At 68.9% G+C, this 57,091-nt stretch carries 49 protein-coding genes (2 of these 49 running past the window's edge); 27 read left to right on the top strand and 22 right to left on the bottom strand.

Going from position 1 to position 57,091, the window contains the following annotated elements; translation table 11 throughout:
• The 4 genes from J2Y49_RS19165 to J2Y49_RS19180 all read right to left on the bottom strand — a co-directional run.
• Positions 1-251, bottom strand: the start of a protein-coding gene (locus tag J2Y49_RS19165) for an ABC transporter permease (protein ID WP_310116466.1). The gene continues 526 nt to the left of window position 1, outside the view; 251 of the gene's 777 nt are visible here — the first part of the coding sequence; it begins with the start codon at positions 249-251; its stop codon lies off the left edge, out of view.
• A 269-nt stretch (positions 252-520) separates the two neighbouring features.
• Positions 521-1,651 carry an alanine racemase gene (alr, locus tag J2Y49_RS19170; protein ID WP_310116468.1) on the bottom strand — a complete coding sequence of 377 codons (1,131 nt, stop codon included), beginning with the start codon at positions 1,649-1,651 and terminating at the stop codon, positions 521-523.
• Between the two features lie 5 nt (positions 1,652-1,656).
• On the bottom strand, positions 1,657-3,162 hold the full coding sequence (locus J2Y49_RS19175; RefSeq protein ID WP_149222595.1) for a replicative DNA helicase: 1,506 nt from the start codon (positions 3,160-3,162) through the stop codon (positions 1,657-1,659).
• A 131-nt stretch (positions 3,163-3,293) separates the two neighbouring features.
• Positions 3,294-3,878 (bottom strand): TIGR00730 family Rossman fold protein, encoded by a 585-nt coding sequence (locus tag J2Y49_RS19180; RefSeq protein WP_310116469.1) that lies wholly within the window; start codon positions 3,876-3,878, stop codon positions 3,294-3,296.
• A 143-nt stretch (positions 3,879-4,021) separates the two neighbouring features.
• Here J2Y49_RS19180 and J2Y49_RS19185 point away from each other — a divergent pair, with 143 nt between their 5' ends.
• The 3 genes from J2Y49_RS19185 to J2Y49_RS19195 all read left to right on the top strand — a co-directional run bounded on the left by J2Y49_RS19185 (position 4,022) and on the right by J2Y49_RS19195 (position 6,634).
• Positions 4,022-4,507 carry a cytochrome c gene (locus tag J2Y49_RS19185; RefSeq protein WP_310116470.1) on the top strand — a complete coding sequence of 162 codons (486 nt, stop codon included), beginning with the start codon at positions 4,022-4,024 and terminating at the stop codon, positions 4,505-4,507.
• A 3-nt stretch (positions 4,508-4,510) separates the two neighbouring features.
• On the top strand, positions 4,511-5,404 hold the full coding sequence (locus J2Y49_RS19190) for a cytochrome c (protein WP_310116472.1): 894 nt from the start codon (positions 4,511-4,513) through the stop codon (positions 5,402-5,404).
• Between the two features lie 240 nt (positions 5,405-5,644).
• The gene (locus J2Y49_RS19195) at positions 5,645-6,634 is read left to right on the top strand and encodes a LysM peptidoglycan-binding domain-containing protein (RefSeq protein ID WP_310116473.1); all 990 of its coding nucleotides are present in this window, start codon (positions 5,645-5,647) and stop codon (positions 6,632-6,634) included.
• Between the two features lie 15 nt (positions 6,635-6,649).
• Here J2Y49_RS19195 and J2Y49_RS19200 read toward each other — a convergent pair whose 3' ends face one another.
• Positions 6,650-7,066 (bottom strand): hypothetical protein, encoded by a 417-nt coding sequence (locus tag J2Y49_RS19200; protein WP_310116474.1) that lies wholly within the window; start codon positions 7,064-7,066, stop codon positions 6,650-6,652.
• Positions 7,067-7,122: 56 nt separating this feature from the next.
• Positions 7,123-8,124 (bottom strand): magnesium/cobalt transporter CorA, encoded by a 1,002-nt coding sequence (gene corA / locus J2Y49_RS19205; RefSeq protein ID WP_310116475.1) that lies wholly within the window; start codon positions 8,122-8,124, stop codon positions 7,123-7,125.
• Between the two features lie 153 nt (positions 8,125-8,277).
• Between corA and J2Y49_RS19210 the strand changes: the two genes are divergently transcribed.
• The 5 genes from J2Y49_RS19210 (at position 8,278) to J2Y49_RS19230 (ending at position 15,224) form a co-directional block, all read left to right on the top strand.
• Positions 8,278-8,793 (top strand): hypothetical protein, encoded by a 516-nt coding sequence (locus J2Y49_RS19210; RefSeq protein WP_310116477.1) that lies wholly within the window; start codon positions 8,278-8,280, stop codon positions 8,791-8,793.
• A gap of 111 nt (positions 8,794-8,904) precedes the next feature.
• Complete coding sequence (prs, locus tag J2Y49_RS19215; protein WP_310116479.1) at positions 8,905-9,816, top strand: ribose-phosphate diphosphokinase; 912 nt, start codon at positions 8,905-8,907, stop codon at positions 9,814-9,816.
• A gap of 219 nt (positions 9,817-10,035) precedes the next feature.
• Entirely contained in the window at positions 10,036-11,781 is a 1,746-nt protein-coding gene (locus J2Y49_RS19220) for a methyl-accepting chemotaxis protein (protein ID WP_310116481.1), read from the top strand.
• 132 nt (positions 11,782-11,913) lie between these two features.
• Positions 11,914-12,420, top strand: a complete 507-nt coding sequence (locus tag J2Y49_RS19225) for a hypothetical protein (RefSeq protein ID WP_149222605.1) — start codon at positions 11,914-11,916, stop codon at positions 12,418-12,420.
• Positions 12,420-15,224 (top strand): EAL domain-containing protein, encoded by a 2,805-nt coding sequence (locus J2Y49_RS19230; RefSeq protein WP_310116483.1) that lies wholly within the window; start codon positions 12,420-12,422, stop codon positions 15,222-15,224. Before J2Y49_RS19225 ends, J2Y49_RS19230 begins: the two co-directional genes overlap by 1 nt.
• 66 nt (positions 15,225-15,290) lie before the next feature.
• Here J2Y49_RS19230 and J2Y49_RS19235 read toward each other — a convergent pair whose 3' ends face one another.
• Complete coding sequence (locus tag J2Y49_RS19235; protein ID WP_310116484.1) at positions 15,291-15,674, bottom strand: response regulator; 384 nt, start codon at positions 15,672-15,674, stop codon at positions 15,291-15,293.
• Between the two features lie 632 nt (positions 15,675-16,306).
• The gene (locus J2Y49_RS19240; RefSeq protein WP_310116486.1) at positions 16,307-17,611 is read right to left on the bottom strand and encodes an acetylornithine deacetylase/succinyl-diaminopimelate desuccinylase family protein; all 1,305 of its coding nucleotides are present in this window, start codon (positions 17,609-17,611) and stop codon (positions 16,307-16,309) included.
• Between the two features lie 175 nt (positions 17,612-17,786).
• Here J2Y49_RS19240 and J2Y49_RS19245 point away from each other — a divergent pair, with 175 nt between their 5' ends.
• The 3 genes from J2Y49_RS19245 (at position 17,787) to J2Y49_RS19255 (ending at position 20,282) form a co-directional block, all read left to right on the top strand.
• Positions 17,787-18,626, top strand: a complete 840-nt coding sequence (locus tag J2Y49_RS19245) for a 2-keto-4-pentenoate hydratase (protein ID WP_310116487.1) — start codon at positions 17,787-17,789, stop codon at positions 18,624-18,626.
• A 145-nt stretch (positions 18,627-18,771) separates the two neighbouring features.
• The gene (locus J2Y49_RS19250) at positions 18,772-19,734 is read left to right on the top strand and encodes a DMT family transporter (protein WP_310116488.1); all 963 of its coding nucleotides are present in this window, start codon (positions 18,772-18,774) and stop codon (positions 19,732-19,734) included.
• A gap of 86 nt (positions 19,735-19,820) precedes the next feature.
• Positions 19,821-20,282, top strand: a complete 462-nt coding sequence (locus tag J2Y49_RS19255; protein WP_310116489.1) for a DoxX family protein — start codon at positions 19,821-19,823, stop codon at positions 20,280-20,282.
• 15 nt (positions 20,283-20,297) lie between these two features.
• Here the strand turns inward: J2Y49_RS19255 and J2Y49_RS19260 are convergent, their stop codons facing one another.
• Positions 20,298-20,813 (bottom strand): adenine phosphoribosyltransferase, encoded by a 516-nt coding sequence (locus tag J2Y49_RS19260; protein ID WP_310116490.1) that lies wholly within the window; start codon positions 20,811-20,813, stop codon positions 20,298-20,300.
• A gap of 256 nt (positions 20,814-21,069) precedes the next feature.
• Between J2Y49_RS19260 and J2Y49_RS19265 the strand changes: the two genes are divergently transcribed.
• From J2Y49_RS19265 to J2Y49_RS19310, 10 genes are all read left to right on the top strand, one after another.
• Positions 21,070-22,236, top strand: a complete 1,167-nt coding sequence (locus J2Y49_RS19265) for an MlaE family lipid ABC transporter permease subunit (RefSeq protein WP_310116491.1) — start codon at positions 21,070-21,072, stop codon at positions 22,234-22,236.
• Entirely contained in the window at positions 22,236-23,033 is a 798-nt protein-coding gene (locus tag J2Y49_RS19270; RefSeq protein WP_310116492.1) for an ABC transporter ATP-binding protein, read from the top strand. The genes J2Y49_RS19265 and J2Y49_RS19270 overlap by 1 nt, the downstream gene beginning before the upstream one ends.
• A 9-nt stretch (positions 23,034-23,042) precedes the next feature.
• On the top strand, positions 23,043-24,002 hold the full coding sequence (locus tag J2Y49_RS19275) for an MlaD family protein (protein ID WP_310116493.1): 960 nt from the start codon (positions 23,043-23,045) through the stop codon (positions 24,000-24,002).
• 14 nt (positions 24,003-24,016) lie between these two features.
• Positions 24,017-24,667 carry an ABC-type transport auxiliary lipoprotein family protein gene (locus tag J2Y49_RS19280; protein WP_310116494.1) on the top strand — a complete coding sequence of 217 codons (651 nt, stop codon included), beginning with the start codon at positions 24,017-24,019 and terminating at the stop codon, positions 24,665-24,667.
• A gap of 112 nt (positions 24,668-24,779) precedes the next feature.
• Entirely contained in the window at positions 24,780-25,544 is a 765-nt protein-coding gene (locus J2Y49_RS19285) for a DUF6969 family protein (protein ID WP_310116495.1), read from the top strand.
• 373 nt (positions 25,545-25,917) lie between these two features.
• Positions 25,918-27,054, top strand: a complete 1,137-nt coding sequence (locus J2Y49_RS19290; RefSeq protein WP_310116496.1) for a DUF2336 domain-containing protein — start codon at positions 25,918-25,920, stop codon at positions 27,052-27,054.
• Between the two features lie 17 nt (positions 27,055-27,071).
• Entirely contained in the window at positions 27,072-28,379 is a 1,308-nt protein-coding gene (locus J2Y49_RS19295; RefSeq protein ID WP_310116497.1) for an ATP-binding protein, read from the top strand.
• Between the two features lie 22 nt (positions 28,380-28,401).
• A complete protein-coding gene (locus tag J2Y49_RS19300) occupies positions 28,402-29,643 on the top strand; it encodes a GNAT family N-acetyltransferase (protein ID WP_310116498.1) in 1,242 nt (413 codons plus the stop codon).
• Positions 29,644-29,666: 23 nt separating this feature from the next.
• The gene (gene ade / locus J2Y49_RS19305) at positions 29,667-31,376 is read left to right on the top strand and encodes an adenine deaminase (protein ID WP_310116499.1); all 1,710 of its coding nucleotides are present in this window, start codon (positions 29,667-29,669) and stop codon (positions 31,374-31,376) included.
• Positions 31,377-31,611: 235 nt separating this feature from the next.
• Positions 31,612-33,255 (top strand): CocE/NonD family hydrolase, encoded by a 1,644-nt coding sequence (locus tag J2Y49_RS19310; RefSeq protein WP_310116500.1) that lies wholly within the window; start codon positions 31,612-31,614, stop codon positions 33,253-33,255.
• 6 nt (positions 33,256-33,261) lie between these two features.
• On the opposite strand, the gene J2Y49_RS19315 is transcribed toward J2Y49_RS19310, so the two are convergent.
• Entirely contained in the window at positions 33,262-34,020 is a 759-nt protein-coding gene (locus J2Y49_RS19315; protein ID WP_310116501.1) for a Fic family protein, read from the bottom strand.
• 228 nt (positions 34,021-34,248) lie between these two features.
• On the opposite strand from J2Y49_RS19315, the gene J2Y49_RS19320 reads away from it, so the two are divergent.
• Complete coding sequence (locus J2Y49_RS19320; RefSeq protein ID WP_310116502.1) at positions 34,249-34,659, top strand: bacteriohemerythrin; 411 nt, start codon at positions 34,249-34,251, stop codon at positions 34,657-34,659.
• Between the two features lie 19 nt (positions 34,660-34,678).
• On the opposite strand, the gene J2Y49_RS19325 is transcribed toward J2Y49_RS19320, so the two are convergent.
• The 5 genes from J2Y49_RS19325 to J2Y49_RS19345 all read right to left on the bottom strand — a co-directional run bounded on the left by J2Y49_RS19325 (position 34,679) and on the right by J2Y49_RS19345 (position 41,643).
• On the bottom strand, positions 34,679-36,394 hold the full coding sequence (locus J2Y49_RS19325; RefSeq protein WP_310116503.1) for a tetratricopeptide repeat protein: 1,716 nt from the start codon (positions 36,392-36,394) through the stop codon (positions 34,679-34,681).
• Positions 36,395-36,553: 159 nt separating this feature from the next.
• The gene (locus J2Y49_RS19330; protein ID WP_310116504.1) at positions 36,554-37,660 is read right to left on the bottom strand and encodes a phosphotransferase; all 1,107 of its coding nucleotides are present in this window, start codon (positions 37,658-37,660) and stop codon (positions 36,554-36,556) included.
• Between the two features lie 11 nt (positions 37,661-37,671).
• Entirely contained in the window at positions 37,672-38,208 is a 537-nt protein-coding gene (moaB, locus tag J2Y49_RS19335) for a molybdenum cofactor biosynthesis protein B (RefSeq protein ID WP_310116505.1), read from the bottom strand.
• 54 nt (positions 38,209-38,262) lie between these two features.
• Positions 38,263-40,341 (bottom strand): lytic transglycosylase domain-containing protein, encoded by a 2,079-nt coding sequence (locus J2Y49_RS19340; RefSeq protein ID WP_310116506.1) that lies wholly within the window; start codon positions 40,339-40,341, stop codon positions 38,263-38,265.
• 420 nt (positions 40,342-40,761) lie between these two features.
• Positions 40,762-41,643, bottom strand: coding sequence for a uracil-DNA glycosylase (locus J2Y49_RS19345; protein ID WP_310116508.1), 882 nt, complete (start codon positions 41,641-41,643; stop codon positions 40,762-40,764).
• 151 nt (positions 41,644-41,794) lie between these two features.
• Between J2Y49_RS19345 and J2Y49_RS19350 the strand changes: the two genes are divergently transcribed.
• Both J2Y49_RS19350 and J2Y49_RS19355 read left to right on the top strand, forming a co-directional pair.
• A complete protein-coding gene (locus J2Y49_RS19350; protein WP_310116509.1) occupies positions 41,795-43,444 on the top strand; it encodes an electron transfer flavoprotein-ubiquinone oxidoreductase in 1,650 nt (549 codons plus the stop codon).
• A 168-nt stretch (positions 43,445-43,612) separates the two neighbouring features.
• Positions 43,613-44,407, top strand: a complete 795-nt coding sequence (locus J2Y49_RS19355) for an MJ0042-type zinc finger domain-containing protein (protein WP_310116511.1) — start codon at positions 43,613-43,615, stop codon at positions 44,405-44,407.
• Positions 44,408-44,428: 21 nt separating this feature from the next.
• Here the strand turns inward: J2Y49_RS19355 and J2Y49_RS19360 are convergent, their stop codons facing one another.
• A complete protein-coding gene (locus J2Y49_RS19360) occupies positions 44,429-45,958 on the bottom strand; it encodes a sigma 54-interacting transcriptional regulator (protein ID WP_310116512.1) in 1,530 nt (509 codons plus the stop codon).
• A 257-nt stretch (positions 45,959-46,215) separates the two neighbouring features.
• On the opposite strand from J2Y49_RS19360, the gene J2Y49_RS19365 reads away from it, so the two are divergent.
• Positions 46,216-47,517: a D-amino acid dehydrogenase gene (locus J2Y49_RS19365; RefSeq protein WP_310116513.1), complete on the top strand. Its 1,302-nt coding sequence runs from the start codon at positions 46,216-46,218 to the stop codon at positions 47,515-47,517.
• On the opposite strand, the gene J2Y49_RS19370 is transcribed toward J2Y49_RS19365, so the two are convergent.
• The 6 genes from J2Y49_RS19370 to J2Y49_RS19395 all read right to left on the bottom strand — a co-directional run bounded on the left by J2Y49_RS19370 (position 47,514) and on the right by J2Y49_RS19395 (position 55,488).
• Complete coding sequence (locus J2Y49_RS19370) at positions 47,514-47,732, bottom strand: hypothetical protein (RefSeq protein WP_310116514.1); 219 nt, start codon at positions 47,730-47,732, stop codon at positions 47,514-47,516. The genes J2Y49_RS19365 and J2Y49_RS19370 overlap by 4 nt on opposite strands.
• Complete coding sequence (locus tag J2Y49_RS19375; protein WP_310116515.1) at positions 47,729-48,559, bottom strand: lactate utilization protein; 831 nt, start codon at positions 48,557-48,559, stop codon at positions 47,729-47,731. The genes J2Y49_RS19370 and J2Y49_RS19375 overlap by 4 nt, the downstream gene beginning before the upstream one ends.
• Positions 48,552-49,976, bottom strand: coding sequence for a LutB/LldF family L-lactate oxidation iron-sulfur protein (locus J2Y49_RS19380; RefSeq protein WP_310116516.1), 1,425 nt, complete (start codon positions 49,974-49,976; stop codon positions 48,552-48,554). The genes J2Y49_RS19375 and J2Y49_RS19380 overlap by 8 nt, the downstream gene beginning before the upstream one ends.
• On the bottom strand, positions 49,966-50,715 hold the full coding sequence (locus J2Y49_RS19385) for a (Fe-S)-binding protein (RefSeq protein ID WP_310116517.1): 750 nt from the start codon (positions 50,713-50,715) through the stop codon (positions 49,966-49,968). The genes J2Y49_RS19380 and J2Y49_RS19385 overlap by 11 nt, the downstream gene beginning before the upstream one ends.
• A gap of 205 nt (positions 50,716-50,920) precedes the next feature.
• Entirely contained in the window at positions 50,921-53,776 is a 2,856-nt protein-coding gene (locus J2Y49_RS19390; protein ID WP_310116518.1) for an FAD-binding and (Fe-S)-binding domain-containing protein, read from the bottom strand.
• Positions 53,777-53,811: 35 nt separating this feature from the next.
• Positions 53,812-55,488 carry an L-lactate permease gene (locus J2Y49_RS19395; RefSeq protein ID WP_310116519.1) on the bottom strand — a complete coding sequence of 559 codons (1,677 nt, stop codon included), beginning with the start codon at positions 55,486-55,488 and terminating at the stop codon, positions 53,812-53,814.
• Positions 55,489-55,967: 479 nt separating this feature from the next.
• Between J2Y49_RS19395 and J2Y49_RS19400 the strand changes: the two genes are divergently transcribed.
• Both J2Y49_RS19400 and J2Y49_RS19405 read left to right on the top strand, forming a co-directional pair.
• A complete protein-coding gene (locus tag J2Y49_RS19400; protein ID WP_310116520.1) occupies positions 55,968-56,738 on the top strand; it encodes an FCD domain-containing protein in 771 nt (256 codons plus the stop codon).
• Positions 56,739-56,892: 154 nt separating this feature from the next.
• On the top strand, positions 56,893-57,091 hold the 5' end (the start) of the coding sequence (locus J2Y49_RS19405) for a sigma-54 dependent transcriptional regulator (protein ID WP_310116521.1). 1,256 nt of this gene lie beyond the right edge of the window; 199 of the gene's 1,455 nt are visible here — the first part of the coding sequence; the start codon lies at positions 56,893-56,895; its stop codon lies beyond the right edge, outside the window.

A 57,091-nucleotide genomic window follows, 5' to 3' on the forward strand; every position in this document is an offset into this window, starting at 1 on the left:
GCGCCCTCGGCCTGGAAGCGGGAGAAGCCGCTGTAGCTCTGCAGGGCCAGCACCATGCCGGTGAACAGTGCCGTCAGCCCGACCACCGGCAGCGAATAATAGCCGATGTCGATCATCTGGCGCAGAATCTGCCGCGGATAGAGCGGCGGGCGCACGCAGTGCGACAGGGCGGATCCGGTGAACAGGGCAAGGCGTCCGGTCGCTTCCAGGAAGATCAGGAAGGCCCGGCCGGTGGCGGCGAGGAAACCCATCAGTCGGCCCGCATCCTTGGTTTGAGACTCATTTGGGCGATGCGGTCATAGCACCGTTGGGCGTCGCGGTCATCCTTGGACTTTGCAATGGTGGGAGGACGCCCCTTCGCCCTCTCCCGTCTCGGGAGAGGGAGGGGACCCACGAAGTGGGGAGGGTGAGGGGGTATCCAAGACTCCCGAACCGCATGGCTTCGTGCCCAACCCCTCACCCTTCCCATGCTTTCGCATGGGCCCCTTCCCTCTCCCGGGACGGGAGAGGGACTTCTAGGTCACCCGCCCACATAAACCCGGTGATAGCGCCTGCCGAGCGAGGTCAGGATCTCGTAGCCGATGGTCCCGCCCTCCGCCGCCACCGTGTCGACCGGGCGGTTCGGTCCGATCAGCTCGACCATGCGGCCGGCATGGGCCACCGACTCCGGCAGGCCGGTGACGTCGATGGTGATGAGGTCCATGGAGATGCGGCCGACGATGGGCGCGGCGATCCCATCGACGAAGATGTGGCCCTTGCCGCTGAGAGAGCGCAGATAGCCGTCGGCATAGCCGACGCCGATGGTGGCGATCCGCGCCGGGCCGGTGACCTTGTGGGCGGCGCCATAGCCGATCGTCATCGGCACCGCGCAGTTGCGGACCTGCAGCAGACGGGCGTCCAGACGCACCGTACCCTGCATCGGGTTGGGCAGATGCGGCGTCGGGTTGACGCCGTAGAGCGCGCAGCCCGGCCGGGCGAGGTCGAAATGATGGGCCTTGCCGTGGAAGATGCCCGACGAATTGGCGAAGCTCGCCTTCGCCTTCGGCAGCCGGGCCAGTGCCGCGCGGAAGCGGTCGAGCTGCTCCCCGGTCATCGGGCTGTCGAACTCGTCGGCGCAGGCGAGGTGGGTCATCCAATAGCGGACGTCGATCCCTTGCAGCCGTTCCGGATGGGCGGCGAGCTCGTCCAGCTCGTCGGGGCCGAGGCCAAGGCGGTTCATGCCGGTGTCGATGTGGATCACCGCCGGCAGAACCTCCCCCCGCGACGAGGCAAAGGCCCGCCACGCCGCGATCTCGCCGAGGTGGTTCAGCACCGGCAGGATGCGGTTGGCGAGGAATTCCTCCTCGCACCCCGCGGGCAAGCCGCCCAACGAGAAGATTTGCACCTCCGCTTGAGCCTCCGGGGCGACCGGTTCCAGCGCGCGGCGGACGGCCAGCGCCTCCTCGAACTGGGCGACGACGAAGGTGCGGCAGCCGGCGGCGGCCAGCGCCGGGACGACGCGCGCCACCCCCAGCCCATAGGCGTCGGCCTTGACCACGGCGGAGCATTCCGCCGGGGCGACGCGGTCGCGCAGCTGCGTCCAATTGGCGACGACGGCGCCGAGATCCACGGTCAGGATGGCGCCGGCACGCGGGTTCAGGTCGCTCGTCACTCTGGTCACTCGTCGGTCTGGTGGTGCTGGTCGAGATCGCCGAACTTGGTGAACTGGCCGTCGAAGTAGAGGCGGACGGTGCCGATCGGACCGTGACGTTGCTTGGCGATGATCACCTCGGCGGTGTTGTGCACCTCGCCCAGGCGCTGCTGCCAGCGCTGATAGCGGTCGTTGAACTTGTCGTCGCTCTCGTCGGGCCGGCGCGATGGCTCGGCGCGCTCAAGGTAATACTGTTCGCGGAAGACGAACATGACGACGTCGGCGTCCTGCTCGATCGAGCCCGATTCGCGAAGGTCGGCCAGCTGCGGGCGCTTGTCCTCGCGAAGCTCCACCGCGCGGCTCAGCTGCGACAGCGCCACCACCGGCACGTCCAGCTCCTTGGCGATGGCCTTCAGGCCGCGGGTGATCTCCGAGATTTCCTGCACCCGGTTCTCCGACCCGCGCGACGACGAGCCGCGCAGAAGCTGGAGATAGTCGACCACCACCATGCTGAGGCCGGAGGTGCGCTTCAGCCGGCGGCAGCGGGTGCGCACCGCGGCGACCGACAGGGCAGGCGTGTCGTCGACATAGAAGGGGCAGCGCGCCAGATCCTGGCTGGCCTGGACGAATTTCGGGAAGTCGGTGTCGCGGATCTCGCCGCGGCGGATCTTGTCGCCCGGCACCTGCACCTCGTCGGCGAGGATACGGGTGGCCAGCTGTTCCGCCGACATTTCGAGGGAGAAGAAGCCGACCACGCCGCCTTCCTGCCCGCTGGAGCGCATGTGCGCCTTGGCGGCGTTGAAGGCGATGTTGGTGGCCAGCGCCGTCTTGCCCATCGACGGGCGGCCGGCGAGGATGATCAGGTCCGACGGATGCAGGCCGCCCAGCTTGCGGTCGATGTCGATCAGGCCGGTGGTGACGCCGGTGACGTGGCTGGAGCGGCGGAAGGCCGCCTCCGCCGTCGTGATGGCGTGCTTGACCGACTCGCCGAACGCCACGAAGCCGCCCTGCACGTCGCCGGTCGAGGCGAGATCGAACAGCTGCTTTTCCGCCTCGCCGATCTGGTCGAGCGCCGTGATGTCGAGGTCGTGGCGGTACGCCTCGTTCACCATGTCGGTGCCGACCTCGATCAGCTGCCGGCGGATGAACAGGTCGTGGATGGTCTTGCCGTAATCGCCGGCGTTGACCACGGTGACGACGTTGGCCGCCAGTTCCGCCAGATAGGCGCTGCCGCCTTCCACCGCCAGTTCGGGATCGTTGTCGAACAGGGACTTCAGGGTGACCGGATTCGCGATCTGGCCGCGGTCGATCATCTTGGTGATGGCGGCGAAGATGCGCTGGTGGGCCGGATCATAGAAATGCTCCGGCCGCAGGAACTCGCCGACCTTCTCGTAGGCCTTGTTGTTGACCAGGATCGCGCCCAGCAGCGCCTGCTCCGCCTCCTCGTTGTTTGGGGGCGTGCGGTACTCGGCCGTCGGCTTGACCGCGGCGGAGGGGCGGGGATCGAACAGCGATGAGGTCTGGTTGCTCATGAAGGACACAATAGCAGAAACAGAACGGGAACGCTCTGCGAAGGGTGGGGAACCCTCCACAAAAGCTGTGCACAGAAGTTATCCACAGGCTGGGAAGTTTGGGGATAACCGGAGGAAGGGCCGACCCGGCCTCAGAACTTCTTAGGCTGGGCCGGATGGGCCGCATCCGGCATCACCTCCAGCGCCTCGAACACGCCGTCGATGTGGTCGGCGACGCTGTAGAGGGCGGAGCGGTCGATGCGGGCGAAGCCCTGGGCGACCATGTGGTCGATCAGGCCGAGCAGCGGGCGCCAGTAGCCGTCGACATCGGCGATGACGATCGGCTTGTCGTGCAGCTGAAGCTGCTTCCAGGTCAGGATCTCGAAGGCCTCGTCCAGGGTGCCGAGTCCGCCCGGCAGGACGATGAAGGCGTCGGAGTGCTCCACCATCATGCGCTTGCGGGTGTGCATGCTGTCGACGACATGCAGCTCGGTCAGGCCGGTGTGCTCGATCTCCGCCGACTGGATGTGTTCGGGGATGATGCCGACCACCTCGCCGCCGGCGGCGATCGCGGCGTCGGCGGCGATGCCCATCAGCCCGACCCGGCCGCCGCCATAGACCATGCGGATGCCGCGGCGGGCCAGCCCGTCGCCCAGCGCATGGGCGGCTTCCTTGTAGACATCGGCGACGCGGCTGGATGCACCGCAATAGACGCAGACGGACGACAGGCTCTTCATCGCGGGTCAACCTTTCTCGCCACCACCGCCCACCCGGGGCGGGGCGTAAACAATCCGGTGGAAGCCATGGAATATCGGGAGAGGGCAGCGCGTCAACAGCGGCACAAGCACCGTTAAGCCAGGGCATCATCGGGAGGGACCACATGAGCAACCGCGTCGTCAATGTCCTTGCGGCGGCATCCGTCGCCGGTCTGATGTTCGCGCTGTTCGGCATGTCGGCGGGCAAGGCCGGCGCCGCCGATCCGGCCGAGCAGGTGAAGGACCGGCAACAGACGATGAAGAAGCTCGGCGGCGGGATGGGCGCCGTCGGCAAATATGTGAAGAACGAGGGCGCCACCCTGGAGGATGCGGCCAAGGGGGCGGAGGCCGTGCTGGCGGTCTCCAAGATGGATCCGAAGGCGATCTTCCCCGAAGGCACCGCGGTGGGGGTGACCGACAGCGCCGCCAAGCCGGAGCTGTGGAAGAACTGGGCCGAGGCGCAGCGCTACTGGAGCGGCCTGCAACCGGTGGCCGAGAAGCTGGACGCCGCCATCAAGGGCGGCGACCGCGCGCAGATCGCCCAGGCGCTGGGCGCAACCTCCAAGGCCTGCGGAAGCTGCCACGAGGACTTCCGCGTCAAGAAGAACTGACCGATGCGGCGCGACCTGACCGCCGCCGCGATTCTGTTGCCGTTCGCCGTCGCGGGCGGCGGTGCGCTGGCCGCGGACGGGGCGTCGGCGGGCGACGCGGCCGCCGGCGATGCGGTGACCCGCGGTGCCTACATATTCCATGCTGCGGGCTGCCTCGGCTGCCACAGCAACGAGAAGGCGGGCGGGGCGCCACTGGCCGGCGGGCGGGCGCTGGAAACCCCCTTCGGCACCTTCCACACCCCCAACATCACGCCGGACCCGGAGACCGGCATCGGCCGCTGGAGCGACGCCGACTTCATCCGCGCCTTCCGCGAAGGCGTGCGGCCCGACGGCGCCGCACTGTTTCCCGCCTTTCCCTATGCCAGCTACACGCGGATGACCGACCGCGACCTGCTGGACCTGAAGGCGTATCTGTTCAACCGGCCGGCGGTCGCGGCCCCGAACAAGCCGCACGACCTGACGCCGCCCTTCTCCTGGCGCTTCCTGCTGCCGGTCTGGCAGTGGATGTATCTGACCCCCGGCCCGGTGCCCGACGACCCGGCCCAGCCGCCGGCCTGGAATCGCGGGCGCTATCTGGTCGATGCGCTCGGCCATTGCGGCGAATGCCACAGCCCGCGCACCCTGATGGGCGGCATGGACGCCGACCGCTATCTGGCCGGCAACCCGGACGGCCCGGACGGCGACAAGGTGCCGGGGATCACCAGCGCCGAGAGCAAGGGGATCGGCGACTGGTCCGACGGCGACCTGACCCTGCTGCTGGAGACCGGATTGACCCCGGAAGGCGACGTCGTCGGCGGTGCGATGGGCGAGGTGGTGCGCAACAGCACCTCCAAACTGACGGCCGAAGACCGCGCCGCCATCGCCGCCTATTTGAAGACCGTGCCGGCGAAGGAGTGACTCCACCCGATTCTCGCCCGAATTCTGATCTTAGGAGGCAATCGATGCCGATTGGCCGATGGGAATGCTCCAACGGCGCCATTCTTTTGGCACCTGTCCTTCTGCTATAGTTGCCCATCCTGCCGTGGTGGCGGGCCGCCGGATGGGTGCTCAGTGAAACGAAACGCGTTGTTCGCAGCTTTGGGCGTGGCTCTGACGGGTGGGGCGGCGGCGGTTGCCCTGTGGCCGGCCGGAGGTCCTGTGCAGGCGCCGGTTCCGGCGGTGTCGGCTCCCGCCGTTCGTGCCACCGCCTCGCCGGCGACGACCCAGCCGGCGGCTCCCGCGGCTCCCGCGGTGCCCAGCTTCGACGTGGTTCGGGTCGCACCGGACGGGGCGACGGTGATGGCCGGCCGCGCGGCGCCGGGATCGCAGGTGACGGTCACCGACGGCGGCACCCCGGTCGCCACAACCAAGGCCGACCAGCGCGGCGAATGGGTGATGCTGCCCGACAAGCCACTGGCCCCCGGCACGCGCGAACTGAACCTGAGCGAGGCCCGCCCCGGCTCCGACACGCCGGTGCCGGCCGACAAGGTGGTCGTGGTTATGGTGCCCGACCCGGCAGCCAAGCCCACGGCCGAACAGACCACTGCGACCCAGGGCACCGCGACCGACTTGGCGTCACAGGGCACCGCCGTCGCCGTAGCGGTTCCGCGCGACGGGTTGGGCGGCGCGCCGGCATCCATGGGCGGCAGCTCGGTTCTGCAGGCTCCGCCGGTGCCGGCCAACGGCGCGCCGCCGCCGCCGGGCGGCGTGTCGGTGGAGACGATGGACTATGATCCTGCCGGCCGCGTGGCGCTGGGCGGGCGGGCCGCGCCCAACAGCGCGGTGCAGCTCTATCTCGACAACATCCTGGTCGGCAGCGCCCACACCGATCCCAAGGGCGGCTGGCGCCTGATCCCGGAAAAGCTGATCGATCCCGGCGTCTACACCCTGCGCGCCGATCAGGTCACCCAGTCCGGCAAGGTGGTGGCGCGGGCCGAACTGCCGGTCCAGGTCTCCGCCTTGCCCGCCGGGGCCACCGACGGGCGCAGCATCGTCGTCCAGCCCGGCAACAGCCTATGGCGGCTGGCCCGCCGCACCTATGGCGACGGCATGCTCTACACCACCATCTACACCGCCAACCGCGAGCAGATCCGCGACCCGGACCTGATCTATCCCGGCCAGATCTTCTCGCTGCCCCAGGTGAATTGACCGGGGACCGCCGGCTCAGTCGGGCGGCAGGCGGCCGATGGCGGCCCAGCCCAGCGGAGTCAGGCGCAGCATTTCCGGCCCCTTGCCGGCCGGATTGGTTTCCAGCGCCACCAGCTCCCGGTTCTCGAACCAGGCCCAGCGCGCCACCTCGGCTGTGGTGCCGGGCCAGCCGTCGGCAAGGCGCTTCAGCACCTCCAGGTCGGCCGACGCGATGGGGAAGCGCGGCTTGGGCGTCAGCGGTTTCGCCACCGCGGCTGGCGTCGAGGCGGGAGCGGCCGCCGGCAGGGGCGGGGCGTCGGCCCCGGCATGGGCGCGGATCCAGTCGGTCTGATAGCTGCGGAGCGCCTGTTCCAGCTCGCTCCGCGCCGCGTCCACCGGGCAGCGCAGATAGGCGTCCAGCAGGGCGTGCAGCGTGTTCTTTGCGTCGCTCATGGTCTGAATATTCCTAAAGGGCACCTTGGCCGGGAAGTCACCCCGCCGCGGCAGCGTCAAAGCCAACCCGTCCGCCGGAAGCGGATATACAGGCCGACGCAGACGGCGGCGATCACGGCAAGCACCGCCGGGTAGCCGTACCGCCAGTGAAGCTCCGGCATATGCTCGAAGTTCATGCCGTAGAGGCCGGCGATGGCCGTCGGCACCGCGAGGATGGCGGCCCAGGCGGCCAGCTTGCGCGTCACGTCGTTCTGCCGTGCGGCGGCCAGGATCATACTGGTTTCGAAGGCGAAGGACAGCACCTCGCGCAGCGATGCGATCTGATCGTTGACGCGGATCACATGGTCCTGCACGTCGCGGTAATAGGGGCGGATCGCCGGGTCGATCATCGGCAGGTCGAAGCGATCCAGCCGCGAACAGACCTCCAGCAGGGGCGAGGCGTTGCGGCGCAGCCGCTCCAGATCGCGGCGCAGCTGGTGGATGCGCTCGATCTCCGCAGTTCTGGGCGGGCGGGCGATCAGCTGGGCGTCCAACTCCTCCACCATCGCCGCCATCTGGTCGAGGACGGGAACATAGCAGTCCACCACATAGTCCATCACGGTGTAGACGACGAAGTCCTCGCCATGCTTCAGCAGATGCGGCGCGCTCTCCGCCCGCGCACGCACCGGCGAATAGCTGGTCGATGCGCCGTGGCGCACGGTGACGACATAGCCGCGCCCGGCGAAGACATGGGTTTCGCCCAGCACCAGTTCCCCCTGTTCCAGCCGGGCGGTGCGCAGGACCATGAACAGGCTGTCGCCATAGACTTCCACCTTCGGGCGCTGGTGGGCGTGCAGCGCGTCCTCCACCGCCAGTTCGTGCAGGCCGAACTGGCGTTTCACCTCCATCAGCAGCGCCTCGTCCGGTTCCCACAGGCCGATCCAGACGAAATGGCCGTCCTTCGCGGCCCAGGATCCCGCCTCCGCGACCGGCACGTCGGCGATGCGCCGGCCGTCGCAATAGGCGGCGCTGGCCATGACGGGGGTGTGGGTGGGAGCGGGGGAGGGCGGCAAGGTCATGGTTCGGAAAACCGGACTGCGGGCGGCGGAGTGGCGGCACTCTAAAGAGGTTCTCCGGCAGCGTCGACGAATCCATGGAGCCGGCCGGGCGGACCGGGCGTCCCGCGCGTTGTCACTGCCAAGGACCAGTTTCGGATCGGGAAGGAAAAGGTAATGTTCCAAACGGCGGCGCGCGGCATGTATCTGCTGGCGGCGGTGACGCTCAGCCTGTTCGCCCTGCTGTTCATCGGCCTGTCGGCCCTGACCGTCGTGGAGGGGATGGTGGCGCTGGACAGCCACGCGCTGACCTCGGCCATGCTGGAAGGGGTCGGGATGATCGTGCTGGCCATCGCCGTCTTCGAGATCGCCAAATACCTCTACGAGGAGGAGATCGTCCGCGAACGCGAACTGCGCCGCGCCGACGAGGCCCGCCGCACCCTGACCAAGTTCCTGACCACCATCATCATCGCCGCCAGCCTGGAGGGCCTCGTCCTGGTGTTCGAGGCGCGCACCAGCGAGATCTCCGCCATCGTCTATCCGGTGATGCTGCTGGGGGTGGTCACGCTGCTGGTGGTCGGGCTGGGCGCCTTCCAATGGCTGGCGCGCAAGGCCGAGAGCATCCATGTCGATCCCGCCGCCTCCGACGCGGACGAGGCGGAGACCGACAAGGGCGGGGAAGAGAAGGCATAGTCCGACAAGACGGGGCAGGCGGCCGCAGCGTCCGCCTTTTGCCATCATTGACCCGGCCACGCCGCCTGCGCCAAGCTTGCCGGCATCCAAGGTGGTAGAGGGAGAAAGGGCATGCCCCGCAATACGGGCAACTACACGGCCGTCTACGGGTTCCCGGAGTCGGCGGACGCGGCGCGCCGGCTGGCCCAGGCGCTGGACATCCCCTGCCACATCGCCGAGCTGCACCGCTTTCCCGACGGCGAGAGCCTCGTCCGCCTGCCCGAGCCGGTCGAGCGCGCCATCGTCTACCGCTCGCTCGACCGCCCGAACGACAAGCTGGTGGAACTGACGCTCGCCTCCTCTGTGCTGCGGCGCCAGGGGGCGACCGACCTCTGCCTGGTGGCGCCCTACATGGCCTACATGCGCCAAGACGCCATCTTCAGGCCGGGCGAGCCGGTCAGCCAGACGGTGGTCGGGGAGTGGCTCGGCCGCTGCTTCGACCGGTTCGTCTGCGTCGAGCCGCACCTGCACCGCACCCACACGCTGGACGAGGTGTTCGTCGGCCGCCCCTCCATCGCGCTGAGCGGGGCCGCGCCGATCGCCGACCATCTGCGCGCCGCCGGCGTGGCGCCCGGCACGGTGATCGTCGGCCCCGACGAGGAGTCCGCCCCGCTGGTGGAGGCGGTGGCCGGCGCGCTCGGCCTGACCGGCGTGGTCGGGCGCAAGGAACGGCGCGGCGACCGCGACGTGACGGTGGCGCTGCCGCCCGATGCGCCGATCCATGGCCGCCCGGTGGTGATCGTCGACGACGTGATCAGCTCCGGCGAGACGATCTTCTCCTGCGCGCGGGCCGCGCGGGTGCTAGGGGCCGACACGGTGCAGGTGTACGGCGTCCATGCCCTGTTCAACGACACCGTCGCCGGGCGCTTCGCGGCGGAAGGGCTCGGCCGCCCGCTGTCCTGCGATGGCGTGCCGCACCCGTCCAACGCTTTGCCCCTCAGCGGCCTGATCGCAGAAGCCATTCAATCATTCGCAGACAAATGATTACTCCCGGAATGTGGCCTCTGTAGACGGTCCGGCGTCGCAGAGATGCCTGATGAGGAGGCAGGTGCGACCATTATGCATGGTCCTTTGCCGATCCTTTGATCCATTACGGCCGGCCAAAGGTTGCCATTTACGATAATTGTCATATAACTGTCGCCGGATGCATCGCGGCTTCGCGCTGATTGTGCGTATGCCGCATCAATGGTGTGGATGGGCGACATGGCGGCTGATGGGCGGGCACTTCGGGCGGACGCGGGTTTCTTCGGGCTTGAGGCGGAGGAACGCGGACTGCTGGCGAGCATGGGGCGGCTGATCGACCGCAGCCTGCCCGACCTGTCCGAGCGCTTCTACGCCCACCTCTCGCGATGGCCGGAGACCCGCAAGCTGCTGGACGCCCACGGCGACCTGCCCCGGCTGAAGCGGCTGCAGGCCGATCACTGGCGCCTGATGTTCCAGGAGGCCGGTTCGCCGGCGCATGAGGCCCGCTGCCGGGCGGCCGGGGAGGCGCACCTGCGCATCGGGCTGGAGCCGTCCTGGTACATCGGCGCCTATGGCGTTGTGCTGAGCGACCTGCTGGCCCTGGTGCAGGGCGCGCTGCGCTGGCGCCCGGCCACCGCGCGGCGGGCGGTGGCGGCGGTTGCCCGCGCGGTGTCGTTCGACATGGACCGGACCCTGGCGGGCTACGGCCTGTCGGCTGCCGGAACCGCCGGTGGCGCCGAAAGCGGGCGGCCGCTGGGCGACTTCGCCGCGGCGCTGATGGACCGCACCATCGATGTGGCGATGGGCATCAACGACGCGGCGGTCGCCAACGCCCAGATGGTCGGGCAACTGCGCGCGGTCGATCACGAATCCCAGGGCATCGCCGCCGCGACCGAGGAGACGGTGACCGGTATCCAGGAGATCTGGGCGCGCAGCCGCGACGTCGCGGCGCTTGCCGGGGAGGCGCGGTCGGTGACCGCCGACGGCGGCCACACCGTTCAGCAGGCGGTCGCCCGCATGGAACAGATCGCCACCGCGGTGGATGGGGCGGCGACGCGGGTCGGCGAGTTGTCGGTCGCCTCCGAACGCATTGCGGAGATCGTCTCCACCATCGAGGCGATCGCCAAGCAGACCAACCTTCTGGCCCTGAACGCGACCATCGAGGCGGCGCGGGCGGGGGAGGCCGGCAAGGGCTTCGCCGTGGTGGCGAGCGAGGTGAAGAACCTGTCCAACCAGACCGCCCGCGCCACGGAAGACATCCGCCTGCGCATCGACGCGCTGAAGGCGGAAATGGGCGCCATCGTCGCATCCATGGAGGACGGCACCCGCGCCGTCTCTGCCGGCCAGCAGGCGATCCGCGAGGTCAGCGAACGCATGGCCGACATCGGCGACCATATCGGCCGCACCGAACAGCGCATGTCCGACATCGCCAGCATCCTGACCCAGCAGTCCGCCGCCGCCAATCAGGTGGCCTCCGGAACCGCGCGCATCGCCGAAAGCAGCGCGTCCAACAGCGCCGCCATCCTGCGCAGCGTCCAGGCGACGCGCGGCGTGGAGACCCTGCTGGGCAACCAGCTGACCCAACTGATGGAGCAGGACATCCCCGGCAAGATCGTGAAGATCGCCAAGGTCGACCACGTCATCTGGAAGAAGCGGCTGGCCGACATGCTGGTCGGGCTGGAGACCCTGCGCCCCGACGAACTGGCGAGCCACGAGGCCTGCCGGCTTGGCAAATGGTATTACGGTCCGTCCTCGATGGGCTACCGCGCGCATTCCGCCTTCGTCCGGCTGGAGGCTCCGCACCGGCTGGTCCACGACCACGGCAAGGCCGCCGCCCGCGCCTTCCTGGCCGGCGACATCGACCGTGCGCTTGCCGAGGTGGCGGAGGTCGAGCGTGCGTCCAAGGACGTCATCGACCTGCTCGACACGCTCGACAAGGCCGGGCTGGAGAACGGCCCGACGCCGGCCGCCGCGGTCGGGTTCTGAAGGCGACTTCCGACCGGCCGGTAACACTAACGATCGGGGCAGGTTCTGGTGTAGGCTGGCCGACATAGGCGGGCGAGCTAAGGGCGGCCCGGCAAGGATGCGCGAGGGCAGGCCGTTGAGCGGAGAGGTGTGATGTCGAAGGTGACGGACGTCGTGCTTCGGATGTCCCGGAAGCTGACGGAAGACATCGCCGCCCTGGGCCGGCTGCGCGCCGCGGGAAAGCCGAAGACCTTTCCGCGCTTCCGCGAGATCCGCGCGGCCTATCTGGACATCCAGGGGCTGATCTTCTCGATCCAGGAAAGGCTGGAGGCTGCCGGGAAGGAGCTGCCGCCGAATTTCCCGCAATGGGTTCTCCGGCAGAAGCTGAGCGCCATCGCCATCTTCACCGACATCAGCCATTCCTTCGTCAGCGACCCGCCGCTGGCCCTGACGTCCTCGCTGGGCGCCTTCGACGTGCTGGTGGCGGAGCAGAAGGCCTTCAACGAAACCCTGCACACCTTCGACACGATGCTGATGGAAGCGGGCATCGACGACAAGACCGCCGACGAACTCGATGCGACCCGCAGCAAGATCGAGCAGATCCTGGGCATGATCGAAACGCTGCTGCTGACCAGTCCCAAAATCCTAGAGGAGTTCTGATGGCGGAACCGGCAGCCGATCCCGCAGTCGATCAACCTGCGGACCGCCCGCCGGCCTCCCGCCCGGAACCCTCCTTCCGTCGCTTCCTGCGCAATCTGCCATTGCCGGCCATCATACCCATTCTGGCTTTGATTGCCGGTTGCGGCCTGTCCGTGCTGGCGATGCTCCAATCCGACCGCCTGCTGACCCGCGAGGAGGAGCATCGCTTCGCCACGCGGGCCGAGGAGATTCACGGCCAGCTGGCCGACCGGCTGCAGGTCTATCAGCAGGTCGCCCGCAGCGCCGCGTCGCTGGTGATGACCTTCCCCGACCTGCATTGGACGCAGTGGAACCGCTTCGTCGAGGCGCTGGACATGCCGCGGCGCTATCCCGGCATCATTTCCGTCGCCTATGCCCGCGCCGTGCCGGCCACCCGTTCCGGCGAACTGGTGGCGGCGATGCGCGCGGCCGGCCTGACGAATTTCCGCATCTGGCCCGAGAGTGCGGGGGCGGAGCGGGTGGTCAACATCTTCACCGCCCCGGTCGACGAGGCGAATGTGCGGGCGATCGGCTTCGACATGATGTCGGAAGCGACGCGGCGCTCCACCATCGAGCGGGCGCGCGACAGCGGCGAGCCGGCCGCCACCCGCGCGATCACTCTGAAGATCGACGAGGCGGCGGGGGCGAAGCCTGCCTTCATCCTTTATCAGGCGACCTATCGCGGCGATCCGCTGCCGCCGTCGCTGGAAGCGCGGCAGGCCTCCTTCACCGGCGTGGTGCTGGTCCCGGTGCGGATCGGTCCGCTGGTGGACGGGCTGGTCGACGAAAAGCAGCCGGACACCGGCATCGAGATCTACGACGTGCCGCCGGCCGATGCGGAATTCCCGCTCTACCGCAGCCGGCGTCCGCTGGAAACTACGGCCGCCATCAGCCTGATGCGGGAGCTGCCGGTGGGCGGCCGGGTCTGGACCGTACGCTACGACAGCCTGCCCGACGGGGTGCTGACCGCCCATGAATGGGTGCCGGGGGCGCTGCTTGCCAGCGGGATCGCGCTGAGCATCGCGCTGTCGCTGATCCTGCGCATGATGCTGGCGACCCATTCCCGTGCGGTCGAACTGGCGGGGGAGATGACGGCCTCGCTCCGCCTGCAGGAGGCGGAACGGCAGCAGTTGTTCACCCAGGCGCCGCTGGGGATCGCGCTGGTCGGCACGAACGGCCTCCTGACCGACTGCAACCCGGCCTTCGCCGCGGCCGCGGGGCTGGTGCGGGAGGAGCTGCTGGGCACCGACTTGCGGCTGCGCTTCGGCGACCAGGCGTCCGTCTTCGCGCTGGAAGCGGCGCTGCAGGGGGAAAGCGGCAAGCTGGAATCCGACCAGCCGCTGGTGCTGGGCGGGCGGCGCAGTCATTTCAGCCTGCATTTCCAGCCCGTCATCCTGACCGAAGAACTGAAATTCATCCTGGCCTTCGCCGAGGACATCGGCGAGAAGCGCCGGGCGGAGCAGCATATCCAGTATCTGGCGCATTTCGATGCGCTGACCGGCCTGCCCAACCGCGTCCTGCTGTTCGACCGCATCGCCCAGGCCCTGCGCGAGGCGCGGCGCGAGGGCAGCAAGGTGGCGGTGCTGTTCATCGACCTCGACCGCTTCAAGGTGATCAACGACAGCCTGGGCCACAGCTTCGGCGACGAGGTGCTGCGGTCGGTGGCCCGGCGGCTGCAGTCGGGATTGCGCGAATCCGACACGGTCGGCCGGCTGGGCGGCGACGAGTTCCTGATCGTGCTGCGCCGCGTGACCGAACCGGAGGATGCGGCGCGCGTGGCGGAGAAGGTGGTGGCGCATCTGGCCAGCCCCTTCACCGTCGGCGGCCAGAATTTCGTGGTGACGCCCAGCATCGGCATCAGCCTGTATCCCGACGACGCCGATGACCCGGAAGGGCTGATCCGCTGCGCCGACATCGCCATGTACCACGCCAAGGAAAATGGCCGGAACGGCTTCCGTTTCGTCACCAAGGAGATGGGCGCCAGATCGCGCGAGCGCATGGATTTGGAAGGAAGCCTGCGCGACGCCATCCGCGAGGGGCAGCTGTTCCTGGTCTATCAGCCGCAGGTCGATACCCTGACCGGCCGCATCGTCGGGCTGGAGGCGCTGATCCGCTGGCGCCACCCGGAGGAGGGGTTGATCCTGCCCGGCCGCTTCCTGCCGGTGGCGGAGGAGACCGGGCTTGTGCTGGCGATGGGCGACTGGGTGCTGTTCGAGGCCTGCGCCCAGATCCGGCGCTGGCGTTCGCGCCTCGACCTGTCGATCCCGGTGGCGGTCAACGTTTCCGGCGCCCAGTTCCGCGACGGCCAGCTGCCAGCCAAGGTGGCCCGTGCGCTGGACGCCAACGGCCTGAGCGGGCCGGAACTGGAGGTCGAGGTGACGGAAAGCACCCTGATCGACGATGTCGAATCGGCGGCGGCGACGCTGGGGGCGTTGAAGCAGCGCGGCGTTCTGATTGCGCTGGACGATTTCGGCACCGGCTATTCCAGCCTCAGCTACCTGCACCGGCTGCCGATCGACAAGCTGAAGATCGACCGCTCCTTCATCCACGACCTGTCGACCGGCGCCAGCGACGCCTCCGTCCCGCGCGCCATCGTCGGGCTGGGCCGCAGCCTGGGCCTTTCGGTGATCGCCGAGGGGGTGGAGACGCAGGAACAGCTGCAGTTGCTGCGCGACTTGGCCTGCGAAAGCTACCAGGGCTTCCTGTTCAGCCGCCCCGTCCCGGCCGACGAGATTGAGCGGCTGCTGGGCAGGCAGGGCGCTGCCCATGCGGTGGCGGTGGAGTGAGGGCAGCGATCGGATGTGCCATCGAGGGGTGCCGTTTCGACCGGAGCGACCGGGAGCAGACCCCCGTCATCCAGGGAAGTCCGCTGAAGCCGGGTCGCTGTGCGGTCTGCACTGTAACAGTGTGTCGATCACGGCCGTGTCGCTGTAGGGCTTCGCGATCACCGGACGGTGGCGGTGCGACTTGGGCAGCCCATCCTCACCATGGCCAGTGGTGAAAATGAAAGGAATGCCCGCGGCAGCCAGACGGTCCGCAACGGGATCGATCTTCTGGCCTCGCAGGTTGATGTCGAGCAGCGCAATGTCGAAGCGGTTTGCTGCGATGATTTCCAGAGCGCTGTCGATCGAGCCAACGGGGCCAAGGCAGATGGCGCCCTGGTCGCTTAGCACATCTTCCAAGCTCATCGCGATCAAAGGCTCGTCTTCGACGATCAGAATGGTCAGGTCGGTCAAAGCAGTGCGAACCAAGGTTTCCTCGCCTGATTTTCGGTGTTGATATTAGCGCACAAAAAGGAAAATCGAGTGATTCGCTAAAAGCTTATTTCGATTTTCTGATGAGATCTTTTTCGAATCATATCCATCATTTTAGGGAATGAGGGTTCGCATCCTCTTGACAGCATCCGCATGATCCAATCACCGCGTTATAGGCCAAATGTCCTAATCCAAATGGAAAGTGCCGCTCACGCGGTTCTTCCATGCCAGACGACATGAATACGTTCGTAGAGCGACGCTGGATCTGTGAGTCAGGCGATTAAATGAACCGCATCGAATTGGAGGGGAATGGAGGAGAGGGTAGCCGCAGTGCGTTTCGGAAGCGCCCGTTCAGGAACGCTATCTTTCCCGGTCACAAGCTTTAAGGCTGAATCGGAATTGGATTTCTATCCAGTCGATGTGTCCAATTGGGGAAAATTCCGGGTTATTCATAAGATGCAAGGCGAACACGACATAAATTTTGCAATACGACCCGTATCGCGAAAATGATTAATAACCTAGCAAGGCATTAAATCCCATCTTCGATGTTTGGAACATCGGCCACGGGATGTTCCATTCCGTTCCATTCACCGCTCGGAAGGCGGGTCATGAGGTCAGAACCGCACCCCGTCATCACCCCCCATCAGCCCCAGCGTCGCCAGCGCCATCACCTGTGCCGAGTGCACCATGTCGTCGATGCCGACCCATTCGTCGGGCTGGTGGGCGAGGTCGAGGATGCCGGGGCCGTAGGCGATGCAGTCCTTCAACTGGCCGACGCGCACGACGTGCTTCTGGTCGTAGGTGCCGGGCGAGACGACATGCTGCGCCGGGCGGCCGAGAACGGTTTCGATGGCGGCGGCCACCGCCCGCACCACGGGGGCATCGGCGTCGGTCATCGTCGGCAGGAAGGCCAGCACCTCGCGCAGCTCGTACTCGAAACCGGGGCGGCTGCGGCGCAGATCCTCCAGGATGGCGACGATCTCGCCGCGGACCGCCTCGGGGTTCTCCTCGATCAGGTAACGGCGGTCGATCACCATGCGGCAGCGGTCGGGCACCATCGGGCTCGGCAGTCCGTCATGGTCCTCGCGCTGGCCGCCGTGGATGGCGTTGATGTTGATGGTGGACTGGCGCGCGCCCTCCGGCACCACCGGCATGTCGGTGCGCTTGGCGGCGAGCCGGGGGATCAGCTCCGTCTCGATCCGGTGCAGCACGGCACCCATATGGCGCACCGCGCAGTTGCCCAGGAAGGGCATGGAGCCATGGGCGACGCGGCCCTTGGTCTCGATCTCCGCCCACCAGACGCCGCGATGGCCGATGCAGACGCGGTCGACGTTCAGCGGCTCCGGAATGATGACGTGGTCGACGCGGGGCCGGGAGAAATAGCCGAGCTTCGCCAGATGGCCGACGCCGCCGTAACCGCCCGATTCCTCGTCCACCGTGCCGGAGATCTCCAGGGCGCCGGCGGTCAGCAGCCCTTCCTCCAGCAGTGACTCCACGGCGACGATCGAGGCGGCGATGCCGCCCTTCATGTCGCAGGCGCCGCGGCCATAGACCCGGCCGTCCTTCACCACCCCGCCGAAGGGATCGACGGTCCAGCCCTGGCCGGCCGGCACCACGTCGATGTGGCCGTTGAAATGGACGCAAGGCCCCGGCCGCGGTCCTTCGATGCGGGCGACGACGTTGGTGCGGGGATAGCGGTCGCTGTCGCAGGCCGCGCCCTCCGCCCGCACATACTCCACCGTGAAGCCGCGCGCCGTCAGCCGGCGGCCGATCAGCTCGGCACAGTCGGTATAGACGTCGCCGGGCGGGTTGACGGTGGGGATGCGGATCAACGCCTGGGTCAGCGCGACCAAATCGTCGCGCCGCGCTTCGATCCGGCGGAACAGCTGGCTGGTTGCGGCGTCGGTGTCTGAGCGCATGGCCTCTCCCGCGGCAAGGACGCCACCAGTGTCGCCCCAAGCGGATGGTCCGTCCACCCCGCCTTTCGGGAAGCGACCCGGGTGGCGTTCCCAGGTGGTGTTCTTGTGCAGCGCACTTTCCCCGATTGGCCGGGGCGGTTACAGTCGCGGCGCCCCTCAGCGGAGAGTCCTTGTCATGACCGTCATGCACCCCATCGGGCTGAGCGCCCCGACCCTGGCCGACCCGGTGATCGCCGAGGCCGCCGCCCGCTTCGTCGCCGCCCGCCGCAGTGCGACCGGGCTTGACGCGTTTCCCGGCCCGTTGCCGGCGGATCTCGCTACCGCCTACGCCATCCAGGCGACGGCGACCGCTGCCTGGCCCGATGAGGTCGCCGGCTGGAAGGTGGCGCGGGTGCCGCCGGCCCTGGAGGAGGCGCTGGGCGCCATGCGCTACATCGGCCCGATCTTCGCCGGCATGGTGGCGGCCGCCGATGGCGGGTCGCTGAGCTTCCCGGTGATTCCCGGCGGTTTCGGCGCCGTGGAGGCGGAGTTCGCAGTGCGCATCGCCGCCGACGCTCCCGCCGACAAGCTGGACTACAGCCCGGCGGAGGCCGCGGCCTTCATCGCCGCCGTCCATGCCGCCGTCGAGGTGGCGGGCGGTCCGCTGGCTCCGGTCAACGAACTGGGGCCGACCGCCTCGACCGCCGTCTTCGGCAACAACAACGGCCTGATCGTGGGCGAGGAGATCGTCGGTGGCATCGAAGGCGCCGATTCCCTGCGGGCCGAGGTGCTGATCGACGGGCAGAGCGTCGGCGTCGGCAGCGCCGCCAAGCTGCCGGGCGGCATCGCCGCCGCGGTCGCGGTGGCGCTGGGCATGGCGGTCCGGCTCGGCCGGCCGCTGAAAGCGGGCCAATGGGTGTCCACCGGCGCCTTGACCGGCGTGCATTCCATCGCCATCGGGCAGCAGGCACGGATCGCCTTCACCGGCCTTGCCCCGATGAGCGGCACCGCCGTCGCCGCGACGCCCGCCGCCTGAAAGTCCAGACGCCTCACTATCAGCGTCGCGGATCGTGCAATCCAGGGTGGGGTGGAGGGCATGGCCGTCTGAGGCCTTGGCGCGAGCCAAACGGGCGCGGGGATGCTTGAATGGCATTCCCTCTCTCATCGCCGGATCCAACACCTTGTCCCAAACCAGCGCATCCCAGGCCAGCCTGCCGTCCGATGGCGCCGCCGCGGCTTCCGTCCTGCCGCCGGTCCAGCTGCTGGCCGGGCTCGGGCTTGCCGTGGCCGGGGTTGTCGCCTTTTCCCTACGGCCGGTCATCATCAAGCTGGCCTACCGCTACAATGTCGATCCGGTGACGCTGATCATGCTGCGCATGGTCTTCGCGCTGCCGTTCTTCCTCGGCATGGCCCTGTGGTCGGGCGCAAGGAAGGGCGAGCGGGCGCCAATCGCCGGCCGCGACCTCGCCCTGACCATCGGGCTCGGAATCACCGGCTATTACGCCGCCAGCTTCTGCGATTTCCTGGGGCTGCGCTACGTCTCCGCCGGGATGGGGCGGCTGCTGCTGTTCCTCTACCCGACCATCGTGGTGATTCTGTCCGCCATGTTCCTGGGCAAGCGGATCGGCCTGCGCGAGGTGGTGGCGCTGGTCGTCTCCTATGCCGGCGTCGCGCTGGTGGTGTGGTCGGAGGTCGGGACCGGTCATCCCAATTTCATGGCCGGGGCCGGGCTGGTCTTCATGGGGGCCTTCCTCTATTCGGTCTATCTGGTCGGCAGCAGCCGGGTGGTGCAGCGCATCGGCTCCATGCGCTTCACCGCCTATGCGATGACGGCAGCCTGCCTGTGTTGCATCCTGCAATTCGCCGTGCTGCGGCCCTTGTCGGCGCTCGACCTGCCGCTGCCGGTCTTCGGGCTGTCGGCGGTGATGGCGGTGGTCTGCACCGTGCTGCCCGTGCTGATGACGGCGGAGGCGCTGCGGCGGGTCGGTCCCAATCTGGTGGCGCTGAGCGGCGCCATCGGCCCGGTGGCCGCCGCCGTCTTCGGCTATCTGGTGCTGGCCGAGCCGATGGGCATGCTGCAATTGGCCGGCGCGGCCCTGACGGTGGCCGGCGTCATGATCATCACGCTGTGGAAAACCGCCTGAGGCCGTTCTTGCGACCCTTGGCGGAATAACGGGCTTTCCGCCATCGTCACCTGTTCCAAGTGAAACCGGGATAAGGGACCAGTGCGATGACCAACCATGCGACGACGCCGGGCGGCTTCGCCACCGGTGCGGGAACCGCCACCGCCGGACAGGACGCGCTGCTTCTGGCGGCACGCGTCCTGCTGGGCGCCATTTTCGTGCAGAGCGGATTCGGCAAGCTGATGGCGCTCGGCGGCTTCATCGCCGGGATGGAGAGCCAGGGCGTGCCGATGGCCATGATTCTCGCTCCCATCGGTGCGCTGGTGGAGGCGTTCGGCGGGCTGGCCATCGTGCTGGGCGCCTGGACCCGGCTGGCGGCGCTGCTGGTCGCAGCCTTCACCGTCGTCGCAACCCTGATCGCCCACCGCTATTGGGACGTTCCGCCGGAGGCGATGAAGATGCAGCAGACGCAGTTCATGAAGAACCTCGCCATCATCGGCGGCTATTTGGCGCTGGCCGCGGCGGGGGCCGGGCGTTTCAGCGTCGACGGCTGGCGCGCCCGCCGCTGACCTCAGGTGCGGGTCTCACTCGTCGTACGCCATCAGCGAGACGCTGGGCACGTCGATGCGGTCGCGGCCGTTGAGGAAGGTCAGTTCCACCAGGAAGGCGGCGGCGCGGACATCGGCGCCGACCTGACGGAGCAGGTTGATGGCGGCGACCATGGTGCCGCCGGTCGCCAGCAGGTCGTCCAGCACAACCACGCGCTGGCCGGGCTTCACCGCGTCCGCCTGCACCTCGATGGTATCGGTGCCGTATTCCAGATTGTAGGAATGGGCGATCTTGTCGCCCGGCAGCTTGCCGTGCTTGCGCACCATGATGAACCCGATGCCCAGCGCCAGAGCCAGCGGGGCGGCGACCAGGAAGCCGCGCGACTCGATTCCGACCAGAAGGTCCGGCTTGTGCGGGCGCACGGCCTCGGCCAACTCGTCGATGGCGGCCCTCCAGGCGGCGCCGTTCGCCAGCAGCGGCGAGACGTCGTAGAACAGGATGCCGGGCTTCGGGAAATCGGCGATGCCGCGGATGTGGTCTTTCAGGTTCATCGGAGATCGTGTCCGTAAAGGGTCTGGTGCCGGCATGGAAGGCCGGGGCCGCCGCCCGGCACTCTAGCGACTGCCTGCCTGCGCGAAAAGACGCGATTGGCCGCGGCCCCAGACGCCGTGTCCGGCGCCGGGCATGGCCGCCGTGCCTTGAGGCTACGCCGCATGGGGTTGACCATTCGGCGGTGCTCCGCCACGTTCCAGGAGCACCGGTCGGCCAGACGCACCGGGCGGAGTGCGGTTGCGTGCGGCGGAGCCTGTGGCTGGAACTTTGGCGAAGGACGGAGCGGCGGCGGAGTTGGCCCGGATCGATGCCGGGCCGGAGGACGGCGGCTGGCGGATCGGCGCCGCCGGGCGCTGGACGCTGCACGCGGCCGGGTCCGCCTCGGACGCGCTGGACCGGGCGCAGAAGCCAGAAGGCGGTGTCGCCGTGCGGCTCGATCTGTCGCGGGTGGAGGCGCTCGACACCGTCGGCGCCTATCTGCTGAACCGGCTGGCCGACCGGCTGGGGGCGGAAGGGCATGCGGTGGAGGTGGTCGGGCTGCGGCCGGAGCATGCCGCCCTGTTCGGCGCGGTGCGAGATGCCGGCAAGGCGCCGCCCCATGCGATCGAGCGCGACCATCACCCCATCCTGGACATGGTCGTCCGCACCGGGCAGACAACGGTGAACGCCGGCAAGGAATTGCTGGACCTCGTTGGCTTCCTCGGCTTGGTCACCGTCACCTTCGGCCGGCTTATCCTGCGCCCGTCGCGCCTGCGCCTGACCTCCGTCCTGTTCCACATCGAGCAGACCGGGCTGAACGCCTTGCCGATCCTGGGGCTGCTGTCCTTCCTGATTGGCGTGGTGCTGGCCTTCCAGGGAGCCGATCAGCTGAAGCGCTTCGGGGCGGAGCTTTATGTCGTCAACCTGCTGGGCATCTCCGTCCTGCGCGAGATCGGCATCCTGATGACGGCGATCATCGTCGCCGGCCGCTCCGGCTCCGCCTTCACCGCGCAGATCGGCACCATGAAGGTGAACCAGGAGGTCGACGCCATCGGCACCATGGGGCTCGATCCGATCGAACTGCTGGTGGTGCCGCGGGCGTTGGCCCTGATGATCTCGCTGCCGCTGCTGGCCTTCTACGCCGACGTGATGGGGCTGTTCGGCGGGGCGGTGATGGCCTACGCCACGCTGGACATCACCTTCGGGCAGTTCATCCGCCAGCTTCACAGCGCCGTCGGCATCAACACGGTGATCGCCGGGCTGATCAAGGCGCCGGTCTTCGCCCTGGTGATCGCCATGGTCGGCTGTTACGAGGGGCTGAAGGTCTCCGGCAGCGCCGAAAGCGTCGGCATCATGACCACCAAGGCGGTGGTGGAGGGCATCTTCCTGGTGATCGTCATCGACGCGGTGTTTTCCGTCGTCTTCTCCATGCTGGGGGTGTGATGGACGCGCGCCCCGTCATCCGGGTGCGGGGGCTGGTCACCCGCTTCGGCCCGCAGACCGTCCATGACGGGCTCGACCTCGACGTGGAGCGGGGGGAGGTGCTGGGCGTCGTCGGCGGGTCCGGCACCGGCAAGTCGGTGCTGCTGAAGGAAATCCTGGGCCTGATCGCACCGTCCGCCGGCCGGATCGAGTTGCTGGGCCACGACACCGCCGAACTCGACCGGACGGAGCGCACGGCACTGCAGGCCCGCACCGGCGTGCTGTTCCAAAATGGCGCCCTGTTCAGCTCCATGACGGTGGCGGAGAATGTGATGCTGCCGCTGAAGGAGCACACCGATCTGCCGCCGGCGCTGATCGCCGAGGTGGCGCGGGTGAAGATCGCCATGGCCGGCCTGCCGCCCGATGCCGGGACCAAGCATCCGGCCCAGCTGTCGGGCGGCATGATCAAGCGCGCCGGTCTGGCCCGCGCGCTGGCGCTCGACCCCGACATCCTGTTCCTCGACGAGCCGACCGCCGGCCTCGACCCCATCGGCGCCGCCGCCTTCGACACGCTGATCCAGGGGCTGCAGCGCAGCCTGGGGCTGACCGTCTTCATGGTCACCCACGATCTGGACAGCCTGACCTCCATCTGCGACCGCATCGCGGTGCTGGTGGACCGCAAGATCCGGGTGGGGACATTGGCCCAGCATCTGGCCGATCCGCATCCCTGGATCCGCGATTACTTCCACGGACCGCGCGGCCGCGCGGCGCTCGATGCGAAAGAGCGCAACGACGCCCGGCAGCTTGCGAAAGGGTAGGGGCACACCATGGAAACCCGCGCCAGCTATATTCTGGTCGGCAGCTTCGTGCTGGCGCTGGTCGCCGGCCTGCTGGTCTTCACCGCCTGGATCGCCAAGGTCCAGCTGGACGAATCGCGCGAAACCTACCGCATCTACTTCACCGGTTCCGTCACCGGCCTGCAGCAGGGAAGTCCGGTGCGCTACCGCGGCGTGCCGGTGGGCACGGTGTCGGACATCCGGCTCGACCCCGACAACGTGACGCGGGTGCGGGTGACGGTCCAGGTGCAGAACGGCACGCCGATCATGGCCGATTCCATTGCCTCGCTGGAGGTGCAGGGCATCACCGGCGGCGCCTATGTCCAGATCTCCGGCGGGGCGGTGGAGGGCAAGCGTCTGACCGCCACCGATGCCGACGGCGTGCTGACGATCCCGTCGCGGCCAAGTTCGCTGACCGCGGTGGTGGACAGCGCGCCGCAACTGGTCAACCGCTCGCTGGAGGTCATCACCAAGCTGGGCGAGTTGCTGAACGGCGAGAACCAGAAGGCCATCGGCGAGATCCTGGACAACGCCCGCATCCTCAGCGGCGAGCTTGCCCGCGCCGGCTCCGGCCTGGAGGAGACGATGGCCCAGGCGCGGCAGACGCTGAACGGTTTCGAGGCGGTCGGGCCGCAGCTGGACCGCACGCTGGCCCAGGCGCGGGAAACGCTGGCGACGGTGGACGGCAGCGCCAAGCAGCTGACGGGGGAAACGCGCGAGCTGATGCGCTCGCTGAAGCGGACCTCCGACACGCTGAACGGCCTGATGGCCGAGAATCGCGAGCCGGTGCGCGACTTTACCGCCACCGGACTGTATGATTTGACGCTGCTGATCTCCCAGCTGCGCGACCTGTCCGGGCAGCTGTCGCGGGTGATCACGCGGATCGAGAACGATCCGTCGAACTTCCTCTTCGGCGGGACGCGGCAGGGTGTGGAGGTGCGTGGAAAATGACGGGAGCGGCGATCTTGCGGAAGGGGACGGGCAAAGGGGCGGCGCGGTCGGTACTGGGCGCGGTGACGGCGGCCGTCCTGCTTCTGGGGCTTGCCGCCTGCTCCACGCTGAACCCGACGGCGCCGCATCTCTACACCCTGACCCCGCGCGCCAGCGTCGCCGACGGTCCCAAGGCCGACTGGCAGCTGTTGGTGGAGACGCCGGCCGCCGCCGCCGGGATCGACACGCCGCGCATCGCGCTGGCCCGAACGCCGACCTCGCTCGACTATTTCGCCGACGTGTCCTGGGCCGACCGGGCGCCCAACATGGTGCAGGGGCTGATCGTCCAGACCTTCGAGGACAGCGGGCGGATCGTCTCGGTCGGGCGCGACACGGTGGGGCTGCGCTCCGACTATGTGCTGAAGTCGGAACTGCGCGACTTCCAGGCGGAATATGCGACGCCGGGGGCAGCCCTGCCGGACCGGGTGCATGTGCGCCTGTCGGCCAAGCTGGTCGCCATGCCGCGCCGGACCATCGAGGCCGGTGAGACCTTCGAGGCGTCGGCCCCCGTGCGCGGCCGCTCCTTCACCGACATCGTCGCCGCCTTCGACGAGGCGCTGGGCCGCGTCACCGGCGATCTGGTGACCTGGACGCTGTCGCAGCGTTTCCGCCCCTCCGGCAGCTGACCTGCCAGGCGCGGGCCCGGCTGCAACCGCAGGTGCCGCAGCGGAAAAGACCTTGCCACGTCCGCATAGCCGCGTACGTAATAGGGATGTTCGCGCAGCGCAGGATCGGGCGATGACGGATTTGTCGGACGTGTCCCGGGAAGAGTTGGAGGCGATGGCCGAGGCGGGGCGCGAGGTGCGCCTGTGCCAGCGCGTCCTGGCCAAGACCGGCGACACGGTGGTGGGCGAGCTTCTGCGTGGCCACGGCACGCTGTACGAGTGGAAGCACTATCCGCCGGGCGATGTCTACGATGCCGAATTCCACGCCCAGTACTATTACCATTGCCACCCCGAAGGCGAGCGGCCCAACGGGGAGCATGGGCATTTCCACACCTTCCTGCGGCCCCATGGCATGCCGTCCGGCCTGCGGCCGGCGCCGCTGCCCGATTTCCAGCCGCCGGAGAACGACAACGACGCGCTGTCGCACCTGATCGGCATCGCCATGGACGTCGCCGGCCAGCCGGTGCGCCTGTTCACCACCAACCGCTGGGTGACGGGGGAGACCTGGTACGGGGCCGACGACGTGATCGCCATGCTCGACGCCTTCGAGGTCGACCATGCCCGACCGTCCTGGCCGGCCAACCGCTGGATCACCGCGATGATGCGGTTGTTCCGCCCGACCATCGTCCGCCTGCTGCGCGAGCGGGACACCGCCATCCGGCGTTGGGCCGACGCGCATCCCGACGCCTACGTCTACGAGGACCGCGGGCTGGAGGTCGCCTCCCAACGCCACGTCTCGGTGGAGGAGCAGATCGCCGAGGTCGCCATCCACCTGCGCGGTGCCCGGCGGCGCCGCCCGATCCTGCCGGAACCGCCCAGCTTCGTCGAGCTGCCTTGAGCTGTTTCATCAGGGTAAAAGCAACTGGCAACCGGAGAACCTGAGCCCCTCTCCCCTTGTGGGAGAGGGGTTGGGGTGAGGGGTTGCAAATCTGATTTCCCCCGGCCTATGGCCGTCCCCACCCCTCATCCCAACCCTTCTCCCGCAAGGGGAGAAGGGCTTCTGAGGACCGATAAAGCAACTCTCATCAACTTGGCTCCTTGATCCCAATTCGACCCCCTTCCGACGATCTATGACCCGCCGGCGTTAATGAAGGTTCAACCGTTTCGGAAGATCCTTGACGGTGTGGACAAGTCTCCGCCCACATCCGCGCGGGTATCGCCTCTTCGCGACAGATAAGGAGACGGACCAGGGCAGGAAGGGTCCCGGACCCATGAGTGACGGTATGAAGTCGGGTCATCTGACCCAGGAGGACGTGGTTCGGCTGCTGGCCGACCCGTCGCCGAACAGCCGGACCGATCTGGCCGCCAAGCTGGCCCAGCAGTTCGACAGCCCCGAGCTGTCGCAGGCCGAGCACAAGCTGGCGGAGGACATCATCCGCCTGATGGTCAACGACACGGTCCTGCGCGTCCGCCAGACCCTGGCCGAGAACCTGAAATCCAGCCCGTCGCTGCCGCGCGACGTGGCGTTGAGCCTTGCCCGCGACGTGGAGGCGGTGGCGATCCCGCTCCTCAGCGTATCCACCGTGCTGACCCCGGCCGATCTGGTCGAGATCGTACGGTCGGGGGCCGAGGCCAAGAGCACCGCCATCGCCCAGCGCCCGACCGTGCCGGCGGTGGTCGCCGACGCGCTGATCGAAAGCGGGTCCGAACGCGCCGTCGCCGCCCTGGTCGCCAACGAGGGGGCGGAACTGGGCGAGCAGAGCCTTGGCCGTGTCATCGACCGCTTCGGCGCCAGCGAAGCGGTGCAGGACCCGCTGGTCCACCGCTCCAAGCTGCCGATCACCATCGCCGAACGGCTGGTCGCCGTGGTGTCGGAGCGGCTGCGCCAGCATCTCGTCGCGCATCATGAGCTGCCGGCCAAGGTCGCATCGGAGCTGATCCTGCAAAGCCGCGAGCGGGCGACCGTGGCGCTGTTCACCGGCGAGAGCGACGAAGGCGCCCTGGACCGGCTGGTGGGCCAGCTCGCCCGTACCGGCCGCCTGACGCCCTCGCTGCTGCTGCGCTCGCTGTGCACCGGCGACATCGCCTTCTTCGAGATGGCCATGTCGCGCATGGCGAACGTGCCGCTGACCAACGCCCGCCTGCTGATCCACGATGCCGGCCGGCTGGGGCTGAAATCGCTGTACGACAAGGCGAAGCTGCCGCCGGCCCTGCTGCCGGCCTGCCGCATCGCCATCGACGTGCTGAAGGAGACGCCCTATGACGGCGAACCCGGCGACCGCGAGCGCCACCGCCGCCGCGTGATCGAGCGCATCCTGACCCAGTACGAGGATCTGACGCCCGAGGATCTGGAATTCCTGCTGGCGAAGCTGGGCGACATCATGCAGCCGGAAAACGCCGCGGCGTGACCGACCGGACAGTTTTCATGGACGCAAGCTCTGCCGGGTCGGCGGAGACCGTCAGCCGTCTCGAAGCCCGCGTGGCCGAGTTGGAGGCCGCCCTGCGGCAGAGCGAGGCGCGGGCGGGCGAGGCGCGTTTCCGCTCCCTGGTGCAGACCGCGGCCAGCATCATCCTGGTCCTGGGCGAGGACGGTCGCGTGCAGGAAGCCAACCGGGAAGCCGAACGCGCCTTTGGCATGGACGGAGGCGGCGCCATCGGCCGCCATTGGACGGAGGTGATGGGGGAGCGCCCGACCGGCGCCTTCGCCGTCCAACTCGCCATCGCCGTCCAGGGCACGGAGATCCGCAACTTCGAACAGGCGCTGCGCGAGCAGGACCGCATGAGCGAGCGGGTGTTCCTGTGGAACCTGAACCGCCTGCCGGAGGCTGACGGCGTGGCACCGGGCATCCTGTGCGTCGGCCAGGACATCACCCGGCGCAAGCGGGCGGAACTGGCTCTGCGGCAGGCCCGCGACGAGCTGGAGATGCGCGTCGCCGAGCGCACCCGCGCGCTGATGCAGGAAATCCAGGAACGCCGCCGCGCCGAACAGGCGCTGATCCAGGCCAAGGAGCTGGCCGAACTGGCGAACCGGGCCAAAAGTGAATTCCTGGCCAACATGAGCCACGAGCTGCGCACGCCGCTGAACGCCATCATCGGCTTTTCCTCGATGATGGAAAGCGAGATCGTCGGGCCGCTGGGCCATCCCAAATACCTCGACTATGCCAAGGTTATCGGCAAGTCGGGGCAGCATCTGCTAGCCGTCATCAGCGACATCCTGGACGTCGCCAAGATCGAGGCCGGGAAGCTGGAGATGCATCCGCAGCCGATGGACGTCCGCGACGCGGTGGAAAGCTCGCTGCTGCTGATCGCCGAACGGGCGGAGGAAAGCGGCCTGACCCTGACCCAGGACATCGCCCCCGATACTCCGCACCTGCTGGGCGACCCGGTGCGGGTGAAGCAGATCCTGCTGAATCTGCTGTCCAACGCCGTCAAGTTCACCCCCGCCGGCGGCAGCATCGCGCTGCGCGTCCGCCCGGATTGCGGCCGCATCCTGATCGAGATCGCCGACACCGGCATCGGCATGAACGCCGACGGCATCGCCGTGGCGTTGCAGCCCTTCGGTCAGGTCGACAGCCAGCTGTCCCGCCGCTCCGGCGGCACCGGGCTGGGCCTGCCGCTGGTCCGCTCCTTCGTCGACCTGCTGAACGGCACGCTCGACATCCGCAGCCGCGAGGGCGAGGGCACGACGGTCAGCGTGCGCCTGCCGGTGGCGCCGCCCTATGACGGCGAATAGCACGGGGAGCGGAAACAGGTTCATGGATTGTGATGTGGTGCCGGCCGAGTTGCGGACTTCCGCTCCGCCGGCTGTCGCGGTGGTCCTGGGGATATCCGGGATCGACCCGCTGGACTGGGATGCCTGCGCCGCGGGCCATGGGCCGTTCCTGAGCCATGCACATTTGAAAGCCACGGAGGACAGCGGGCTGGCCGGGCCGGCGACCGGCTGGAATCCCGTTCATCTGATGGCGCGGGAGGCGTCCGGACGGGTGGTCGGCGCGGCTCCGCTCTATCTGCGCGACCGTTCCACGGACGAGCATTGGCCCGATCAGGCGTGGGTCGACGGCTATCAGGCCGCCGGTGGCCGCTATTTCCCGAAGCTGGTGTCGGCGGTCCCCTATGCGCCGGTCACCGGAACCCGGCTGCTGCTGCGGGAAGGTGCGCCGCCCGGCACGGCGGATGCGCTGATCGGCGCGATGCGGATGCTCGCCCACCGCGACGGCCTGTCCTCCATCCATGTGAGCTTCCCGGACGAAGCCGACCGCTCCCGCTTCGAAGCGGCGGGGTGGCTGGCGCGCCATGCCGTGGAGTATGAGTGGCGGAACGACGGTTACCGGGACTTCGGCGACTTCACCGCCGCCTTGTCGAAGCACCGCCGCGACACCCTGCTGTGGGAGCGTCGTAAGGTGCAGGCAAGCGGGGTTCGTTTCCGCGACGTGCCGGGGAGCAGGGTGAACGAGGCCGATGTCGCGCTCTTCCTCGACCTACTCGACGATCTGCATGCCCGCCGGGCGACGCGCCAGCCCTTGACCGCCGATTTCGTCCATCGGCTCTGCACCGCGTTGGGAGACGCTGTGACGCTGACCTTCGCCGAAGCGGGCGGTGTCGCGGTCGGCACGCTGCTGGCCGTCGAGGGGGACGGCCGGCTTTATGTTCGCAACTGGGGAGCACGGGAAGAGGCACGGCTGGTCCATTTCGAGACCTGCTATTACCGGACCATCGAGTGGGCGATAGACCGCGGTCTGGATGCGGTGGATGGCGGCCGGGGCGGGGCGCACAAGCTGGCACGCGGCTTCCGGCCCAAGCTGGCCCATGCCTGCCACTGGTTCCGCCATACCAACATGCACCGTGCGGTCGCGGAAGGTCTCAGCCTGCACAACGCGAAAGTCCTCACCATTCTTGCTCAGGAACAGGCGCGCTCGCCCTTTCGCCAGCCGGCAGGAGGAATCGGGGACGATCGCCGCTTGCACGGCGCGACATGCCACGCCACCTTGCCTGCTTGAATAGACGACAGGCGGGGTGGGTTATGGCGGTCAGCCGCGACGATCTGAAGACGCGCATCGGACAGGCGCTGGGCGAGGCGAAGGCCGATCTGGTCATCAAGAACACGCGCTTCCTCAATGTCGTGACCGGCGAGATCGCCGAGGGCGACATCGCCGTCTGCGGCGAGGTCATCGTCGGCACCTACGAATCCTATGATGGGGTGGAGGAGATCGACGGGCGCGGGCTGACCGTGGTTCCGGGCTTCATCGACACCCACGTCCATTGCGAATCCACCTGCGTCACCCCCCAGGAGTTCGACCGTTGCGTCCTGCCGCGCGGCACCACCACCGCCATCTGCGACCCGCACGAGATCTGCAACGTCCTGGGCGAGCGGGGCCTCCGCTATTTCCTCGACAGCGCCGGCGGGACGGCGCTCGATCTGTTCGTGCAGCTGTCCTCCTGCGTGCCGGCGACGGAGCTGGAGACGTCCGGCGCGCGGCTGGAGGCGCCGGACCTGATCTGCCACATGGACCATCCCCGCGTGCTGGGGCTGGCGGAGTTCATGAACTTTCCCGGCGTCTTCCACAAGGTGGACGGCGTGCTGGACAAGCTGGCCGCCTTCGACGGGCGACACATCGACGGCCACGCTCCGCTGGTGTCGGGGAAGGAGCTGAACGCCTATCTCTCCTGCGGCATCCGCAACTGCCACGAGACCACCAGCGCCGCGGAGGCGATGGAGAAGCTGCGCAAGGGCATGCAGGTGCTGATCCGCGACGGGTCGGTGTCGAAGGACGTCCATGCCCTGGCCGAAGTCATCAGTCCCGAGACCTCGCCCTTCCTGGGATTCTGCACCGACGACCGCAACCCGCTGGACATCGCGGAGGAGGGGCACATGGATCACCTGATCCGCAGCGCCATCCGCCTCGGCGCGCCGGTCGCCCATGTTTACCGCGCCGCCACCTGGTCGGCCGCCCGCGGCTTCCGCCTGTACGACCGCGGGCTGGTGGCGCCGGGGCATCGCGCCGATCTGGTCCTGCTCGACGATCTGGAGGATTGCGCGGTCAACCGCGTCATCCGCAACGGCAAGGTCGTCGGCCCGCACAGCTTCGACGGACGGCCGGCGGTGACTCCGGTGGGACTGGATTCGGTGAAGCTGGAGCCTGTGGCGGAGGAGGATTTCGCCGTGCCGGCCGGCGGGTCGGTCCAGTCGGTGATAGGGCTGGAGCCGGGCAAGATCCTGACCGAACACCGGCGGATCGAAGTGCCGGTGGCGGGCGGCCGGATGGTTGCCGATCCGTCGCGCGACCTGCTGAAGATCTGCGTGTTCGCCCGCCATGGCAGCAACCGCAACATCGGCCGCGGCTTCGTCCAGGGCTTCGGCTTCGCGGAGGGGGCGTTGGCGTCGTCGGTCGGGCATGACAGCCACAACATCTGCGTGGTGGGGGCGAGCGACGCCGACATGCGGATCGCTGTCAATCGCCTGATCGAGCTGCAGGGCGGTTTCGTCGCCGTGCGCGACGGCAAGGTGGTGGGTGAACTGGCCCTGCCGCTGGCCGGCCTGATGAGCCTGGAACCGTTCGAGACGGTGGAGGTGAAGCTGCGCACCCTGCGCGCCGCTGTCCGCGCCATGGGCTGTCCGCTGGCCGAGCCCTTCCTGCAGCTGGCCTTCCTGCCGCTGCCGGTCATCCCGCACTTGAAGATCACCGACCGCGGCATGGTCGATGTCGACCGGTTCGAGCTGATTGCCGCCTGAACGGGCGGATTGCCTGGGAAAGAGGCAGAGGACTGGAAAGTGAGCGGAGTCCGATCATTCGGAAACCTGCAACTTGGGTGCGGGACAGATCCCCTCTCCCGCAAGGGGAGAGGGGCTTTTCGAACCAGTGGGCTTCATCTGAAAATCGGCAGCAACGGCACTCGGACCCTCTGGCACAGGCTTTGCCACGACGACACATTATTCGTTGTTCGTCATCGAGCGAGCCTGATCAGCCATGACCCATCTGGCCCCGGTGATCCATCAGTCGCATGACCTGCTGCCGGTCCGGCCGCCGGAGACCGTGTCGATGCGGACGCGCGACGGTGTGCGGTTGGATGCGGATCTCTATCGGCCCGACGCCGCCGGCACATGGCCGGTGCTGCTGCTGCGTGTGGCCTGCGGCCGGCGCACCGCGCTGACCAGCCATTACGCCCATCCCCGCTGGTACGCGGCGCGCGGATATGTCGTGGTGGTGCAGGATGTGCGCGGCCGCGGCACGTCGGACGGCCGTTTCCGCCCCTTCGAGGCGGAGCGGGAGGACGGGGCCGACGCCGTGGCCTGGGCGGCCTCGCTGCCGGGGTCGTCGGGCGTGGTGGCGATGTATGGCTGCGGCTATGCCGGAATGGCGCAGTGGCTGGCGCTGGCGGAGCGGCCGGCGGCCCTGCGTGCGGTGGCGCCGGCCTTCGCCGGCTGGGACGTCTTCTCCGACTGGGCCTATGAGGGCGGCGCCTTCCGGCTGGCCGACGCCATGGGCTGGGCTCTGCGCACCGCGGCCGAGGCGGCGCGGCGGGTGGAGGACGGCACCGGCCACCGCATCCTGTCCGACGCGGCCCGCAGCCTGCCCATCGACGACGAGATCCCGTCGCGGCCGCAGGCCCTGCGCGACTATGCCCGCTATTCCCATTACGACGACTGGCTGACCAACCCGGTGCCCGGCCCGGCCTGGACCGCGCTGTCGCCAAAGGGGATGCTGGCCGACATGCCGGCCGACGTTGCGGTGCTGCAGCTCGGCGGCTGGCATGACCCCCGGCTGGCCGGCACGCTGGATGCCCACGACCTCATTACTGCGCGCAGCAGGGCGCCGGTGCGGCTGGTGGTCGGTCCCTGGGGCGCCGACGGACCCGCCGCGGCACCGGGAGAGGCGCCGACACTCGACACGCTGCAACTCGCCTGGTGGGAGCGGGTGCTGAAAGGGCAGGGGGCTGACCGCGGCGGCCCGGTGCGCCTGCATGACGTGGAGACCGGGCGCTGGCACGACCTGCCCACCCTGCCCGCGGCCGAGGCGGTGCTGCATCTGGCCAGCGACGGCCTCGCCAACCGGCAGGGCGGCCGGCTGGCGCCGGAGATGCCCGATTTCGAGGCACTCGACGTGGTGGTGCATGATCCGCGCACGCCGGTGCCGACGGTCGGCGGCCATGCGGTGCCGTCCGCCGCCGGCCGCCTCGACCGCTCCGCCGTCGACCGCCGGCCGGACGTGGCGACCTACACCAGCCTGCCGCTGGACGAGCCGCTGATGCTGGCCGGTCGGGTCGCGCTGGATCTGTGGGTGGAGGCCGACGCCCCGTCCTTCGACGTCAGCGCCGTGCTGTCGGTGGTGCGCCCCGACGGGCAGGTGCTGCCGCTGACCCAGGGCCATGCGCGGGTGGAGCCGGGCGATCCGACCCGGCCGCTGACCATCGCCATGCGGGCGGCCTGCGCGACGCTGGCGCCGGGATCGGCGCTGCGCCTCAGCCTCGCCGGCTCCTGTTTCCCGGCCTATCCGGTCAATCCCGGCACCGGGGCCGAGCCCGGCGAGACCCGCCGGGTCGATGCGCTGCCGATCACCCTGCTGATCCACAGCGGACCGGACCGCCCGTCGCGCCTGCGCCTGCCGGCCTGAAAAGCGTCAGGGACGGTCGCCGGATTCGTCCGCGTCGGCCTTGCCCGCCGCCACCAGGCAGAAATCCAGGCTCTGCGACAGGAAGCGCATCATCAGGTCGCGGAACGGCGTCTTGTCGCCGACCGCCCAGGCCCGTTCGACGAGGTCGAGATAGAGGCCGCGATCCTCGGCCAGGACCACCACCGGCGGGTAGCCGGCGCGGTTCAGGATCAGGTTGCACAGCAGCAGCGCCGTGGCCCGGTTGCCGGTGTCGAAGGGGCGGATGGCGCTCAGCTTGTGATGCGCTTCGAAGGCGGCGTCGGGACCGGCGTCCGACTTGCGCATCCAGGTCGACAGCGCCGACATCGACACGCGCAGCTTGGCCGGGTCGGGCGCGGTCTCCGCCGGATCGTCCTTCGGCGCGCCGTTGCGGTATTTCCCCGCCTCGTCCTCGATCCCGCGATACAGCACGCTGTGGAAGGCGGTGACCGTGCGTTCGGTCACCGCGCCCGTCGGATCGAAGGACAGCCGCGCCATCAGTTCCAGCGCCGCGCGATGGTTCAGCACGAAGCGCTGCTCCTCCACCGCGCGGTGGCGCAGGATGCTGCCGCGCTCCAGGATCGCCTTGACGTCGGCGGGCTTGACCGGCACCTCTTCCAGCGCGGCGGCGGCGATGGTGAGGTCCAGTTCGAAGCGGTCGGCGATGCCGTGCACGACCTCCTGCGGCAGGGGGCGGGCCGCGTCCAGCGCCCGTTTCTTCTCCGCGATCTCGTCGAGCAGGGCCATCGGTCACTCTGATCTGGTGAATGGGGCGGTCTGGTGGATGGAGGCCGGTTCGAGGGCGCTTGGCGCATCATGCCGCGCCCCCTGCGGGGATTTGCCGCTTGGACGGGCACGGTTGCCGGTTTTAGGATCCCTGTCAAGATGTCCACAACCCAGCCATGGCCGGCCGCAACCGCTTGAAAAGGGCGGAAGGCGCTTGATTTCGCGGGATGCGAGGGGGAGGTCGCTGCGATGACCTATGTCGCCTGGGACGAATCCATGAGCGTCGGCGTGCCCGTGCTCGACGAAGAGCATCGTCGGCTCCTCGACCTGTTCAACGGCCTGCTGGAAAGCGGCATCACCCCCGCCAACCGGGAGGAGCTGTCCAGCCTGCTCGCCAGCCTCAAGGACTACGTCGCCGTCCATTTCGCGCGGGAGGAGGCGATGATGGAGCGTTGTGGCTATCCCGAGCTGGACGGCCACCTCGCCGCCCACCGCTATTTCGCCGACGAGGTGGACAAGCTGGCTCGCGACTTCGACGGCGGCAACCCCACCATGCTGCGCGTCGACCTGATCCTTCTGCTGAAGGACTGGTTCGTGGAGCACATCCAGCAGACGGACAGCCAGTACAAGCCCTATGTGGGGGAGTCCCCCTCTCCCTAGGGGGAGAGGGGATACTCCACTACTTCGCCGCCGCCTTTTGGTCGGTCAATCCCTCGTCCAGCTTGGCCTGGATGCCGGCTTTGTCGGTGTCCTCGTCGGCGTTGCGCAGCGCGCGCATCCACTGGAAGCGGGCCTCGTTGCGGCGGCCGGCGCGCCAGTAGGCGTCGCCGAGATGGTCGTTGATGGTGGGATCGCCCGGCTTCAGCTCCACGGCGCGCTCCAGCTTCGCGACCGCGCCCTCGAAATCGCCCAGCTTGTAGAGAGCCCAGCCCAGGCTGTCGACGATGTAGCCGTCGCGCGGGCGCAACTCAACCGCGCGCTCCACCATCGCCCTGGCCTTGTCCAGATGCTCGCCCCGGTCGATCCAGCTGTAGCCGAGGAAGTTCAGCAGCGACGCTTCGTCCGGCCGCAGCTTCAGCGCGGTCTGCAGGTCGGCCTCCGCCTGCGGCCACTGCTTGGTCTTCTCGTAGCTCATGGCGCGGGCGTACAGCAGCGGCCAATGCCGCTCCTGCGGCGCGCCGATCCGCTCCAGCGCGGTGGTGTAGGCGGGGATCGCCTCGTCGTACCGTTTGGCATAGCGGTAGATGTCGCCCAGCCGGGTCACCGCGTCGGTCCGCTCCGGCCGTTCGGCAGACAGGGCCTTGAGAACGGCAATGGCGTCGTCGTTGCGGTTCATGCGGGCGAGGCTGTCGGCTTCGCGCATGCGGGCGGTCCAGCCCAGCAGCGGGTCTTTCGCCAGCAGCCGGTAGGCGGTCAGCGCCTCCTCATGATGGTCGCGGGAGGCCACGATGTCGCCGATCAGCAGATGGGCCAGCGCCAGATCCCCGCGCAGGTGCAGCGCGATGCGGCCGAACAGAAGCGCCGGCTCGTCGGCATTCTCGTGATGCAAGGCGCTGCCCAGGTCGAACAGCGCTTCCGCCAGACCCGAACGTGCATCGGGCACCGGGCGGGCGTCGGCCGGCGCCTTCGCCATGGCGTCCAGCGCCGGCTCCACCAGCAGCCCGTCGGGGTTGTTGATCTGGAAGGTCTCGTAGAGCTTGCGCGCTTCGTCCTTCTTGCCGGTGCGCATCATGAAGTTGCCGACGATCTGCACCACCCGCAGCGGCGCCTCGGTGTCCGTCACCTTGACGTAGCGGGCGGCGGCATCCTCGCTGCGGCCGGCGAGGTCGAGGATCAGGGCGGCATGCAGGTTGTAGAGCGCGCCGAAGCCCTGGACGGCCGCCAGCGGCTCCAGCGCGGCCAGCGCCTCGTCGGTCTTGCCGCGGGCGGTGGCCAGCCAGGCGCGGGTCAGCGGGGTGATGAAGCGGCCCAGCCCATCGGCCGGCAGGCGCGCGGCATAGCCGTCGGCCTCGTCCAGCTTGCCCTTGGCGAGCGCATCGGCGGCCAGCAGGGTCAGCGCCATCTGCGGCTCGCCCTGCTCGCCCAGCAGGCGGGAGGCATAGCCGATGGCGGTGTCGATCTGCCCCTCGCCCAGCCGCAGCAGGAAGGTGCGGCGCAGCAGGGCCTGATCGTCCGGATCGGCGGCCAGCGCCTGGGCGGTGAAGCGCGCCGCCGCCGTCCAGTCGTCCTGGTGCTGGGCGTAGCGGCCGGCCAGATAGCTGCCGGTGGCGGAGCCGGCGGTCTCGCCGGGCGGGCCGGCGGCGAAGGCCGGGGCCGGAACGGCGCCTGCAAATACGCCCCCAGCCAGCAGGGTGGCCAGGGAGGTCGGCAGCAACCGGCGTCGGAAACTCGTCATGCTCTCGTCACCTCGTTTTCCGAGTCGGTATCCCATCACTTTCGGCAGGGCGCGGGCAAGAGACTTTCGTGCTCCCTCTCCTTCTCCCCGCTGGGGAGAAGGTCGGGATGAGGGGGTTCGGCGAAGCCGAAACATCCCCGCATGCGGTTCCCCCTCACCCTAACCCTCTCCCCGCTTTCGGCGGACCTTCGGTCCGCCTGCCGCGTCAGCGCAAACTTCGTTTGCGCGAGAGCGGGGAGGAGAGGGGACTGGGGCCCAATCCCGTCGAACCTGTTCGATCCGTCCGGCGCGCAGGATGTCGGTGGCGTGGGCGTCCATATGGGCGCGCAACGGCTCCGGTATGCCCGGCGACAGTGTGGCGCCCTCCACCGACCAGCGCGCCATCCAAGACAGGGTGCGCAGCCAGGTCAGCCGGCGCAGCGGCTTCAGCCAGGGCCGCACCTCGTCGGCGAGGTCGCCGGGAACCGCCATCGCCCAGGCATCGACGAAGGCGTCGATGTCGGCCGGCGCCAGTTCCGCATTCACCGCCGGGTCCCATTTGGTGGAGGTGTAGAGGCTGGCATGGGCGAGGTCGCTGGCGGGGTGGCCGTATTGCAGCTTCTCCAGGTCGGTGAACCAGGCCTTGCCATGGCCGTCGATCAGGAAATTGCCGGGATGCACGTCCACCCCCACCGCTGTCAGCGGCATCGGGGTCTCCGGCGGCGGGGCGAGGTGGCCGCTGCGAGCCGCCGCAAGCTCCTCCGCGATCAGGGCGCGGGCATCGGCGTCCAACGCGGCGCGGTCGAACCACTCCGCCTGCCGCTCCACCTGGGCCAGCAGTGCGGCCACCGGATCGGGCGGGGCGGGCAGCGGCTCGTAGAAGTCCGGCGGAGCCATGCGGTGGATCGCCGCCAGGGCGCGGGCGATGGCCGGCATGTCGTCGGGCAGGACGGGCGTGCGCCCCTCCACCTCGCCGACCACCAGCGCGCCCAGCGGCAGCCCCTCGCCCGGCGGCAGCAGGCCGGCGAAGCGCGGGGTGTGGCCCGACATTTCCGCCCGCCGGAAGGCGGCGGCCTGCCGATCCAGCGCCGTCCAGGCGTCGAGGCCCAACTGGCTCCAGCGCGGGATGCGGGCGACCAGCCGCCGGCCGCGCAGGCGGACATGGTCGTGGGCGACGCCCTTCAGCGGCATCGGCTCCAGCGCGTCGGGTGGGAGGTCGGCAAGGCGCGGCAGCCGGATCAGGGCGGCGTGCAGGGCCTCCATCGAGAAGCCGGCCGGTGCGCTCACGCCAACTCCGCTCACGCCATGTGCTCGCGCAGGCGGGGCATCAGCTCCACCAGATTGCAGGGGCGGTGGCGGTTGTCGAGTTGCCAGACCAGGATGTCGTCCCAGGCGTCGCGGCAGGCGCTGGGCGAACCGGGCAGGGCGAAGATGTAGGTGCCGTTGGCGACGCCGCCGGTCGCCCGGCTCTGGATGGTGGAGGTGCCGACCTTGGCGTAGCTCAGGTAGCGGAACAGCTCGCCGAAGCCGGGGATCGCCTTTTCATAGAGCGCCTCGACCGCTTCCGGCGTCACGTCGCGACCGGTGACCCCGGTGCCGCCGGTGGTCAGAACCACGTCGATCTGTGGATCGGCGATGTACGCCTGCACCTGGGCGCGGATCGCCGCGATGTCGTCGCGAATGATGGTCCGGACGGCGAGCCTGTGGCCGGCCCCGGCGATCCGCTCCGCCAGCGCGTCACCGGAACGGTCGTCGGCGGCGCTGCGGGTGTCGGACACCGTGATCACCGCGATGTTCACGGGAAGGAAGGGGCGGCTCTCGTCGATCTTCGGCATGGCGGCAGGCGTGTCCTCAAGTCGGGCCGGAGCCCGGCAAGGGCGCACCGGCGGTCAGGGTATCGGGCTGGCCTCCCCCCGCTCCGCCACCGTCTCCACCCGGGCCGGAACGGCCGGGGCGTCCGCGACGGGAGGCTCGGCCGCCGGAGCGTCCGCCTCCGGCTTCTCGGCCGGGGCTGCCGCGGTCACCGCGGCCGGGACCGCCGGTTTCGCCGCCGGCAGCGGGTCCGGCTGGGCCGCGACCTGGGTCGCAGGGGCCACCACCGGGGTGTAGGCAGGCCATTTCCCGTCGGCGACGGCGTCGAGCGAGGCGGTCTCCTGGCCCAGCCGAAGCTGGTAGATCCAGAAGTTCGCCATCACCTTCTCCACATAGTCGCGCGTCTCGCCGAAGGAAAGGCTTTCGATGAACAGCAGGGGATCGGTGATGTCGCTCAACTCCCGCCGCCAGCGCGCCAGCGTGCCCGGTCCGGCATTGTAGGCGGCGGCGGCCAGGAACAGGTTGCCGTCGATCTCCGGCATGCCCAGCAGCTCGGTCAGGTAACGCTGGCCCAGCTCCATGTTGCGGGAGGGATCGAACAGGGCGTCGCGGTTGGCGTCCTCGCTGCCGATGTCGGCGTGGCGTTCGCGCACATGCTGGGCGGTGCTGGGCAGGATCTGCATCAGCCCGGTCGCCCCGGCGGAACTGACCAGCCGCGGGTCGAAGCGCGATTCCTGGCGCATCACCGCGAAGACCAGCGCCCGGTCCACGGCGAAGCCGTCGCGCGGCGTCCAGTGCGGCAGCGGGTAGAGGGCGGCGGCATAGGGCGCGCCGTCCGGTCCGGCCACCGCGTTGCCCAGCCGCAGCGAGAGGGTCGCCACCCCGGCACGGTCGGCCAACGCCACCATCGCCTGTTCGACCAGCGGGTCGCCCTGCGGGTGGATGCGCTGCAGCTCCATGCCCGCCAGTTCGCGCTGTCCCACCTGCAGCAGGGCGATGGCGCGGGATCCCGCCGGCTTGGCCGCCATCGCCGCCAGCGTCCGCCCGCTCAGCTCCGGCGCCTGCCAGCGCACGTCGTGCAGCGTGCCCAGGGTGCGGAGCGCGATCAGGCCATAGAAGGTGTGGGGATAGCGGGCCGCGGCGGCCAGATGCTCCGCCGCCTCCTTCTCCTTGCCGGGCTTGCGCGCCAGCGCGCGGGCCGCCCAATAGTCGGCGGCGGCCGCCTTCCAGGGGGAGCGCGGACCGGCGGCGGCCATGCCCTGGAAATGACGGGCGGCACGGTCGATCTGCTTCAGCCGCCATGCGGAAAGCCCGGCGATCCAATGCGCTTCCGGCAGCATGTCGCCCGACCGGGCGGCGCTGGCGGAGGCGAGCGTCAGCGCTTGCGCCGTCTCGCCCGAGAAGTAGAGGGACGACGCGATGCGGGCGCGGGCGGCGTCGTACTGCACGGTGTCGAGCTTGCCGCCGAACTCGTCCTGGTTCAGCAGAGCCAGGGCGTTGCTGGCGCGGCCGGAACGCAGCAGCTCCTCCACCCGCGCCACGGCGGCGCGGTCACTGCGGGCGCGCGACACGGTGCGGCTGCGCGGGGCGACGGTGACGCCATCCTCCTCGTCGTCCTCGTTCGCGGCGACGGTGCGCAGGCCGCCCAGCCGTTCCAGCGAGCCGACGAGGCGCACGCGCTCCTCTCCCCGCGGGGGCTTCGGCGCCCGCTGGCCGGCGGGCTGGCGCTTCTGCGCCAGGCTGTGCACCCGCTCCGCCCCGGCGAGGTCGCCGTAATCCTGCATCCAGCGGGCGAGTTCCTCGTAGCCGGCGCGGCGGTCGGGGTGGAGATAGCGCTGGCGCAGGACATAGCCGATCAGCCGGCGGTCCTTCAGCTTCGCCATCTCGGCGTCGGCGGCGTCCCATTCCGCCCGGTCCTGCAGCGCGAAGATGCGGCGGTAGCGGTCGGCATCCTCCTCGTCCAGCTGGACGGCACGGGCCTCGTCGTCGCTGGCCAGCAGCAGCGGGGAACCGGTCGGGCCGGTGGACGCATCGGCCGCCGGCGCACCGAAAGACGGTTCTTCGGGAACGGCCGGGTCGGGCAACCCCATGACCGGGTCGCCCAGGACCGGATTGCCAGTCGGTTCGCCGAAATCGGGGGTATGGGGGTCAGGCACGGAATCCGGGCCGGGCGGGACGACGGCGTGACCGTCCGGCGCGTGAATAATGAGGGCGGCGCAAGCGGGTCGGAACCCGACCATACCGTCGGGTCCCAGGGTGTAAGCCACCGCGAGACCCAGCACCCCCAGAAGGTTCCGCCGCAGCGGGACCGCATTCGCGGCCCGGTATGCTGCACTGCAAAATATCCGGAGCATTGTTCCGAAATAGCGCAGGCGCTCGCGAACCGCAAGCAACGGATTCGCGCGGAATGTGTCGGCGCCGGTATTCGCCAGTCCCTACAACGGGTTAAGGGAGGCGACAAAAAGGCCTTAGCCCGTTGGGAAGGTGCCTTTGGGTATGGGCGGATTACATTTGTGTCATGCAACCTGCCCGGTCACACAAACGATTTCGGCCGGGCTGTGACATCGATTTTTGTCTTAGGAATACTTGATTCCTTCTTCGTCGATCTTTTGACGCAGCGCAAGCATGTCCCGCCACGCTTCCCGCTTTGCGATAGGGTTGCGCAAGAGGTACGCCGGATGGAGCATCGGCATCAGCGGCACCGGTGCGCCGGTTCCCTCATAGGACCGCCATTGCCCGCGCAGGCGGGTGATTCCCTCCGCCCGGTTCAGCAGGGTCTTGGCCGACACGCCGCCCAGCGCCACCAGCAGCTTCGGGCGGACCAACCCGACATGCCGTTCCAGGAAGGGCAGGCAGGCGGCGATCTCGGCCTGGGTCGGGCTGCGGTTGCCGGGCGGGCGCCAGGGCAGGATGTTGGTGATGTAGACCTTGCTGCGGTCCAGCCCGATCTGCGCCAGCATGCGGTCCAGCAGCTTGCCGCTGACCCCGACGAAGGGCTTGCCCTGCCGGTCCTCGTCCTCGCCCGGCGCTTCGCCGATCAGCATGATCGGAGCCTCCGGATTGCCGTCGGCGAAGACGGTGTTCATCGCGGTCGCCTTCAACGGACAGCCGTCGAAGGAGCGCAAGGCCGCCTCCAGCGCCTCAAGGCTCTGCGCCTCGTGCGCGCGGGCGCGAGCCTGGATGCCGGCCTCGCTGGCGCCCAGCGGCTGGTCGGGCGACGGGAAGAGTGCGGCCGGGCGCGGCGCGGCGGGGGCGGGTACCCGAGTCGGTGCCGGACCACGCGCCATCCCGGTGCCCATACCGGCATTTGGCGCCGCACCGGCCCCCGCGGGCATGGTGCGCGCCGCCGGCCGGGCGGAGAAGGCGGCCCAGTCGATCGGCTCGTCGCCGATGGCCTCGTCGCAGCCGATATCGGCATGCCAGCGCAACGCGTCGAGGATGTCGCATACGTCAATCATCGTTTGACCTTACCACAGATCGTGTGGTCTTACATGTCCAGATACCCAATTTGGGTGCGGTGCAAAGCGTGCTACAAGCACGCGCCCGCAAAACACCATAGGGCGTCCCGAGGGAAACAGTACCAAAACAAGACGGTGGGGGAGTGTGGTGATGGAACGCGAACCGCGCGAGGTCATGGAATACGATGTTCTGATCGTCGGCGCCGGCCCGTCGGGCCTAAGCGCGGCGATCCGCCTGCGGCAGCGCGCGGTCGAGACCGGGCAGGAACTCAGCGTCTGCGTGATCGAGAAGGGGTCGGAGGTCGGCGCCCACCTGCTGTCCGGCGCCGTCTTCGAACCGCATGCGCTGGAGGAACTGATCCCCGACTGGAAGGAAAAGGGCGCTCCCCTCACCACCCCGGCGCGCGAGGACCATTTCCTCTTCCTGACGGAAACGAAGGCCTACAAGTCGCCTTACGCTCCGCCGCAGATGAACAACCACGGCAACTACATCATCAGCCTGGGCAATCTGGCCCGCTGGATGGCGACCCAGGCCGAGGAACTCGGCGTGGAGATCTACCCCGGCTTCGCCGCGGCCGAAGTGCTGTATAACGACAACGGTGCGGTGAAGGGCGTCGCCACCGGCGACATGGGCATCGGCAAGGACGGCGAGAAGACCGGCAACTACACGCCCGGCATGGAGCTGCACGCCAAGCAGACCATCTTCGCCGAGGGCTGCCGCGGCTCGCTGACCAAGACCCTGTTCGAGCGGTTCGACCTGCGGCGCGACTGCCAGCCGCAGACCTACGGCATCGGCATCAAGGAGCTGTGGGAGGTCGATCCGTCGCAGTCCAAGCCGGGCCTGATCGTCCACACCATCGGCTGGCCGATGGACCCCAAGACCTATGGCGGGTCGTGGCTGTATCACATGGAAGGGAACCTGGTGTCGGTCGGCTTCGTCGTCGGCCTCGACTACTGGAACCCGCACATGAGCCCGTTCGAGGAGTTCCAGCGCTACAAGACTCACCCGGCGATCCGCCCGACCTTCGAGGGCGGCCGGCGTCTGTCCTATGGCGCCCGCGCCCTGTCGGAAGGCGGCTTCCAGTCGATCCCCAAGCTGACCTTCCCCGGCGGCCTCCTCATCGGCGACGGCGCCGGCTTCCTGAACGTGCCGAAGATCAAGGGCAATCACACCGCCATGAAGTCGGGCATGGTCGCGGCCGAGGCGGTGTTCGACCATTTGACCGGCGGCAGCGACAACGGTCCGGAGGTCATCGCCTATCCGGAGCGGCTGAAGCAGTCCTGGGTCTGGCCGGAGCTGTATGCCGTGCGCAACATCCGTCCGGGCTTCCAGAAGGGCCTGTGGGCGGGTCTGGCGAACGCCGCCTACGAGACCGCGCTGAAGGGCAAGTCGCCCTGGACGCTGAAGCACCACGCCGACCACACCACCCTGGTGAAGGCCAGCGAGGCGCCGAAGATCGCCTACCCCAAGCCGGACGGCAAGGTCAGCTTCGACCGCCTGTCCTCGGTCTACCTCTCCAACACCAACCACGAGGAAGACCAGCCGCCGCACCTGACGCTGAAGGACAAGTCGGTCCCGATCAGCGTCAACCTGGCGCTCTACGACGCGCCGGAGCAGCGCTATTGCCCTGCCGGCGTCTACGAGATCGTCCGCAACGACGACGGCAGCGACCCGCGGCTGCAGATCAACGCGCAGAACTGCGTCCACTGCAAGACCTGCGACATCAAGGACCCCACCCAGAACATCAACTGGGTCGTGCCGGAAGGCGGCGGGGGCCCGAACTATCCGGGCGGGATGTAACACGGGTTGGCCCCCTCTCTCCCCGGCTAAGGAAGGGGTGGGGAGGGGGCAGTCCCACGCGCCCATTGCCGCATGCAAAAGAATGAACGGTGCCGCCCGTCGGGTGTCGGTTGCGCCGCCGGCCACTCCTATCTATAACGCAAGCGGTAACCTCTCTGCGACGGCGCGATGATCGTTTCCTGTCCGACCTGTTCAACGCGCTACACCCTGTCCGACGAGTCGCTCGGCACCGACGGCCGGAAGGTGCGTTGTGCCCGCTGCGGCCACACATGGTGGCAGATGCCGGAACGGGCGGACCCCGATCCGGTGATACCCGACGCGCTGACGGAAATCCGCCCGGCGAAACCGGCAAAGTCCGCCGAGAAGGCGGCCGGAAAGAGCAAATCCAAGCCGCCGAAGGCTCCGCGCGCCAAGCCGGCGCGCAGTACGGTGATCGGTTTTGCCCTGCTGGGGGTGCTCGTCGCCGGGACCGTGGCCGGCGGCTATTTCGGCCGCGATGCCATCGTCCGCGGCTGGCCGCCCGCAGCCCTCTTCTACGAGACCATCGGGATACAGGTCGAGCCGCCGGGCTTCGGGCTGGAGCTGCGCAGCATCCGTTCCGAACAGAAGCTGGAGGGCGGGAAGACCGTCCTGCTGCTGGACGGCGAGATCGCCAACACCACCGATGTCGAGCGCGCGCTGCCGCCGCTGCGCGCCATCACCTTCGGCGCCGAGCACAAGCCGCTGCAGAGCTGGACCATCGAACCCTCTGCGCCCGTGCTGCTGCCGGGTGCGGTGGTGAGCTTCCACCACAGCCAGCCGGATCCCGGACCGGTGACCGAGGTGACCATCACCTTCGGCGGCCCGCCGCCGGGGCTGGATGCGCCGGCCACCGAAAAGCCGACCGAAAAGCCCGCCGAGAAAGCTCCGGAGAAGCCGGCCGCAGCAAAGGCCGCCGCTCCGGCCAAGCCCTCCGGTCACTGATCCGACCGCCGCCCGGCCGCGTCACCGCTCCGGAATGCCGTGTTTGCGCAGCTTGTTGGCGATCATGGTGTGCGAGGTTTTCAGCCGCGCCGCAAGCTTTCGGCTGGAGGGGAAGCGCGGGTAGAGCCGGCGCAGCAGCGACCGTTCGAAGCCGTCCACCGCGTCCTCCCAGCTTTCGGCGTCCTCTGCCGGCATCTCGGCCGACTGCATGCCGGCCCCGGCCAGTTCCAGGTCGGCGGCGTCCAGCGCGCCGCCGTCGCTCATGGTCACGGCGCGGAAGATGACGTTTTCCAACTGGCGGACATTGCCGGGCCAGCGGTTGGCGAGCAGCGCCGCCGCCGCAGCCGGGGTCAGCCGTCCAGGCGGACGGCGGGCCTGCGCCGCGGCGCGGGCGATGAAATGGCGGGCCAGCAGCAGGATGTCATGCCCGCGCTCCCGCAGCGGCGGCACGCTCAGCGTCAGCACGTTCAGGCGGTAGAACAGATCCTCGCGGAAGCTGTGGTCGGCGACCATCGCCTCCAGCGAGCGGTGGGTGGCGCTGATGACGCGGACGTCCACCTTCTGCTCGCGCTCGCCGCCGACCCGGCGGAAGCTGCCGTCGTTGAGGAAGCGCAGCAGCTTGGCCTGGAGATAGGCCGACATCTCGCCGATCTCGTCCAGGAAGACGGTGCCGCCATGGGCCAGTTCCAGCAGGCCGGGCTTGCCGCCGCGCTGCGCCCCGGTGAAGGAGCCGGGGGCGTAGCCGAACAGCTCGCTTTCCGCCAAATTCTCCGGAACGGCAGCGCAGTTCAGCGCCAGGAAGGGCTTGTCGCGGCGTGGGCTGGCGCGGTGGCAGGCATGGGCGATCAGCTCCTTGCCGGTGCCGGTCTCCCCCAGGATCAGCAGCGGCGCCTCCATTGCGGCGACGCGCGCGGCCCGCGCCTTCAGCGCCCGCACCGGCGGGGATTCGCCGAGGATGCGGTCGAAGCCGCCCTCATCGAAATTCTGGATCGCATTCAGACGCTCACCCAGGCGCGACGGGGTGAACAGGGTGATGACGGCGCCCGCCGCCTCGACATCGACGATGGGCGTCACCTCCAGCAGGAAGGGCTGGCCGTTCAGCGTCACCTCGCGGCCGGACATGCGGAAGCCGCCGTCGGCCAGCTCGCGCGTCAGGCCCGGTTCGCCGAACAACTCGCCGAGGTCGAGGCCGGCGAGGTGCGATTCCGGCAGTCCGGCGACCTGGGCGGCGGCGGCGCTCGCCACCACGACGCTGCCGGCGCGGTCGACCGCCAGCACCGGGTCGGGCAGGGCGGCGAGCAGCGCGTCGAGATGCAGGCGCCGCCGCGTGCCGGGCAGCATGTCGATGGCTGCGACCGATCGCACCCCGGCGATGGTGCGCAGTGCGTCCGACAGGGCGGGGAGTGCTGCCGGGTCCAGGCCAGGCGCGTCGATGTGGATCAGCGGCGGGTCGACCTCGACGCCGACGACGTTGAGGCGGCGGATCGCCAGCACGGCGAGGATCTCATGGGCGATGCCGACGCGGTCGGTGAAGGTGACTTCGATGCGCATGGGGGTGCTTGAGTGGGTGAACACTTGCCCCCACTGTACACATATCGTTACGCCGTATCAAAATCGTTACACCTGACCAAACCGTTGTACCGCAATGCCCACAGCCCTCATCTGCGCTTTCCTGTAAACATCTGCATACACCCCGTGCCCCACCAATCCTCCCGCACCACAGCAAATCCGCCATTTCCCCCTCTGGCACACCGTTTGCGAACCGAAGACTCCAAGCGAAGTCATCCATCCCCTTGGGAGCCAGTCTCATGCGCGTGATCGTTCTGGGCAGCGGCGTCATCGGTGTCACCACCGCCTATTATCTGGCGCGTGCCGGGCATGAGGTGACCGTACTGGACCGTCAGGCCGGCCCGGCGCTGGAGACCAGCTATGCCAATGCGGGCGAGGTGTCGCCGGGCTATTCCGCTCCCTGGGCGGCGCCGGGGCTGATGCTGAAGGCCGCCAAATGGATGCTGATGAAGCATTCGCCGCTGGTGATCCGGCCGAAGCTGGATCCGGCGATGTGGTCCTGGTGCCTGAAGCTGCTGGCCAACGCCAACGAGGCGAGCTACCAGCTGAACAAGAGCCGCATGGTCCGCGTCGCCGAATACAGCCGCGACTGCCTGAAGGCTCTGCGCGCCGAGACCGGCATCACCTATGACGAGCGCACCCAGGGCACGCTGCAGGTCTTCCGCACCCAGAAGCAGATGGACGCCGCCGGCTACGACATGGCGGTGCTGGAGCGCTACGGCGTTCCCTTCAGCCTGTTCGACCGCGACGGCCTGACCTCGGTCGAGCCGGCGCTGGCCCATGTGAAGGACAAGCTGGTCGGCGCGCTGCACCTGCCGGGCGACGAGACCGGCGACTGCTTCCAGTTCACCAGCAAGCTCGCCGACTTTGCCGCCAAGCGCGGGGTGGAGTTCCGTTACGGCGTCTCCATCCGCGGGCTGGAGAGCGACGGGCGCAAGATCACCGGCGTGCAGACCGACCAGGGCACGCTGACCGCCGACAGCTACATCGTCGCCATGGGCAGCTATTCGCCCAAGCTGGTGAAGCCGCTGGGCATCGACCTGCCGGTCTATCCGGTGAAGGGCTATTCGCTGACCCTGCCGATCACCGACTCCGCCCATGCGCCGGAATCGACGGTGATGGACGAGACGCACAAGATCGCCGTCACCCGCCTGGGCGACCGCATCCGCGTCGGCGGCACGGCGGAGCTGACCGGCTTCGACCTGAGTTTGCGCGAAAGCCGCCGCGGGCCGCTGGACCATGTGGTCAGCGACCTGTTCCCGAAGGGCGGCGACCTGTCGAAGGCGGAATTCTGGACCGGCCTGCGCCCGAACACGCCGGACGGCACGCCGATCCTGGGGCCGACCCACATCCGCAACCTGTATCTCAACACCGGCCACGGCACGCTGGGCTGGACGATGTCGGCCGGCTCGGCCCGCGTGCTGGCCGACGTGGTCAGCGGCCGTCGGACCGAGATCGACATGGAGGGACTAAGCGTCGAGCGCTACGGCCGCAAGCCGTCGGTGGCGGTGTCGCGCCCGGCGGCGGTGCGTCCGGCCTAATGGGATAGGGGAACCCGCGCCGCCCGGCGGACGCGGGTCATCGCCAGTTCGAGAAGGGCGGCGTCGGTGATCTCGGCCCCATCCAGCCGATGTCGCCCGCGCCGCCCTTCGCATTTCTCCACCCGGTGGCCGAGGCGCCTGAGATGCAGGATTGCCTCGTAGAGCCGGATTGCCGGCTCGTTTGCGGGTCGGATGGCAGGCCGGCGGGCCGTCATGGGTGGACCACCAGGACGACCAGCCGCTTCGGGCCATGGACGCCGTAGGCCAGCGTCTGCTCGATGTCGGCGGTCTTGCTGGGACCGGACACCAGCAGCGCATTGGTCGGCATCGCCTGCGCCCATCCCTGCTCGCGCATGGCCTGCAGGAAGGTGTCGTAGAGGGCGTCGGTGCGCAGCAGCGCGATGTGGATATGCGGGACCAGCGAGAGGGTGCGCGGCTCCTCGGCCGTCGGCCACAGGATCAGGCTGCCGGTCTCGGCGATGGCGCCGCGGGTGGTGGTCAGGCCGGCGTCGATGGAGTCGAACAGCTGGGACTTCAGGTCTTCGAGGGGGCGGTCGTAGGGGATGAGGGTGGGACCCGGCGCAGTTCCCCTCTCCCCCCCAACGCGAGCTTCGCTCGCGTTGCCGACAGGCGAAGCGCAGCTTCGCTGAAAGGCGGGGAGAGGGTTAGGGTGAGGGGGAAGCGTGGCGGGACCTTCGGGGGAATCATGCGACGCGTCCCCCTCACCCCGGGGGGGAGAGGGAGAAACAGTCCCCCACACCTCCACCAACCGCTTACCCGCCTCCGTCGCCGGCGCATAGAGCAGCGAGCCCACGCCCTCCCGCGCCAGGAACTCGCGCAGCACCGCCGGCCAGTCGGCCTCCGTCGCCTCGATGAACTCTGTGTGCACCGCCTCCATCAGGCGGCGGATGCGGGGCAGGCGCTCCTCCGGCGGCCAGCGCTTCGCCTCGATCGGCGCGAAATCCGAGGCCGGCGGGGTCAGCGGGTGGGCGTCGCGCGTCTTGCGCAGCTTCGTCAGGATCGAGTTGCGGGCGTCAGACATCGGGGATCCCCTTGGCGCGGGCGAGGTCGTGCAGGGTGCGGCCGGCGAAGCGCGGCTTGGTGCGGACGTTCGTCCACTCCTTCAGCATGGGCAGCGACGAGGGCGCCGCATTGCCGAGCCTGCTCATCGCCGTGGTCGCGATGCGGTAGGCGGTGGGGGAGGCGTTCATCGCCGCCCAGCCGCTCCACACCATCGCTTCCGTCCGGCTGGCCTTGGCGCCGCCATCCTTCACCGCACCGCCGGGCTTCACCGCCTCCACCCGCAGCCGGCCCATGATCTCGACGATGGGGATTTTCACTGGGCAGATCTCGACGCAGGCGTTGCACATGGTGCAGGCGTGGGGCATGGCGCCGCGCTTGTCCAAGCCCTCGATCTGCGGCACCAGGATCTTGCCGATGGGGCCGGGATAGGGCGCCTCATAGGCATGGCCGCCGACCTTGGTGTAGACCGGGCAATGGTTCATGCAGGCGCCGCAGCGGATGCAGCGCAACGTGTCGCGCAGCTCCGGATCGGCGTAGATGCCGGAGCGGCCGTTGTCGAGGATGACCAGATGCACCTCGCGCGGGCCGTCCTTCTCGCCCGGCTTGCGGGGGCCGGAGATCATGTTGACGTAGGTGGTGATCGGCTGGCCGGTGGCGGAGCGCGGCAGCAGGCTGATGACCGGCGGCACGTCCTCCAGCTTTTCCACCACCTTCTCCAGCCCCATGAAGGCGATGTGGACCGGCGGCACCGTGGTGCACATGCGGCCGTTGCCCTCATTCTCGATCAGGCAGAGGGTGCCGGTCTCCGCCACCGCGGCGTTGACGCCGGACATGCCGACGTCGGCGGCCTGGAACTTGGCGCGCAGCACCCGGCGGGCGAGGCCGGTCAGATAGGCCGCATCCTCGCGGCTTTCGGCATCCTTGATCTTGCGCTTGAACAGATGGGCGATCTGCTTGGTGTTCAGGTGAATCGCCGGCATGATGATGTGCGACGGCATGGTGCCGTCCAGCTGCACGATGTATTCGCCGAGGTCGCTTTCCAGAACCTCGATGCCGTCCTTTTCCAGAACGGCGTTCAGGTGCATCTCCTCCGTCACCATCGACTTGCCCTTGACCACCAGCTTGGCGTTCGCCTTGTGCAGGATGTCGAGCGCGATGGCGTTGGCCTCGTCCGTCGTGGCGGCCCAGTGGACGGTGATGCCGTTGCGGGTGCAGTTCTCCTCCAGCTTTTCCAGCAGCTCCGGCAGCTTCGACAGGGCGCGCAGCCGGACCGAGGCGGCCAGCGCGCGCACGCCATGCCATTCGCCCGCATCGGCGAACTGGGCGGCGCGCTTGGTCATCAGCCCGTCCATGGCGCGGCGGAAATTGCCGCGCAGCTGCGGGTCGGCCAGCGCCGCGCGCGAGGCGGCGGCGAAATCCGGTGCGTTACCGTCCATGGATGCGCTCCTTCAGGAACTGGGCGATGTGCTGGCCGCGCGCGGCCTTGGCGCCGGCCTCCAGCGCGCCGCCGATGTTCAGCAGGCAGCCGCAGTCGCCCGACACCACGCGGTTGGCGCCGGTGTCCTCGATGTCCGCCACCTTGTCGCCGACCATCGCGGCGGAGATCTCCGGATGACGCACGGCGAAGGTGCCGCCGAAGCCGCAGCATTCCTTTTCCCGCTTCAACTCCACCAGCTCGACGTTGGCGAGTTGGCGCAGCAGAGCCTTCGGTTCCTCCACCACGCCCATCTCGCGCTGGGCATGGCAGGAGGCGTGCCAGGTGACGCGCAGCGGCTCGCCCTTGTCGGTCAGTTGGACGTCAAGGACATGGACCAGGAACTGCGTCAGCTCCCAGACGCGGGACGCCACCTGCACCGCTTTGGCCTCGTCCGGCTCGCCGCGGAACAGGTCGGGCCAGTGCTTCTTCATCATGCCGGCGCAGGAGCCCGACGGCACGACGATGGGATCGTCGCCGGGGAACAGGTCCAGCTGGGCACGGGCCACCTTCAGGGCATCGGCGCGATAGCCGGAATTGTAGGCGGGTTGGCCGCAGCAGCTCTGTCCCTGGGGGAAGACGACGGTCAGGCCCTGGGACTGCAGCAGCTCGATCCCGGCCATGCCGGCGTCGGGGAAGAACAGGTCGACGAGGCAGGTGCCGAAGTAATAGACGCGGGTTGGTTTGGGAGTGGAGGGCATTGGGCGTTTCCTCACCGTGTCAGTTATTGCCCCCACCCCGACCCTCCCCCGCTGGGCGGGGGAGGGGGACAGGAGCTTTGTCGGCGCTTAAGCGGCAGTCCCTCCCCCGCCCAGCTCTCGCACATAGCTTCGCTTTGTGCTGACGCGGCAGGCGGACCGTAGGTCCGCTGAGAGCGGGGGAGGTTAGGTGGGGGAAAGTGTCCCCCTAGAACGCCGCCTCCGCCACCCGCGCCCTCTCTTCCACCTTCGCCGTCGCGCAGGCGTCGACCAGATAGACGATGGAGCGGTAGGGCACGCCCGCCTTGTCGGACAGGCCGATCTCGCAGGTGCGGCTGGTGGAATAGCCCGATGCGCAGCCCTCGGGCACCGACGCCGGCAGGTGGCGCAGCGCGTGGGCGTTCAGTTCCGGCGTGGTGAAGCCCTTGTCGCCGGCGAAGCCGCAGCAGCCGACGTCGGGCGGCACCACCACCGCCTCGGCACAGGCCTTCGCCACGGCGGTCAGCGCGCCGTCCAGGCCCATGCGGCGGGTGGAGCAGGTCAGGTGCAGCATCACCGGTTCCGGCGTCCTGGCGATGTCCAGGCGGGGCAGGGCGAACTCGCTGAGGAACTCCGCCACGTCGAGGATGCGCAAGCCCGCGTCGGTCAACCGCTTCTTCAGGCGGAGCGCGCAGGGGCTGGTGTCCATCACCACCGGGTAACGGCCACCCCGGCTTGCCTTGGACAGCGCGGCCAGCATGGCGTCGGCCTTGGCGTCGGCGGCCTCGATCAGGCCCTTGCTTTCCAGCGGCATGCCGCAGCACTGGCCGTCCGCCTCCTCCGGATAGAGGATGCGGAAGCCGGCCTTGCGCATCACCGATTCGACGACCTGGGGAAGCGGGCGCTGCTGCGGATCGCCGGCGGCGTGGCCCATGGTCCGGCTGACGCAACTGGGGGCGTAGACCACCGTCGGCAGGTCGTCGCTGGGGATGTCCGGGTGTGCGGTAAAGGTAGCGGCGGTCGGCATGCTGCGCGGCAAGGCCGGCAGGCTGCCGCCGGTCAGGACGCGGGCCGCTGCCTGGGTGGCGCCATGCCCAACCGTGCGGCGGGCGAGGTCGGCCAGCCGCAGCCCGGCGCGGGCGAGGCCCAGCGTGCCTTCCATATGATCGGCGACGAGAGCCCCGGCCTTGCGGGCCATCCCACCGCGCCGCTCCCCGCGCATGGATTTGATCAGCAGCCCGGTCTCGATCCCCACCGGGCAGGCGGTGGCGCAGAGGCCGCAGGCGGCGCAGGTATCGATGCCCTGGTAGTCGTAGGCGGCGGCGATCTCGGCCAGACGGGGGGCGTCATCGCCGGCAGCCGCCAGCCGCGCCATCTCGCGCCGGCCGACGATGCGCTGGCGCGGCGACAGGGTGAGGCGGTGGGAGGGGCAGGTCGGTTCGCAGAAGCCGCATTCGATGCAGGTGTCGACCAGCGGGTCGGCGGGGGGCAGCGGTTTCAGGTTCTTCAGATGGGCTTCGGGGTCGCCGTTCAGGATGACGCCGGGGTTCAGCAGCCCGTCGGGGTCGAAGAGGTCCTTGATTTTCTTCATCAGGCCATAGGCCTCTGGTCCCCATTCCATCTCGACGAAGGGGGCCATGTTGCGGCCGGTGCCGTGCTCCGCCTTCAGCGAGCCGTCATAGCGGTTCACCACCAGCACGGCGACATCGTCCATGAAGCGGCGGTAGCGGTCGATCTCAGCCTGGGTGTCGAAGGCCTGGGTGAAGACGAAGTGCAGGTTCCCTTCCAGCGCGTGGCCGAAGATGATCGCCTCGTGATAGCCGTGGCGGACGAACAGGTCCTGCAATTCGCGGGTCGCCTCGGCCAGCCGGGGCAGGGGGAAGGCGACGTCCTCGATGATGACGGTGGTGCCGGTCTGGCGGATGGCGCCGACCGCAGGGAACAAGCCCTTGCGGATCTTCCAGAAGCCCTCGCAGGCTTTGGCGTCGGTGGTGAAGCGGGTGTCGCCGATGGTGACGCAGTCGGCCAGGACGGCGGCGATCGCCGCCACGTTGGCCTCCAGCGCCGCGGCACTCTCCGCACGGGTTTCCACCAGCACAGCCGCCACGTCGGGACCGAAGCCGCGGATCTGCGGCGGCATGCCCGGCTTGTCCTGGATGGAGCGGAGCGAGGCGCGGTCCATCAGCTCCGCCGCATCGACCGGAGCCGCCTTCAGCAGCGACACGGCGTTGCAGGCCTTGGCGATGTCGGGGAAGAACAGCAGGGCGCTGGCCTTGTGCGGATGCTCCGGCACCGTGCGCAGCGTGATGGCGGAGATGAAGCCCAGCGTCCCCTCAGACCCGATCATCAGGTGCTGGAGGATGTCGACCGGATCCTCATAGTCGACCAGCGCGTTCAGGCTGTAGCCGGTGGTGTTCTTGATGCGGAACTTGTCGCGGATGCGGGCCGCCAGCGCCGTATCGGCGCGGGTGCGGTCGCCGAGATCCGCCAGCCGGTCGAGCAGCGCGCCGTGGCTGTCGCGGAAACTGCCGCGGCTGGCCGGGTCGGCGGTGTCCAGCACCGTGCCGTCGGCCAGCACCAGCCGCATGGACTCCAGCGTGCGGTAGCTGTTCTGTGCGGTGCCGCAGCACATGCCGCTGGCGTTGTTGGCGGCGATCCCGCCGATCTTGGCAGTGGCGATGGACGCCGGATCGGGGCCTATCTTCCGCCCCAGCGGGGCGAGGCGCCGGTTCGCCTCCGCCCCGATCACGCCGGGCTGCAGGGTGACCGTGGCCGCAGCCGGACCGATGGTGCAGCCGCGCCAGCCGTCGCCCAGCACCACCAGCACGCTGTCGCTGACCGCCTGCCCCGACAGGCTGGTGCCGGCGGCGCGGAAGGTCACCGGCACCTTGTGGCCGCGGGTGATGCGCAGCAGCCGCACCACCTCCTCCTCCGTCTCCACCAGCGCGACGATCTTGGGGATCAGCCGGTAGAAGCTTGCGTCGGTGCCGTAGGCCAGCGTGCGCAGCGGGTCGGTGACCAGCCGGGTCTGCGGGATGACGGACTGAAGCTCGGCCAGGACATGGTCGTAAGGAGAAGGCAGCATCGGCGGCGGCTCCTGCCGGTGGGGGAAAGGCCGCCTTAGCGGCCGATGACCATTTCGGTGAAGGGCCACAGATAGGCCTGGGCCATCACCAGCAGGCCGACCAGCGCGGTCAGCGCCAGCGAGTGCCAGATGACGTAGCGCAGGATCTTGCCCTCATGACCATGCCACTTGGTTGCGACGGCGGCCACGACGATGCTCTGGGCGTCGATCATCTTGCCCATCACGCCGCCCGAGCTGTTGGCGGCGGCCATCAGCGTCGGCGGCAGGCCGAGCTGTTCCGACGACACCTTCTGCAGGCTGCCGAACAGCACGTTGGACGCCGTGTCCGACCCGGTCAGCGCCACGCCCAGCCAGCCCAGGAAGGTGCCGAAGAACGGGTAGAGGAAGCCGGAATTGGCGAAGGCGAGGCCCAGCGTGGTGTCCAGCCCCGAGTAGCGGGTGGTGTAGCCCAGCGCCAGCATGGCGGAGATGGTCAGCAGCGAGTTGCGGATGGCGTACAGCGTGTGGCCGTAGGTCTTCAGCATCGCTGCCGGCGAGTAGCCCATCACGAAGCCGGAGATGACGGCGGCGATGAAGATGCCGGTGCCGGTGGCCGACAGCCAGTTCAGGGTGAAGACTGCGGCCTCCGGATGGGCCTTGGGCACCACCGGGGGAACACGCAGGATCATGTTGTGCAGGCCCTCGATCGGGAACTTGAAGATCGAGATGCCGTCGAGGAAGGCCTTGACCTCCGGGATGCCCCACAGGAAGACGACGACGCTGAGGATCGCCCACGGCGTCCAGGCGCGGCGGACCTCCGCGGCGCTGTAGCCGTGGCTGCGGCGCGCCTCGCCCTGCACCACCGCGGCGCCGACGCCCTGCGTCAGGGCGGATGCCCCGCCGGCGGTGTGCCAGATGGCCTTCGGGTGCCACACCTTCAGGAACAGCGTGACGCAGACCAGCGACACGATGGCGGCGGCGACGTCCACCAGCCAGGGGCCGTGGTAGTTGGACACCAGGAACTGCGGAACGGCGAAGGACACGCCGGCGACCAGGATGGCCGGCCAGATCTGGACCATGCCGCGCCAGCCGGCGAAGGCCACGATCAGCCAGAAGGGCACCAGCACCGAGAAGAAGGGAAGCTGCCGGCCGATCATCGCCGACAGATCCAGCAGCGGCAGGCCGGTGACCGCGGCCAGCGCCAGCACCGGCGTGCCCAGCGCGCCGTAGGCGACCGGGGCGGTGTTGGCGATCAGCGACAGGCCCGAGGCCGCCAGCGGGGTGAAGCCCAGGCCGATCAGCATTGCGCCGGTCACGGCGACCGGCGTGCCGAATCCCGCCGCGCCCTCGAAGAAGGCGCCGAAGCAGAAGGCGATCAGCAGAAGCTGGAGCCGGCGGTCGTTCGTGATGCCGGTGATGCTTTCCTGCAGGATCTTGAACTGACCGCGCTGTTCGGTCAGGTGGTAGAGGAAGATGATGTTGACGACGATCCAGCCGATCGGCAGCAGGCCGTAAGCCGCACCCAGCAACGCGGTCTTTCCCGCCATCGCCATCGGCATGCCGAACACGGCGACGGCCACCAGCAGCGCCGCCGCCAGACCCAGCAGGGCGGCGCGGTGCGCCTTCATGTGGAAGATGCCGAGACCGCCCAGCATCACCAGGACCGGCAGCGCCGCGAAGAACGTCGACAGCCACATGTTGTTCATCGGGTCGTAGACTTGCGACCAGCTCATCCTCGGGGACCTCCTTCTCGGGGGACGTGATGTCGGTCCGAACGGTGTCCCGGGACGGCTTTCCACGGCTTGTCGGCATGGCTCCGCCTTTCCGCGCCGGGATGGCGGCGCGGAGGAGGGCCGGCGATCGGCAATGCAGCGGCGTTCACCGCCGCCACGGCCCTTCGGCGCGCGGCAGCGGTGCGGATGCGCCCCAAGGCGGGGTTGGTCCGTCCTGTCCCGGTACGTGTGGATGCCCTTTCCAGCCCGGCCGCTTCGGGAAGTCTCCCTTGCCAGACGGACCGCGGTGGACATCTCTTATCCATACGGCGGAAGTTGGATAAAAGATTTTACCAGACTGTGCAATGGCTGAATCGTTTGCCACTCGACCAACTTTGGTAGGGGGGTGCGACGCTGTCGGACAGCCGCCCCTCTGGACGCATGTTCCGTCCACCGGTATTGAAGAGGGCCAAGAGGTGCAGGGAGGGGTCGCCGATCCAATGCAGGGGACGATCAAACCGGCCAAGCTGGCCGACGCCATTGCCGAGCATCTGGAACGGCTGATCCTGGAAGGCGCGCTCCGTCCGGGGGAAAAGCTGCTGGCCGAACGCGAGCTGGCGGTGAAGCTGGACGTGTCCCGCCCGTCGTTGCGCGATGCCATCGCCAAGCTGGAGGAGCGCGGCCTGCTGGTCACCGGGCGCGGCGGCACCCATGTCGCCACCTTCCTGTCGCAGATCGCCGACCCGCTGATGACGCTGATGCGCAACAAGCCGGACGCGTCCTTCGACTATCTGGAATTCCGCCGCTCCATCGAGGCGGCGGCGGCCGGACTGGCGGCGCAGCGGGCGACCGACGTCGACCGTGACGGCATCCGCGCCATCGTCGCCCGCATGCAGGCTGCCCACGGCAAGGACGACAGCTCGGAGGAGGCGGATTCCGACGCCGACCTGCATCTGGCGATCTATGAGGCGGCGCACAATGTCGTCATGCTGCACATCATGCGGACCCTGTCCGACCTGCTGCGCAACGACGTGTTCTACAACCGCGCCGACCTCTATTCCCGGCCGGGGGTGCGCGAACTGCTGCTGCGGCAGCATCTGGCCATCGCCGACGCGGTGCTGGCCGGCGACGCGGATGCTGCGAGCGCGGCGGCCGACGCCCATGTGGAGTTCACGCTGCAGACCTTGCGTGAGATCCGGGAACACAATGCCCGCGTCCAGGTCTCGCTGCGGCGAATCGGGCGGACCGACCTGATCGACAGCGGGGCGTAGGGGGGAGCCGGGAGCCGCCGAGGCAGAGGCATCCGTCGAAGGTCATATGCCGGAGGGCTCGCCCCGACTGGCGGCAGGGGCTTTGCCGGGTTACACTGTGGACGAATTTCCGTCCGCCACCGACTGCCCCACCGACTGCCCGAGTGTCGCGCCCGTGTCCTCCCCCAAGAAGCACCGCATCCTGCTGATCGAGGATACGGTCCCGCTCGCCAAGCTGTATATCGAGTTCCTGCGTGCGGACGCCCATGAGGTCGTGCATTGCACCCGCGGGCGCGAGGCGCTGGACGCCGCGGCCGCATCGCCGCCCGACGCGGTGATCCTGGACCTGAAGCTGCCGGACATGGACGGGCTGG

This window comes from Azospirillum sp. BE72 (assembly GCF_031455875.1).
In the GTDB taxonomy this organism is placed as follows: domain Bacteria; phylum Pseudomonadota; class Alphaproteobacteria; order Azospirillales; family Azospirillaceae; genus Azospirillum.

What these genes read in the sequence shown, in the direction of transcription:
- J2Y49_RS19175 (WP_149222595.1), bottom strand. Translation starts at nt 3,162, where the DNA reads ATGAGCAACCAGACCTCATCGCTGTTCGATCCCCGCCCCTCCGCCGCG.
- J2Y49_RS19180 (WP_310116469.1), bottom strand. Translation starts at nt 3,878, where the DNA reads ATGAAGAGCCTGTCGTCCGTCTGCGTCTATTGCGGTGCATCCAGCCGC.
- J2Y49_RS19185 (WP_310116470.1), top strand. Translation starts at nt 4,022, where the DNA reads ATGAGCAACCGCGTCGTCAATGTCCTTGCGGCGGCATCCGTCGCCGGT.
- J2Y49_RS19190 (WP_310116472.1), top strand. Translation starts at nt 4,511, where the DNA reads ATGCGGCGCGACCTGACCGCCGCCGCGATTCTGTTGCCGTTCGCCGTC.
- J2Y49_RS19200 (WP_310116474.1), bottom strand. Translation starts at nt 7,066, where the DNA reads ATGAGCGACGCAAAGAACACGCTGCACGCCCTGCTGGACGCCTATCTG.
- corA (WP_310116475.1), bottom strand. Translation starts at nt 8,124, where the DNA reads ATGACCTTGCCGCCCTCCCCCGCTCCCACCCACACCCCCGTCATGGCC.
- J2Y49_RS19210 (WP_310116477.1), top strand. Translation starts at nt 8,278, where the DNA reads ATGTTCCAAACGGCGGCGCGCGGCATGTATCTGCTGGCGGCGGTGACG.
- prs (WP_310116479.1), top strand. Translation starts at nt 8,905, where the DNA reads ATGCCCCGCAATACGGGCAACTACACGGCCGTCTACGGGTTCCCGGAG.
- J2Y49_RS19220 (WP_310116481.1), top strand. Translation starts at nt 10,036, where the DNA reads ATGGCGGCTGATGGGCGGGCACTTCGGGCGGACGCGGGTTTCTTCGGG.
- J2Y49_RS19225 (WP_149222605.1), top strand. Translation starts at nt 11,914, where the DNA reads ATGTCGAAGGTGACGGACGTCGTGCTTCGGATGTCCCGGAAGCTGACG.
- J2Y49_RS19230 (WP_310116483.1), top strand. Translation starts at nt 12,420, where the DNA reads ATGGCGGAACCGGCAGCCGATCCCGCAGTCGATCAACCTGCGGACCGC.
- J2Y49_RS19240 (WP_310116486.1), bottom strand. Translation starts at nt 17,611, where the DNA reads ATGCGCTCAGACACCGACGCCGCAACCAGCCAGCTGTTCCGCCGGATC.
- J2Y49_RS19245 (WP_310116487.1), top strand. Translation starts at nt 17,787, where the DNA reads ATGACCGTCATGCACCCCATCGGGCTGAGCGCCCCGACCCTGGCCGAC.
- J2Y49_RS19255 (WP_310116489.1), top strand. Translation starts at nt 19,821, where the DNA reads ATGACCAACCATGCGACGACGCCGGGCGGCTTCGCCACCGGTGCGGGA.
- J2Y49_RS19260 (WP_310116490.1), bottom strand. Translation starts at nt 20,813, where the DNA reads ATGAACCTGAAAGACCACATCCGCGGCATCGCCGATTTCCCGAAGCCC.
- J2Y49_RS19270 (WP_310116492.1), top strand. Translation starts at nt 22,236, where the DNA reads ATGGACGCGCGCCCCGTCATCCGGGTGCGGGGGCTGGTCACCCGCTTC.
- J2Y49_RS19275 (WP_310116493.1), top strand. Translation starts at nt 23,043, where the DNA reads ATGGAAACCCGCGCCAGCTATATTCTGGTCGGCAGCTTCGTGCTGGCG.
- J2Y49_RS19285 (WP_310116495.1), top strand. Translation starts at nt 24,780, where the DNA reads ATGACGGATTTGTCGGACGTGTCCCGGGAAGAGTTGGAGGCGATGGCC.
- J2Y49_RS19290 (WP_310116496.1), top strand. Translation starts at nt 25,918, where the DNA reads ATGAGTGACGGTATGAAGTCGGGTCATCTGACCCAGGAGGACGTGGTT.
- J2Y49_RS19295 (WP_310116497.1), top strand. Translation starts at nt 27,072, where the DNA reads ATGGACGCAAGCTCTGCCGGGTCGGCGGAGACCGTCAGCCGTCTCGAA.
- J2Y49_RS19300 (WP_310116498.1), top strand. Translation starts at nt 28,402, where the DNA reads ATGGATTGTGATGTGGTGCCGGCCGAGTTGCGGACTTCCGCTCCGCCG.
- ade (WP_310116499.1), top strand. Translation starts at nt 29,667, where the DNA reads ATGGCGGTCAGCCGCGACGATCTGAAGACGCGCATCGGACAGGCGCTG.
- J2Y49_RS19310 (WP_310116500.1), top strand. Translation starts at nt 31,612, where the DNA reads ATGACCCATCTGGCCCCGGTGATCCATCAGTCGCATGACCTGCTGCCG.
- J2Y49_RS19315 (WP_310116501.1), bottom strand. Translation starts at nt 34,020, where the DNA reads ATGGCCCTGCTCGACGAGATCGCGGAGAAGAAACGGGCGCTGGACGCG.
- J2Y49_RS19320 (WP_310116502.1), top strand. Translation starts at nt 34,249, where the DNA reads ATGACCTATGTCGCCTGGGACGAATCCATGAGCGTCGGCGTGCCCGTG.
- J2Y49_RS19325 (WP_310116503.1), bottom strand. Translation starts at nt 36,394, where the DNA reads ATGACGAGTTTCCGACGCCGGTTGCTGCCGACCTCCCTGGCCACCCTG.
- moaB (WP_310116505.1), bottom strand. Translation starts at nt 38,208, where the DNA reads ATGCCGAAGATCGACGAGAGCCGCCCCTTCCTTCCCGTGAACATCGCG.
- J2Y49_RS19345 (WP_310116508.1), bottom strand. Translation starts at nt 41,643, where the DNA reads ATGATTGACGTATGCGACATCCTCGACGCGTTGCGCTGGCATGCCGAT.
- J2Y49_RS19350 (WP_310116509.1), top strand. Translation starts at nt 41,795, where the DNA reads ATGGAACGCGAACCGCGCGAGGTCATGGAATACGATGTTCTGATCGTC.
- J2Y49_RS19355 (WP_310116511.1), top strand. Translation starts at nt 43,613, where the DNA reads ATGATCGTTTCCTGTCCGACCTGTTCAACGCGCTACACCCTGTCCGAC.
- J2Y49_RS19360 (WP_310116512.1), bottom strand. Translation starts at nt 45,958, where the DNA reads ATGCGCATCGAAGTCACCTTCACCGACCGCGTCGGCATCGCCCATGAG.
- J2Y49_RS19365 (WP_310116513.1), top strand. Translation starts at nt 46,216, where the DNA reads ATGCGCGTGATCGTTCTGGGCAGCGGCGTCATCGGTGTCACCACCGCC.
- J2Y49_RS19370 (WP_310116514.1), bottom strand. Translation starts at nt 47,732, where the DNA reads ATGACGGCCCGCCGGCCTGCCATCCGACCCGCAAACGAGCCGGCAATC.
- J2Y49_RS19375 (WP_310116515.1), bottom strand. Translation starts at nt 48,559, where the DNA reads ATGTCTGACGCCCGCAACTCGATCCTGACGAAGCTGCGCAAGACGCGC.
- J2Y49_RS19380 (WP_310116516.1), bottom strand. Translation starts at nt 49,976, where the DNA reads ATGGACGGTAACGCACCGGATTTCGCCGCCGCCTCGCGCGCGGCGCTG.
- J2Y49_RS19385 (WP_310116517.1), bottom strand. Translation starts at nt 50,715, where the DNA reads ATGCCCTCCACTCCCAAACCAACCCGCGTCTATTACTTCGGCACCTGC.
- J2Y49_RS19390 (WP_310116518.1), bottom strand. Translation starts at nt 53,776, where the DNA reads ATGCTGCCTTCTCCTTACGACCATGTCCTGGCCGAGCTTCAGTCCGTC.
- J2Y49_RS19395 (WP_310116519.1), bottom strand. Translation starts at nt 55,488, where the DNA reads ATGAGCTGGTCGCAAGTCTACGACCCGATGAACAACATGTGGCTGTCG.
- J2Y49_RS19400 (WP_310116520.1), top strand. Translation starts at nt 55,968, where the DNA reads ATGCAGGGGACGATCAAACCGGCCAAGCTGGCCGACGCCATTGCCGAG.